The following is a 55,613-nucleotide window of genomic DNA, read 5'->3' on the forward strand; positions in this document are numbered from 1 at the left end:
TTGGCGCCGCAATGCCTGACGATGTATTGCAGCTCCGGCCAGGGGTTGGTCGGATAGATCCCGACGGTCACGCCGCCGAGCGACTGCGCCGCGAGATCCGCAATGAACCACTCGGGCGTGCCGTCCGACGCGATCACCAGCTTGTCGCCCCGCCCGAAGCCCGCGTCCTGCAGGAACAGCGCGAAGGCGCGCACCTGCTCGAAGTAGTCGGCCCAGGTGGTGCCTTTCCAGATACCGCGGACCTTCTCGCGCAGGGCGACGCGATCCGGCGTGTGGCGCGCGCGGTGGCGCAGAAGGCCCGGCATGGTCGCGCGGCCCTCGGCCACGCCCGGCGGCAGCGTGGAGTCCGCGAGCAGACGATGGTCGCGCGTCATGCCAGTGCCTCCATGCCCACGCCGAGATACGCCGCCACGACCGCGGGATCGGCCGCGACCTCGGCCGGCGTCCCATCGGCGATCTTGCGGCCGAAGTTCAACACGCAGACGTGATCGGAGATGTCCATCACGATACCCATCTCGTGCTCGATCATCATCACCGTGATGTTGCGTTCCTCGCGGATGTCGAGGATGAAGCGGGCGATGTCCTCGGTCTCTTCCTGGTTCATGCCCGAAACCATCTCGTCCAGCAGCAGCAGGCGCGGCTGCATGGCGAGCGCGCGGCCCAGTTCGACCCGCTTCTGCAGGCCATAGGACAGCGTTCCGACAGGCAGGTCGCGCACGGTCTCGATCTCGAGGAACTCCACGATCTCCTCGGCTGTCTCGCGCGCGGCGATCTCCGCACGCCGCGCCGCGCCGCAGAACATGGCGGCGCCGAAGACCCCGGTCGACAGTCGCGCATGCAGCCCCGTGAGGATGTTGTCGATGACGCTCTCGTGCTTGAACACCGCCAGGTTCTGGAAGGTGCGCGCAATACCGCGCTTCGGCAGGCTGTGCGCGGCAGAACCCGCGATGTCCTGGCCGTCGAACACGATGCGCCCCGAACTCGGCGGCAGCAGGCAGGAGATCAGGTTGAACAACGTCGTCTTGCCGGCGCCGTTGGGCCCGATCACGCTGAAGATGTGCCCCTGCTGCACCCGCAGGTCGATACCCGCCAGAGCCTCCAGGCCGCCGAAGCGCTTGCCGATGCCCTCGAGTTCCAGCAATACCGGTGCGCTCATGAGAGCCACCTCTTGCGCCGCTTGTAGTGCTTGATCTCGCGCATGCTGCGGCGCTCGCCACCGGCCTGCACGCCAAGATAGAACTCCTTCACGTCGTCGTTGGCCAGCAGCCGCGCCGGCGTGTCGTCGAGCACGACACGGCCGCGCTCCATGATGTAGCCGTAGTCGGCCATCGACAGGGCAAGCCTCGCGTTCTGCTCGACCAACAGCACCGTGAGGCCGCGCTCGTCGCGCAGGCGCCGGATGATGTCGAAGATCTCTTCGATGATCTGCGGTGCCAGCCCGAGCGACGGCTCATCGAGCAGCAGAAGGCGCGGCTCGCCCATGAGCGCGCGTCCGATCGCGACCATCTGCTGCTGGCCGCCCGACAGGTAGCCGGCCACGCGATGCTTGTGCGCCTCGATCGCCGGAAACAGTGCATAGATGCTCGCCAGTGCCTCGGCAGCAGCGCCGGCAGGACGAAGATAGCCACCCATGCGCAGGTTCTCCTCGACCGTGAGCGTGTCGAAGAGGCGCCGCCCCTCGGGCACCTGCACCAGGCCCCGGCGCACGATCTCGTGGGGTGGGCAATGGTCGATGGCCGCGTCGTCATAGCGGATCGAACCGCCCGTGATCTCGCCGTCTTCCGGATAGAGCACACCGCAGATCGACTTGAGCACCGTCGACTTGCCCGCGCCGTTGCTGCCGAGCAGCGCGACGATGCGGCCCTTGCCCACTTCGAGCGAAACGTCCCTCACCGCCTCGACCGCGTGGTCGTAGAACACCTGCAGATTGGCGATGCTCAGCATGGGCGCTGGCCCTCGGAGGGCGATGCGGGTTCGAGGATCAAGGCTTTGTCTCCGCGCCGGTGCCGGCTTGATGGGATTGATCGAGGCGGATATTGCGTTGGCGAATTGGGGGTGTCAACAGTTTTTCTGACCCCTACTCAATTTCTTTGAATGGACGTTCTTCAATGAAATCCGATGCTGCCATTCGGAGATCGACCCATCTGATCTCCACTCTCGTTTATAGCGTCTAAGGGTAAAACCCGACGCATCGACACTTCCCAATCCAGGCGATCGCGTGTCTGATCTGTATCGCGTCGCAGCCAGATTATTGAGTGATGGTCAACAACGCAGGTGAACTGCACGAGCGACGTTCCGGAGACCTATGAACAACGACCAAGCCGTGCGCGTCGACGTCGACCGCGAAGTCGCCACGATCACGCTGCAGCGTCCGCTTGCGCTCAATGCGCTCGACTACGCCGCCATCGAATCGCTGCGCCATGCCATCGACCGCGCGATTGCGGCGCCGGACGCCCGCGCCATCGTGATCCGCGGCGAAGGCCGCTCGTTCTGCGGCGGCGGCGACGTGGCGGCGATGCACGCCCATCGCGGTGACCTGCCGGCCTTCATCAACCGGATGATCGACAGCTTTCACGCCAGCGTGATGACGCTCAACCGCACCGAGCTCCCCGTCATTGCGAGCGTGCAGGGCGCGATTGCGGGCGGTGGCATTTCGCTGGCCCTGGCCTGCGACCTGGTGCTTGCGACGCGCAACACGCGCTTCGTGACGGCGTATGCGCAGCTCGGGGGATCGGCCGATGGCGGCCTGAGCTTCAGGCTCACGCAGCGCGTCGGTGCGTCGCGTGCCTTCGAGCTGCTCACGCTGCGCAGCACCCTCACGGTCGAGGAGGCACATGCGCTCGGGTTCATCAATCACGTCGTCGATGCGGAGAGTGCCGACGAAGAAGCGCACAAGTGGGCGCGCAAGCTTGCCGCGATGCCCCGGCAATCGATCGCCGAGCTCAAGCAGCTGACTGCGGTGCAGACCCGGGATGCCCTGCAGGCTCATCTGGACCGCGAGAAGGCAGCCTTCATCCGCTGCGCGGCGACCGAGGACTTCGCAAATCGGGTCGCCGCATTCGCATCCCGCGGCGATGCGCGGCCATCCAAGGGGGTGCGCCATGAGTGATTGGCGCACGCAAGCTGAGCAGGCCGGCAGCATCACGGTCGATGCGATGTTTCGCCGCGCGTTCTCGCTCCATGCGGACCGCACCGCGGTGAGTTGGGCCGACGGCCGGCGCAGTTACGCCGAACTGGGTGATCGCGCCTGGCGGCTGGCCAACGCGCTGCATTCGCTCGGCTATCGCCGCGGCGACAGCGTCGCGGTGCTCTCCGAGACCCGGCCCGAGTACATCGAGTGCTATGCAGCCATGGCCGCGCTGGGTATCACCGTCGCGACGCTGAACGTGCGTCTGCATCCGGCCGAGCTCGCGGCTTGCCTGCGCAAATGCGGCCCTGTCGGAATGCTGGTGTCGGACACGCTCGCGCCGCTCGCCGTCAAGCTTCGCGCCGACGCACCGGAGATCAGGCACTGGATCTCATTCGGCCCGGCGGAAGGATTCGACGACTACGAGGCCCTGCTGCGCGCGAGCCATCCAGCCGAACCACCGCGCATCGCGCAAGGCGGCGACATCCACAACATTCTCTTCACCAGTGGCACCACCGGCCAACCCAAGGGCGCGCTGATCAGCCAGCAGGCGGCGGCGACGCGCGGGCTGCGGCTCGCGCAGTGGTTCGGCCTCACCGAGCACGACGGCTTCATCGGATGGCTTCCGCTCTTTCATTGCGGCGGCGACGAATCGCTCTACGCGACGGTCTGGACCGGCGGCACCTACGCGACTTTCAGACGGGCGGACGTCGTGCAGATGTTCGAGCTGATCGCGCGCGACCGCCTGACCTGGACGCTGCTGCTGCCGGGCGTGATCACCGATTTTCTCGACCACCCTGCACGCGCCGCGCACGACTTGTCGACGCTGCGCTTCGCCATCGGCTACGCGAACATGATGCCGCAGGTGGTTGCGCGATTGACCGAGAGCTGCGGCATCGATTTCTACGATGCCTTCGGGCAGAGCGAGACCAGCTACCTGCTCGCGCACCGGCGCTCGGGGCCGGGCGAGACGCCGACCTTGCGCAAGCTGCCTTCACCGCTGATGGACGTGCGCATCGTCGACGACGACATGAACGACATGCCCATCGGGCAACCTGGCGAATGCGTGGTCCGCGGCCCGACGGTGATGTCCGGCTACCTCGACGACGATGCCGCCAATGCCGAAGTCTTCAGGGGCGGGTGGCTCCACACTGGCGATCTGCTGCGTCGCGAGGACGACGGCACGCTCAGCTTCGTCGACCGCAAGAAGTACCTCATCAAGACGGGCGGGGAGAACGTCTACCCCGCCGAGGTCGAGGCGGTGATCGGCCGGCATCCGGCCATCCAGGAAGCCTGCGTGTTCGGGGTGCCCGACGCGCATTGGGGCGAGACCATCAAGGCCGTGCTGGTGCTACAGGCGGGCAAGACCGCCACGCGCGAAGAGATCGTTGCCTGGTGCCGCGAGCGGCTTGCGGGCTACAAGCGGCCACGGTATCTGCAGTTCGTGCGTTCGGAGGAACTGCCGCGCAGCACCACCGGCAAGCTGCAGCGACACGAGCTCGCGCGCTTTCCTCTCGACGACAGCCAGCGCGTGGATTGATCCCGGCGCACATCTCTCTTCCCATCTTTCACCCCGGTATCGCATCTTCATGAACACCATCGCTTCGACCATGAGCGCGGCACAGCGCTTCTCCGGCCTTTCAGACGACGAACAGGCCATCCTCGACCAGGCCGACCGCTTCGCGCGCAACGAGCTGTATCCGCTCTCCCAACGCATGGATGACGAGGAATGGTGGCCACCTGAAGCGTTCGCACAAATCGGCGCGACCGGCTACTTCGGCATCCCGGTGCCGGAAGCCTACGGCGGCACAGGGCTCGACCTGTTCGCGAGCGGGCTCGTCGTCCAGGCGTTCTCGCGTTGGAACCACGCGTTGGCATTGAGCTGGGTCGCTCACGAGAACCTCTGCCTCTACAACATCTACCGCAACGCCGACGAGACTCAGCGCAAGATGTGGCTGCCGGGCCTTTGCAGCGGCAGGACGATCGGCGCGCTGGGGCTGACCGAGCCCGGCGCGGGTTCCGACGCACTGGGCTCGATGCGCACGACGGCCACGCGCGACGGTGACGACTACCTGCTCAACGGCAGCAAGATCTACATCACCAACGGCGCGGTGGCGGACGTGATGCTGGTGTATGCCAAGACCAACCGGGACAAGGGCGCCAAGGGCATCTCGGCCTTCGTCGTCGAGAAGGAGATGCCCGGCTTCAAGGTCGCCCAGAAGCTCACCAAGATGGGATTCCGCGGCAGCCAGACGGCGGAACTCGTGTTCGAGAACTGCAGGGTGCCGGCACGCAACCGCATCGGCGAAGAAGACCGCGGGGTGCAGGTCGTGATGAGCGGCCTGGATCTCGAGCGCGCCATGATCTCGCCGATCTGCCTGGGGATCTGCGAGCGGGCCTTGCAACTGGCGCTCGACTATGCGCGCACCCGCCAGCAGTTCGGCCAGCCGATCGCCAACTTCCAGATGATCCGCGCCAAGCTGGCGGACATGTACGTGTGGATCGAGTCGATGCGCGTCTTTACCTACCAGGCCCTGCGCGCAGCGAACGACCTGGAGATCGGGGGGGGCGGACGCGGCGACATCCACATGATCACGGCCGCATCGGTCATGTATGCGGCGGAGACCATGAACAAGGTGTTGAACGAGGCGGTGCAGATCCACGGCGGCACCGGGTACATCTGGGAGTCCGAAATCAACCGGCTCTACCGCGCCATCAAGCTGCTGGAGATCGGCGCCGGCACGACCGAAGTTCGCAAGGTCATCATCAGCGACGAGTTGCTGCGTCGTTGATCGGACGCAACGCGGCTGCAGCTGGAGTACCGTCAGGGGTTGGAACACACCGGCACTTCAAGGAACCTCCAGCATGACCGCGACCCTTCAACTGATCGGCGCGCCAACCGACATTGGCGCAAGCACCCGGGGCGCGGGCATGGGACCCGATGCGCTGCGGGTCGCGGGAATCGCGGTGATGCTCGAGCGCCTGGGCTTCAAGGTCGTGGACGGCGGAAACTTGGCCGGCCCTTCGACGCCGTGGGTTGCGCCGGCTGAAGGTTTGCATCACCTTGATGAGGTGATCGCATGGAACCGGGCGGTCTACGGGGCGGTGGATCAGGCGTTTCATGCGAATCGCCTGCCGATCCTTCTGGGGGGCGACCACAGCATCGCCATCGGCTCCATCAGCGCCGTGGCCTGGCACGCGCGCCAGCGCGGCAAGAAGCTGCGCGTGCTGTGGCTCGACGCCCATTCGGACGTCAACACCGAAACCACCAGCCCGAGCGGCAACCTGCACGGGATGCCGGTTTCATGCCTGCTCGGCCACGGGCCGGCGGCGCTGACAGGCTGGAGCGGTGATCGGGCGGCGCTCGAACACGACGCGATCCGCTTCATCGGCATTCGCAGCGTCGATGCCGACGAGAAAGCCGCCATCCGCACCCTTGGCCTGAGCGTGTTCGACATGCGCCACATCGACGAGCACGGCATGCGCACCACGATGACCGAGGCGCTGCAGGACGTCGGCGAAGACACGCATCTGCACGTGAGCTTCGACCTCGACTGCCTTGATCCCGACTACGCGCCGGGAGTGGGCACCGGCGTGCGCGGCGGCCCGACGTGGCGCGAGATGCAACTGTGCATGGAGATGATTGCCGACACCGGCCGGCTGGGCTCGCTCGATGTGGTCGAGCTCAACCCCGCGCTGGATGTGCGCAATCGCACGGCGGAAGTGGCGGTGGAACTGATCGAAAGCCTGTTCGGCAAGTCGACGCTGGTCCGCTGAGGTCAGGTCGTCACGTCAGCCCTGCGTGGGGGCTGCGGGAACGGGCTGGAGCGGGGTCTCGATCAACGGCTTGGCGGGGACGACGGGATGCGCCTCCGCGGGCGGCTCTTCGGTCGTCTCGGGCAGGAAGCGGTCGATCAGCGAGAAGAAGCGGTCGTAGAACCGATCGTCCGTCAGCGTCTGGCTCGCCACCTTGACCATGGCGTCGTCGCTGGACGAGAAAGGCAGCGACAGCGAGCCGATCGCGCCGACGCCGACACTGGCCGAATTGTTGACCTTCTTCACGCCGTAGCGATCCTGCAAGGCGCTCGCAAAGGCGATGGTGCTGCGTGAGCGACCACTGGCTTCGCGCGCGCAGACCACCCGGAATTCCACTTCGACATGCACCTCGGCATCCGGCTGGAAGCTCTTGCGGCCGGTCACCAGCTCCTGGTTTGCGGCGGTGATCATGTAGCCCTGGCTCAGCAGCGCGCGCCGGGCGGCTTCGCAAGTCTGCCCCTCGCTGGCGGCGTAGGTGCGGGTGTGGGTGGTGGTGGAATCGAATTCTTCCGGCTCATAGGAGACCCGGCGCGGTGAAGACCCGCATCCGGCAGCCAGGAGAAGTGACATCGACAGCACGGCAATCGCCGCACGGGAAAACGGGAAACGCATGACAGCAGGGCGACAGCAGTTGAAGCAGACGGTTGGCAGCAGGGAAAAGCGGAACTCCGCAATGCTAGCGGGTACCCGCTGATCCGCGGCCCTGCTTGGACATGCCGGTGGGTTCGGCGTTCCCGCGCGGCGGCGGGAATCAGCTGTCCAGGCGAACGACGTGCTGCGCTCTCCCGCGGGTGGCCGCGATGCGGCGCGCGTTGGGCTCGTCGGTCTGCGCCACCCAGGCCAGCGCCTCGGCGTTGCTGCGCCCGAATTGCTCGTGGCGACGCACGAGACGTTCATGCCGCAAGGCATCGTCGACGTCCACGTACCAGACGTCGTCGAGCAGAGGCGCCGCCGCGGCCCACGGCCCCTCGTCCAACAGCAGGTAGTTGCCTTCGGTGATGACCAACCGCGTCTCGGCCAGCACCGCGATGGCGCCGGCAATCGGCTCTTCGATTTCGCGGCGAAATTCGGGCGCGTAGACGATCTCATCCTCGCGCTGCTCCCTCAGCCGCTGCAGCAGCGCGACGTAGCCGGCGCTGTCGAAGGTGTCCGGCGCGCCCTTGCGGTCCGCGCGGCCAAGGCGGCGCAACTCGACGTTCGCCAAGTGGAATCCGTCCATCGGCACCACCTGCGCCCGACCCGGCAATGCCTGCAGCAGCGCCTCGGCCAAGGTCGACTTGCCCGAACCCGGTGCGCCGACCAACCCGAGAAGCCGGCGCCGCCCGCCGGCCATGAGCGCGTCGATGCGCGCCAGCGCGTGGGCAGGCACCCGCATCATGGATAGAGACCGCGCTCCTGGCGAGCCATCAGGATGCGTCCGCAGGCGACCGCGTAGGTGGCGGTTCGCAGGCTGATCTTGTGCTGATCGGCCTTGTCCCAGATCTGGTTGAGCGCGTTCATCATGATGCGGTCGAGCCGCACGTTGATCTCGTCCTCGTCCCAGAAGAAGGACGAGAAGTCCTGCACCCATTCGAAGTAGCTCACGGTCACGCCGCCGGCGTTGCAGATGACGTCGGGCACGACCAGCACGCCACGCTCGGCGAGGATGTCGTCGGCTTCCGGCACCGTCGGGCCGTTCGCGCCTTCGAGCACCAGCTTCGCCTTCGTCTTCTTGGCGCGCTCGGCGTTGATCTGGCCTTCGAGCGCGGCCGGAATCAGGATGTCGCAGGCCACGTCCCAGAAAGCGTCGTTCTCGATCACATCGCCGCCCTTGAAGCCGACCACGCCGTCGGTGCGCGACATCGGAACGAGCTTGGCGAGGTCCAGGCCCTTGTCATTGAAGATGGTGCCCGTGTGGTCCTGCACCGCGACGACCTTGGCGCCCGCTTCAGCGAACAATTCCGCCGCCACCGAACCCACATTGCCGAAACCCTGCACGGCGATCCGGGCGCCCCGCAGATCAAGCCCCAGGCGGCGCGCGGCTTCGCGCCCCGTCACGAACACGCCCCGACCGGTCGCCTTGACGCGGCCGAGCGATCCGCCCAGGTGCAGCGGCTTGCCGGTCACGACGCCGGTGGCCGTGCCGCCGACGTTCATCGAATAGGTGTCCATCATCCACGCCATGATCTGCGCGTTGGTATTCACGTCCGGCGCCGGAATGTCGCTGTGCGGGCCGATGATGATGCCGATTTCGCTGGTGTAGCGGCGCGTGACCTTTTCGAGCTCCTTCATCGACAGCTTCTTGGGATCGACGCGAATGCCACCCTTGGCGCCGCCATACGGCAAATTGACGGCGGCCGTCTTGACGGTCATCCAGGCCGACAGGGCCATCACTTCCTCGAGTGTGACGTCCGGATGAAAGCGCACCCCGCCCTTTCCGGGACCGCGCGACAGGTTGTGCTGAACGCGATAGCCCTCGAAATGGGCGATGGAGCCGTCGTCCATTTCGATCGGCACGTCGACGATCAGCGCGCGCTTCGGGCGCTTCAGCGTCTCGACCCAGCGGGCCAGCTCGCCCAGGTAGGGGATGACCCGATCGACTTGCGAAAGGTAGGTACCCCAGGGGCTGTTGGCGGTCGGCTGGACGTAGGACAGGACAGAACTCATGGCGTCTCCTCGTTGTTGAACGGATAGGCGCGACGATAGTCCTCCGGCACCGGCAGCGCCATGCCTATGCGCGTTACTTTGCCGGTTATGCGCTTGCGGCAAGGAGCGCCGCATTGCCGCCGGCCGCCGTCGTGTTGATGGTGAGCGTCTGCTCCGCGCAGAAGCGCGGCAGGTAGTGCGGGCCGCCCGCCTTCGGGCCGGTTCCGCTCAGGCCCTCCCCACCGAAAGGCTGCACGCCGACCACCGCGCCGATGATGTTGCGGTTGACATAGATGTTTCCGACGCGCGCCCGCGCCGCAAGGGACTGGGCGCGGCTGTCGATGCGCGTCTGGATGCCGAGCGTGAGTCCGAAGCCAAGCGCGTTGACCCGATCGATCACCGCCTGCGGATCGCCGGACCAGCGCACGACGTGCAGGACCGGTCCGAAGATCTCGGTTTGCACGCTCTCGATGGAGGGCACCTCGTAGGCGTGGGGCGGCACGAGGTTGGCAACGCGCGATTCCGGCGGGCGATCGAGGCCGACGAGCACCTTGGCTTCGGCGTTCAGCCGTTGCAGGTGGCGCTGGATGCCTTCGAATGCTTCGCGGTCGATCACCGGGCCAACGTCCGTCTTCAGCAAAGCCGGGTCGCCCGCGACGAGTTCTTTCGCCGCGCCTTGGATCATTTCGATCACTTCGTCGGCAATGCTTTCGTGGATCAGCAGCAGGCGCAGGGCCGAACAACGCTGTCCCGCCGAGCGGAACGCGCTCTGCATCACGGCATCGACGACCTGCTCGGGCAGCGCGCTGGAATCCACCAGCATCGCGTTGATGCCGCCCGTTTCGGCGATCAGCGGCACGATGGGACCGTCCTTGCCGGCAAGCGTGCGATGGATGATCTTCGCCACCTGGGTCGATCCCGTGAACACGACGCCGGCCACGCCAGGCGCCGCAACGAGCGCAGCACCGACCGTTTCACCGGAACCGTGCAGCAACTGCAGCGCATCCCTCGGCACGCCCGCCGCATGCAGCAGCTTGACCGCCTCGGACGCGACGGCGGGCGTCTGCTCCGCAGGCTTTGCCAGCACCGTGTTGCCGGTCGCGAGCGCCGCGGCAACCTGGCCCAGAAAGATCGCGAGCGGGAAATTCCAAGGGCTGATGCACACCCAGGGCCCTCGCCCTGTGAGGCGCAATTCGTTGCTCTCGCCCGTGGGCCCGGGCAGCACGATCGGCGCCATGATGCGTTCCGCCTCGTCCGCGTAGTAGCGCAGGAAGTCCACGGCCTCACGCACTTCAGCGACAGCATCGCCCCACGTCTTGAAGGCTTCCTTGACCAGCAGCGCACAGAAGCGCGGCAAGGCCGCTTCAAGAGCATCAGAGGCGTGCCGGAGCGCAGCCGCTCGCTGCGCCACTGGGGCGTAGGTCCATGTTCGGTAGCTTGCCGCCGAGGCCGCGACAGCGTCAGCCACTCTGCGCGGGTCGGCCTCCGGCACTGTTGGCACGATGGCCGCGCTCAATGCGTCGAGCAGCGGCGTGCGCATCGACTCGACTGTGAGATCGACGCCCCGGCTGTTGGGGCGAGCAGGCGGTGGACCGTACAGTGCTTGCGGCAACGGCAGTGAACTGTCGCGGTCCAGCCAGAGAGGCGACACGAGCAGTTCATCCATCCCGACCGACTCATCCCCCAGCTGATTCACGAACGATGAGTTGGCCCCGTTCTCCAGCAGCCGGCGCACGAGATAGGCGAGCAGGTCCTTGTGCTGCCCGACCGGCGCATAGATGCGCGCGGGCACGCCGCTGCGCTTCATCACTTCGCGATAAACGCCCTCGCCCATGCCGTGCAGCCGTTGCAATTCGAAGGGTGCATCGCCTGCCATCTGGAGGATGGCCGCGATCGTTCCGGCGTTGTGGGTGGCGAATTGCGGGTAGACGGCGTCCGGCGCGGCGAGCAACGCCCGTGCGCAGGCGAGGTAGCTCGCGTCGGTGTGATGCTTGTGCGTGAAGACGGGATAGTGCGACAGCCCCAGCTCCTGGGTTCGCTTGATTTCGGCGTCCCAGTAGGCGCCTTTGACCAGCCTGCACATCAGGCGCAGCTTGTATTTGCGCGCCATCGCGGCGACGTGCTCGACCAGTTCGAGCGCGCGCGTCTGATAGGCCTGCATCGCAAGCCCGAAGCCGCGCCACCCCGGCCGCTCGGCCGCGACGCGCGCCGCCAGCGCCTCGAACACGTCCAGCGACAGCTCCAGGCGGTCCACCTCTTCGGCGTCGATCGTGAGATTCAGCTGGGCGTCGGCCGCCAGCTCGCACAGCCGCCATACGCGCGGCACCAGCTCGCTCATCACTCGATCGCGCTGCGCGTCTTCATAGCGGGGATGCAGGGCGCTGAGCTTGATCGAAATTCCGTCGTTGTCTTCCGGCTTGCCGGCCCTGTCGGCACCGGCGGCAATCGACTGGATCGCGTTGGCGTAGCTGTCCAGGTAGTGCAGCGCATCGGCGTCTGTGCGCGCGCCTTCGCCGAGCATGTCGTAGCTGAATCGAAGCGCGGCATGCTTTCGGTGTGCCGAGCGGGCTTCGCCCATGGCGTCGTCGATGGTCTGGCCGAGCACGAACTGGCGGCCGAGCAGTTGCACGGCCCTCAAGGCAGCGGCCACCACGGTGCGGGCGCCCAGCCGGGCCATCAGCCCGGGCCCGGGTTCGGCCTGCCCCGGCTCTGCCGAAAGGTGCGGAAGAAACTTCTTCGACAAGGCAATGGCCGACGACGACAGGCGCGACAGCGTGGAGTCGGCGGCACCATCGAAATTCGCCCGGCCGAGCTGATCGGCCGTGAGCGCAATGGCTGTTTCAGCGTCGGGCACGCGAAGCAGCGCTTCCGCCAGGCGCATCAGCGCCAGACCCTCGGCGCTGGAGATCGGGTATTCGCGCAGCAGGCTTTCCATCGCCCAGAACGGCGGTGGACGATCGCGAACCGCCCGCACCCAAGGCACTGCGGCGGCTGTGACTGACGTCCAGTCGAGAGCGCCCTTCAGCGAGGCGAGGCGATGGGAGACGACTTCGGCTTCAGGTCGATAAGGGGTGGGCAGGCGCATGGTGTCACTCCAGGAGATGAAGCGAATGCTCCGCCTTTCCACGACAAGTTATTCACCAAAAATCGCCCCATTACCGGATAATTCGCTACCCATGTACAACCCTCCCGACGATCTGGATCGCATCGACATGAAAATCCTGAAGGTTCTTCAGGAAGATGGTCGAATCTCCAACCTCAAGCTTGCGGAGATCGTTTCGCTCTCCCCGACCGCAGTCCTCGCGCGCGTGCAGCGCCTCACCCGCGACGGTTTCATCCTCGGGTACGAAGCCCGCCTCGATCCCCACAAGCTCGGGCGTGGATTCACCGTGTTCGTCGAGGTACTGCTCGACCGCACCACGCCCAACGTCTTCGACGAGTTCAAGGCCGCAGTGCAGGTGCACGACGAAATCATGGAGTGCCACATGGTGGCCGGCGGCTTCGACTATCTGCTGAAGACACGCATGGCCGACATGGCGGCCTATCGGGCATTCGCCGGAACGGTGCTCTGGCAACTGCCGGGGGTGCGCGAAACGAGGACCTACGCGGTGATGGAAGAAGTGAAGAGCAGTGCGCGGTTGCCGATGGGCGGTTGAAGCGCCGAGGAGCAAGCCGATTCACAGTTCGTCGAACTGAATCACGCCTTCTTTCATGACCAAGGGAATGTGTTCACCTTGGCCAAGGAGGCAGTTGACGTCTTTCAGCGGATTGCCGTCGACCACCAGAAGATCGGCCAAGGCACCCGGCACGAGCCGGCCCAGGCGGTCGCTCATCCCGAGCACTTCCGCGCCGATGGTCGTCGCACTCGCCACGGCTTCGGCGGCAGACAGTACTTCCGCCCGCAGGCGGAATTCATTGCTCTGCAGGCGCTGCGATTCACCCAGCAAGTCGGAGCCGAAGCCCATCTTCACTCCAGCCGCCTTGAAGATTTCCAGCGAGCGCAGGCCAGCCTCTCGCACATCAGCCACCTTTGCGACGCTTTCGGGCGGCAGGCCATAGGTGGCGCCCTCGCTCGCCAGCGCGTCATACGTCACCAGAGTGGGCACCGCATAGGCACCAGCCTCGGCCATCAAAGACGCGGTGGGCGCATCGACCAGGTTGCCGTGCTCGATGGTCCGCACGCCGCAACGCACCGCGCGCGCAATCGCCTCGGCCGTATAGGCATGCGCGAGCACATAGGTGCTGCGCGCCCGGGCTTCGCCGACGACGGCGCGGATTTCGTCTTCGCAGTAGCCGAAGGCGCCCACCGGATCGGTCGGCGACGCGACGCCGCCCGACGCCATGATCTTGATCTGGTCGGCGCCCATCTGGAGTTCTTCCCGCGCGGCCTTGCGCACCGCATCGACTCCATCGACCACGCGCGCGAGCGCGCCGACGCGCACGCACGAGCACGGAGGATCGTTGCTCAGGTAGTCGGACCGCGTGCGCATATCGCCATGGCCGCCGGTCTGGCTCAGGGCCCGCCCCGAGACGAACAGGCGCGGCCCTTGCACGAGGCCTGCTTCCACCGCCTGCTTGAACGCGAAGCCGGCGCCGCCCGCATCACGGACGGTGGTGAAGCCACGGCGCAGCATTCCGCGCAACATGGGCACGCTGCGCAAGGTCACCAGCACGTTAGGCATGCGCACTTGCTGCGCGAGGTTGAGTTCGATCGCAATCACGTGCACGTGCAAATCGATCAGACCAGGCATCACGGTCTTGCCCTTGACATCGATGACACGCGCCGCAGCGTTCGCGCGAATCGGCCGATCCGAAATCTCCTTCAGCACGCCGGCTTCGACCAGGATGTCGCGACCTTCCTGCAACTCGCCCAGCAAAGGATCGAGCAGGTTGGCATTCTTGAAAAGTACGGCAGTCGTCATAGACACCTCAAAAGGAATCCGGAAGATGTTGCGCCATGACGGCCGGGAGCGCCAACTGCGCCAGCACCGTGGCCACTTCGATGTGGCGAACCTGATACCAGTTCTCCTCGTGCAGCAGATTCAAGGTGCCCAGCGTCTGGCCGCGCCAGCGCAGTGGGACGTTCAACACGCTGCGGCAGCCCAGCGAAAGTATCAGCTCATGATCGAAGAACACGTCGCGGATGTCGTCGGCGTTGCGGCCGATGTACGGCAGGCCGCGCACCATGACCTGCTGCATCCATGGCGAATCGGTGACGGGCTTTCGGCCCTGCACGGGATAGGCGTCCGGCATGTTGCTGTAGATGCGCTCGGACTCGCGTTCGGCGCGGTGGTGGACCAGGATCGTGAAGAGACGATGCCCGATCGCCTTGGCCGATGCCGCTTCGATGGCCTCGAAAGTGGCCTGCGGCTGGCGCATGTCGTTGTGGGCCTCGGCGACCGCCGACAGAAGTTGTTGGATTTCGAATGGCATCGCTCGCCCCTCAAGACAGTTCCGCAGCCGCGATGTCTTCCAGCGACCGGCCGCGCGTCGGTACGCCCATGATCATGACCGCCGCCGAGCCCAGCAAAAGCACAGCGGTCGTCATCCCGAAGACGCCTCCGAACCCCAGCGTCGGGTAGATGAAGCCGACCAGAATCGGCGCCGTGATCCCGCCGATGCGCCCGATCGCCGATGCCAGTCCGGCACCGGTTGCACGCACCTGCGTCGGGAATACCTCGGGCGTGTAGGCATACACCCCCGCATAGGTGCCGTTCATGAAGAAGGAGAGCAACACACCGGCCGCCATGATCTGCGCATCGCTGTGTGTAAACGCGAGTCCCAAGGCGGCGAGCCCGCCTAGCAGCATGTAGCTGACGATGGTGGCCTGTCGCCCGATCCGGTCATTGAGCCAAGCGGCGGAAAAGTAGCCCGGGACCTGCGCGATGTACATCACCAGCGAATAGCCGAAGCTTCTCGTGATCGTCATTCCGTTCTGAACCAGCAAGCTCGGAATCCAGGTGAAGAAGGAGTAGTAGCTGAAGGTGATCGACAGCCACATGAGCCAAGTCATGCTCGTGATCCGCAAGAGTTTGCGGGACAGCAAAGTCGCATAGTTTCTCCACAGGCTGCCCCGGTGCGCACTGGGCGGCGGGGCCGCGACGTCCTGCGGATCGAGCGGGGGAAGCGCATGCCCGCGCCGCTCGACGTCGGCCTCGACCGCGTCCATGATCTCGCCAGCCTCGACCACGCGGCCCTGGCTTTCGAGCCAGCGCGGCGACTCGGGGAGAACACGTCGCCACCACAGCAGCATCAGGACCGGCGTCGCGGTGATGCAGATCACGATGCGCCAACCTTCAGCGTAGGCGGGCACGATGAGGTAGCCGAGCACCGCCGCGGCCACGAATCCGAAGGAAAAGAATCCGGCCAACGCACCGGTGAAAGCTCCCCGGTAGCGCCGCGCCACGAATTCCGACAGGTAGGGGGCGATGATCACGCTTTCAGCCCCGGTGCCGAATCCCGCAATGACGCGCAGCACCAGGAACTGGCTCCAGTCATTGACCATCGCACTGAAGAGCGACGCCACGCAGTAGATCGCGAGGGCCGTCATCATCACCTTGCGTCGGCCGATCAAGTCGCCCAGCGAGCCCGCGGCGAGTGCCCCGAAGAAGAAACCGATGAAGTTCGCGCTGGCGAGAACACCGATCTGCACGCTGCTCAGCGACCAGGCCGTTCGCAACACGGGCAGCACGAAAGCGATGACGGCGGCATCCATCGCATCGAAGCTGTAGCCGAGGCCGCCCACGAGAAGCAACCGCCGATGAAAGCCGGAGAACGGCAGCCGTTCGATGCGCGCGGAAAGTACCGTCATGTGTGAACCCCTTGTCTCTTCGCCGCATCGTAGGTCGGGCGTTTTATGCCGACAAATTTATAGTTACTATGGTGTTTATTCCTCTTCTGAATGGTTTCGCCGCGCGAACCTTATGACCTCGACCTACCGCAGCGCCGACCTCAATCTCCTGAAAGTCTTCGAGGCGCTGATGACCGAGGGCAACGTCACGCGCGCGGCGCAAAAGCTTTCACTGACGCAGCCCACCGTCAGCAACGCACTGCGGCGCTTGCGCGATACCTACGACGATCGCCTGTTCGTGCGCAGCGGCGCGGGCATCAAGCCGACGCGGCGGGCGATCGACTTGTGGGAACCGCTCGCACAGTCCCTGCAGACAATCCGCGGCACCCTGGAAGTCGGCAGCTTCGACGCGCTGCGCAGCAGCGCGAGTCTCAGCATCGCCATGTCCGACTACGTGGCAAGCATCGTGGTGCCGAGGCTGACCAGCCGATTGAGCGAGGCAGCGCCTTCGATGCAGATCCACACCATCCCCAACACGCTGGTGGACCTGGGACCGGTGCTCGCCAACAACCACGCCGACTTCGCCATCAGCGTCTACGCAGATGAAGTGCAGCGACCGGCGTTCCTGAAGTCGCGGGCACTGTGGTCGCCCGGCTTCGTCTGCGTGATGCGTACCGGCCATCCGCTTGGACGCGCCGACAAGATTCCGCTGAAGAAATTTCTCGCCGCGCGACACATCGATGTCAGCCTGATAGGCAAGACGCAGCCTACTTATGACGTGTTTTTGCGCAGCCGCGGCCTGGAGCGCAATCTGGTCGCGACGGTGAACCACTATGCGACCGCATTCGACGTCGTCCGCCGATCGGACCTGATCGCCGTGCTGCCGCACTCCAAAGGCCTCGATCCGCCGCGCATGGCAGGCCTGCGGCAAGTGCCCGTACCGCTCGAAGCGCCAGCGCGCATCGTCGAATTGTTCTGGCATCAGCGCCATGAAACCTCCGCACTCCACCAATGGGTGAAGGGCGTGTTGCTCGGCTTGTTCGAATAGGCCGCAGACCAAGCGCGGACCAGCCGCCGGGCTACCGCTGGCCGAAAATCGCCGTGCCCACTCGCACCATCGTGCTGCCCGCTGCAACAGCGGCTTCGAGATCGGCGGACATGCCGAGGGACAGCGTGTCGAGCGCGATCCCTTCCTTGCGAATCTGGACGAAAACGCCGGCTGCGCGGAGAAACAGCTCGCGCTGCGCCTCGAAATCAGGCGCCGGCTCCGGGATCGCCATGATCCCGCGGAGCCGCAAATGTGGCAGCGCCGCCACAGCGCGCGCCAGCGGCAGTGCTTCTTCGAGCGGCACGCCCGACTTGTTGGCGCCCGCATCCACGTTGACCTGCAAGCACACTTGCAGCGGCGGCAGGTGCGCAGGACGTTGCTCCGACAGGCGCTCGGCGATCTTCAAGCGGTCGATGCTGTGCACCCAATCGAAATGCTCGGCAACGACGCGTGTCTTGTTGCTCTGCAGAGGCCCGATGCAATGCCATTGCAGCCTGTCGCGCAGGTCTTGCAGATCCTGGATCTTGGCAACGCCTTCCTGAACGTAGTTTTCGCCGAAGGCCGTCTGACCGAGCGCGTAAGCCTCGCGCACGGCTTCGGGCGGGAAAGTCTTGGAGACGGCAAGCAAGTGCACGCTCGCCGGATCGCGTCCGACCGCCGTGCACGCAGTCACAATCCGCGCCCGAACTTGCTGGAGGTTGCCGCTAATCATCGTCATAATCGTCAAAGCGTATCAAAACGTCACCGAGGAGCTTCGTGGACATCACCCAACTGCTGGCCTTCAGCGTCAAGAACAAGGCCTCCGACTTGCATCTGTCGGCCGGCCTGCCGCCCATGATCCGCGTGCACGGCGATGTGCGGCGCATCAACGTCGACGCGCTCGACCACAAGGCGGTGCATGCCATGGTGTACGACATCATGAGCGACACGCACCGCAAGCACTACGAAGAATTCCTCGAGGTCGACTTCTCCTTCGAGATCGATGGCCTCGCTCGCTTCCGCGTGAACGCATTCAACCAGTCGCGCGGCGCGGCGGCGGTGTTTCGGACGATTCCGTCGAAGATCCTGACGCTGGAGCAACTCAACGCACCCAAGATCTTCGGCGACCTCGCGCTCAAGCCGCGTGGCCTCGTGCTCGTGACCGGCCCCACCGGTTCGGGCAAATCGACGACGCTGGCCGCGATGATCAACTACCTCAACGAAACCGAGTACGGCCACATCCTCACCGTGGAAGACCCGATCGAGTTCGTGCATGAATCCAAGAAGTGCCTGATCAACCAGCGCGAAGTCGGGCCGATGACGCTCTCCTTCGCAAATGCACTGCGCTCCGCCCTGCGCGAAGATCCGGACGCGATTCTCGTGGGCGAAATGCGCGACCTCGAGACCATCCGCCTTGCGATGACGGCGGCCGAAACGGGCCACCTGGTGTTCGGCACGCTGCACACCTCGTCGGCCGCAAAGACCATCGACCGGATCATCGACGTCTTCCCGGGCGAAGAAAAGGAAATGATCCGCGCGATGTTGTCGGAGTCGCTGCAGGCTGTCGTGTCGCAAACACTCTGCAAGACCAAGGACGGCCAGGGCCGCGTGGCGGCGCACGAGATCATGCTCGGCACGCCTGCTATCCGAAACCTGATCCGCGAAGGCAAGGTGGCACAGATGTATTCGTCGATTCAGACCGGCAGTGGCCAAGGCATGCAGACGCTGGACCAAAACCTTACGGACCTCGTGCGCCGCAGTGTCATTTCCTCCGCCGAAGCGCGCGGGAAAGCCAAGATCCCAGAGAATTTCCCCGGGTGAATATGGCACTCCCCCAGGTTGGCTCACTTCGTGTAGCCGCCCACCCCCTCGCCGGGGGCAATACCAGCGGCCCGGCGAAGCCGGTTCCGCGGTATTCCTGTTGCTCGCCCCCAGGCTTGCGCACTGCGTGTCGCTTCGCCTACCCCCTCGCCGGGGGCAATACCAGCGGCCCGGCGAAGCCGGTTCCGCGGTATTTCTGGAATGATGGGGCACAAACGCGGCCCTCACGACTGCACTAGGAGTTCTCAGATGGAACGCGATCAAGCCAGCCAGTTCATCAACGACCTGCTGAAGCTCATGGTGAGCCGAAACGGCAGCGACCTGTTCATCACGGCGGAATTTCCGCCGGCGATCAAGGTCGACGGCAAGGTCACCAAGGTTTCGCAGCAGGCGCTTGGGGCGCAACACACGCTGGCGCTCACGCGTTCCATCATGAACGACCGGCAGACGGCGGAATTCGAGCGCACCAAGGAGTGCAACTTCGCGATTTCGCCGACGGGCGTCGGACGCTTCCGCGTCAATGCTTTCGTGCAGCAGGGCAAGGTCGGCATGGTGCTGCGGACCATCCCCGCCAAGTTGCCGACCATCGACGGACTGGGAATGCCGCAGGTGCTCAAGGACGTTTCGATGAGCAAGCGGGGCTTGTGCATCCTGGTCGGGGCGACGGGTTCGGGCAAGTCGACCACGCTCGCCGCGATGATCGACTGGCGCAACGAGAACTCGTTCGGCCACATCGTGACCGTGGAGGACCCGGTCGAGTTCGTGCATCCGCACAAGAATTGCGTCGTCACGCAACGCGAGGTCGGCATCGACACCGACAGTTGGGAAGCCGCGCTGAAGAACACTCTGCGCCAAGCGCCGGACGTGATCCTGATGGGCGAAATCCGCGACCGTGAAACCATGGAACATGCGGTCGCCTTCGCCGAGACCGGCCACCTTTGCATGGCAACGCTGCACGCCAACAGCGCCAACCAAGCGCTGGACCGCATCATCAACTTCTTCCCCGAAGAACGTCGGGCGCAGTTGCTGATGGATCTGTCGCTGAACCTGCGTTCGCTGGTCTCGCAGCGGCTGATTCCGACCGAAGACGGCCATGGCCGCATCGCCGCCGTCGAAGTGCTGCTGAACACGCCGCTGATTTCCGACATGATCTTCAAGGGCGAAGTGGGCGAGATCAAGGAAATCATGAAGAAGAGCCGCAACCTCGGCATGCAGACCTTCGACCAGGCGCTGTTCGATCTGTTCGAGGGGAACGCGATCAGCTTCGAGGATGCGATCCGGAACGCCGATTCGGCGAATGACCTGCGCTTGCAGATCAAGCTGAACAGCCAGCGTGCTCGCACGACCGACCTGTCGGCTGGGACTGAGCACTTCGCGATTGTCTAAGCTCGCCCCCAAGCTGCGCGCACTTCGTGTCGCTTCGCTAACCCCCTACCGGGGGCAACGCCAGCGGCCCAGCAAAGCCGGTTCCGCGGCGTTCCTGTTGCTCGGCCCACGCTCGCGCTAAGCTTGGGGCATGAGCAGTCTCAACCCCAAAACCTACGACACCATCCCCTCGCAAAAGGTCGCCTTTCTCGGCCTGGGCGTGATGGGCTATCCCATGGCCGGCCACCTTGCGCTGGCGGGGCACAGCGTCACGGTCTACAACCGGAACGACGCGAAATCCATTGCCTGGCAGGAAGAACTGAAGCCGCAAGCCAAAGGCACGCTGGCCCACGCGGCAACGCCGCGCGGCGCCGCGTCCGATGCGGACATTGTGTTTTGCTGCGTCGGCAACGACGACGACCTGCGGTCGGTCGTGCTTGGTGAAAACGGCGCGTTTGCCGGCATGGCCAAAGGCGCGGTTTTTGTCGACCACACCACCGCTTCGGCCGATGTCGCACGCGAACTCTCGAAGGCGGCGACCGAACGCGGGCTGCAGTTCATCGATGCGCCCGTTTCCGGCGGCCAGGCCGGCGCGCAGAACGGCGTGCTGACCGTGATGTGCGGCGGCGACTCGGCCACCTTCGATCGCGTCAGGCCGGTGATTTCGGCCTTCGCGCGTTCGGTCGCCCTGCTGGGCGAAAGCKGTGCCGGACAGCTCGCGAAGATGGTCAATCAGATCGCCATCGCCGGGCTGGTGCAAGGCTTGTCCGAAGCGGTGGCCTTCGGACAACGCGCCGGTCTGGACATGAACGAGGTGCTGGCCGTTATCGGCAAGGGCGCCGCGCAGAGCTGGCAAATGGACAACCGCGGCAAGACCATGATCGAAGGCAAGTTCGACTTCGGCTTTGCGGTGGATTGGATGCGCAAGGACCTCGGACTGGTTCTCGACGAGGCCAAGCGCAATGGTGCGCGGCTGCCGGTGACCGCGCTGGTCGACCAGTTCTACGCCGACGTGCAACAGGCCGGAGGCCGTCGCTGGGACACTTCAAGCCTGATCACCAGGCTCAAGTAGCCTTCAGCGGATGGGCGACGTCGTCACGCCGCTGGCAGGCGGCTGCGACGATGGGGCTGATGAGGGCGATGCCGGCAGAGGCTCCATCGGCGGCAGCGGGACGTTCGAACGCGAGGCCGGTGCCGAAGAACCTGGGGCTGACGAAGCCGGTGCCGATCCTGTTCCACCCGGCACCAACTGCTGCGACTGCATGTTCGCCAGTTCGGCGTCGCTGATGATCTCCACGATCCGAACCACCTTCTGTACGCCCGAGACGCCGCGCACGACTTCGGTGGCGCGGTCTGTCTCGCGGCGGGTGGCGATGCCCATCAGGTAGACCGTGCCGCGCTCGGTCACGACCTTGAACGAGTTTCCGAAGATGTCCTTCTGGTCGAGCAGCGAAGCCTTGACCTTGCCCGTGATGAAGGTGTCGTTGGAGCGCTCCTGGAAGGAGCTCGATGGCCCGACCGTGAGTTCATTGACGACCGAGCGCACGTTGTCGACCCGGCGCACCACATCCTCGGCCTTGCGGCGGTCGGCGTCAGTGCCGACGGAGCCCGTGAGCAGCACCTGGCGATTGAAGCTGGTGATGGTCACATACATCTGGTCATTGGCGATTTCGCGGATGCGTGCGGCGCCGCGCAGCTCGATCGCCTGATCGTCCACCTGCGCGCCTGAGCTGCGGCGGTCCGTCGCCACCATCCCCGCACCGACCGCGGCCGCACCCCCGACCGCCAGCGGCACGCATGCGGACAGACCGGCCAACAAGACGGCGCTTGCGGCCAGTGCGATCGCGATGCGTTGAGGGGATGTCTTCGTCATGAGTTGGACCTTCCGATGCTGGGTATTGAAGTTGTCGGGCGCTATACGACTGCGGATGCCATTTGCAGACCCCCGTTTGTCGTCTTGCCTGATGAGTTGACCGGTGCCGAAAAGTTCTGGTCGGGCGTGTGCCGGCCAGGCTTTCGCCCGCTCTCTTTTTCTGATCGCGGCGAGTTTAGCCCAGCGCATTTGCGGCCCGGTTACCGCGTGTCATCGTCCGACAATTGCACGCGCGATGGGCCGACGTCCCTACAATTTGCGCTCGGCTGTTGGCTTGGCGGCGCAGTTGTTGCGAGCGAGAAAGGATGCATCGTTTGAATCCGTTCACTGGATCGCAAGCATGGCTTGCCGGCAAGCTCTGCGGCGCGTTGGCAACGCTGGTTCTGTCCGGGTGCAACGCGCTCGCGCCCGTCAATCCGCCGATCGACCAGGTCGACGTGAACGGCGGCTACCGAATGAGCCAGCTGCTCAAGCGCACGCATGGCCTCAAGGCCGACGCAGACACCCTGTTCCTGCTCACCTTCTCCGGAGGCGGCACGCGCGCCGCGGCCTTCTCGTACGGCGTGCTCGAAGAACTCAAGCGCACGAACGTCGTCGTCAAAGGCAAAACCATCAATCTTCTTTCGGAGGTGGATGCCATTGCCGGCGTCTCGGGCGGCAGCTTCACGGCGCTTGCGTATGCGCTCTACGGCGATCGGCTCTTTACCGAATACGAGCCACGGTTCCTCAAGCGCGACGTGCAGGGCACGCTCACGCGGCGCGCGTTGAATCCGGCCAACTGGTTTTCGCTCGGCAGCGGGCTCTACGGCCGATCGGAATTGGCGGCCGATTACTACGACGAGATCCTCTTCAACGGCGCAACCTTTGCGGACCTGATCGACAAGCCCACGCCGGCGACGGCCGTGACTGGCACCGATCTCTCGACCGGCGCGCGCTTCGGTTTCTCACAGGAGCAATTCGACCTCCTTTGCTCCGATCTCGGCAAGGTTCGCCTCGCGCGCGCCGCGGCTACCTCTTCCGCAGTGCCGGCGGTCTTGTCGCCAGTCACCTACTACAACTACGGCGGCAATTGCAACGCCGTCATGCCGGCATGGGTGAAGGATGTGACCAACCCGGCCGGACCGACTCGCCCCGCTGGCCGCGCGTTGCTGCGCTATCGCGACATTCAAAACTATGAGAACAGCACGAACCGCCCTTACCTTCATGTGGTCGACGGCGGTGTCTCGGACAACCTGGGCCTGCGCGGACTCCTCGAAGCACTCGAAGAGGTCGAAACCAGCCCCGCGTACCAGCGTGAAATCGGATTCAAGGAAATCCGCCGCATCGTCGTGGTGGTCGTCAATTCGCGCTCGGCACCGGACACCGATTGGGATCGCTACCCGAACGCGCCCGGCATCATCTCGCAGGTGTTCCAGTCGTCGAGCGTGCCGATTGACCACTTCTCCTACGAGTCCGTCGAACTGCTGAAAGACATCGCACAGCGCTGGGCCGACAAACGCGAGCTCGAGATCGCCGAGCGCCGACTGGACGGCATGTCGAAGGCGCAGGCTGAAGCCGCCGTGCCGAAACTGAGCTTCGACTCCGTCGACGTGAGCTTCGATTCGATCGAAAACCCACAAGAGCGCAGCTATTTCATGAATCTCCCGACGACCTTTGTCCTGCCCCCGGAAGCCGTCGACCGCTTGCGCGACCTTGGCGCGCGGCTGCTGCGCGAGTCGCCGACCTTTCAGCAGGTGCTGAAAAACATCGACGAAAGCAAGCCGGGTCCGAAGGGAAGCGCGGCTTCGCAGCAGTAGCGAGAAACAGCGCGGGTCAGGGAGACAGCAGGGACGAATCGCTGTCCTGATCGCCGAGCAGTTGCGCGTCCACGCCGTCGCACAGGCAATGCAGGACGAGCAGATGGATTTCGTGGATGCGCGCGGCGCGCTCGTGCGGGACGCAGATTTGCACGTCCGTTTCGCGCAGCGCCCGGCCGACGGCGCCACCTGGGCCACCGCCGGAGTTGGCGGCGTTGCCGAGAAGCGCGACGACCGTCATGTCCCGCGCATGGGCGGCTTCGACCGCGGCGAGCACCGAAGCCGACTGGCCGCTCGCGCTCAGGACGAGAAGCACGTCGCCGGCTTGCCCCAGCGCACGGACCTGCCGCGCGTAGCGGTCTGCGTCGGGCGCATCGACCGTGTCGGCGGCGGGGTCGGTGGCGTCGCAGGTGAAGGCGATCGCAGCCAACTCGGGGCGCTCGCGCTCGAAGCGGCCGACGAACTGCGCTGCGAACTGCGCCGCGAGAAAGCTCGAAACACCCGCACCGCACGCGAGAATCTTGCCGCCGCTGGTGACGCACGCAAGCAGAGCCTGCATGGCCTGGGAAACTGGTTTACCGAGGAGAGGGCCCGCCTGGTACTTCAGGTCGGCGCTGTCGATGAAATGCTGCTGGATCCGTTGCTCAAGCATGGGGCGGCATGATAACTGCGCGTGAGTGTCCCCGTGTCAAGCTGCGTCGAAGGCGCCCTGGATCCACTCGATTTCCTCCTCGATCAGGACAACGTCGAATCGGCAAGGCGGCAGCGCCCGAAGGCCGCTGATGTAGTGACGAGCCGCAAAGACAATGCGCCGCTGCTTCACGCCCGTGATGCTTCCGCCAGCACCTCCGTGCGTTGCAGCGGTGCGCCGTCGGACTTCGACGAACACCAGAGTGCCGTCACGCGGATCTCGCATGATCAAGTCGATCTCGCCACCGCCGCGCCCGGGCGTTCGATAATTGCGCACGACCAGGCGCAGGCCTGCTGCTTCGAGATGCTCGAGCGCGGTGTCCTCGGCCGCATCGCCGCGCTGCTTGGTCGTCACGCTGGACGACGTCCCTGTTGTCTTGTTCTGGAGAAAACCCATTGAACTCATTCGCCCCCGCTTCGTTTGGCACCGCTCTGCAAGCCGCAAGCGATGCCGCGGGCGCGCAGCATTATCCGCAGGCAACGCTCTACGTGGTCGCCACGCCGATCGGCAACCTCGCCGACATCACCCTTCGCGCACTGCACGTGCTGCAGATCGTCGATGCCGTGGCATGCGAGGACACGCGGCATACCCAGAGCCTGCTGCGTGCCTATGGCATCGACCGGCCGTCCGCGGGCTTGATGGCCGTGCACCAGCACAATGAGGCCGAGGCCGCGCAGTCCGTCATTGCGCGGCTCGCAAATGGTGAGCGCATCGCCTATGTCAGCGATGCCGGTACACCGGGCGTCAGCGATCCTGGGGCGCGGCTGGTAGCGGCCGTGCGTGACGCCGGCCACCGTGTGCTTCCGTTGCCAGGCGCGAGCAGCGTGACAACCCTCGTCGGCGCGGCGGGTTTGGTTGGGGACGGTGATCAGGCCAGCGCATTTGTTTTTGCGGGCTTTCTGCCGAGCAAAGCTGGCGAGCGCGATGCTGCGGTGCTTGAGCTTGCCAATGAGCCGCGGAGCGTGGTGCTGCTCGAAGCACCCCACCGCATCGAGGCGCTGGCGCGTTCGCTCGCGACGCTGGGTGAACGGCGCGTGACCGTCGGGCGCGAATTGACGAAGCAGTTCGAGGAGATCGCCACGCTCGCCGCCGACGCGCTGCCCGGCTGGTTCGCGGAGAGCCGCGATCGAACACGCGGGGAATTTGCGTTGGTGCTGCATCCGAAACCTGCCGCGGTTGACGATGGCGCGGAAGGCGAGCGCGTGCTGCGCTTGCTGCTGGCCGAACTGCCGTTGAAGAGTGCTGTGCGCCTGGCCGCTGAAATCAGCGGCGCTCCGCGCAATGCGCTCTATGAAGCCGGACTGCGGATGCGCGAGGCGCAAGACGACTGAGCGCCGCTCGCCAGTCGCCAATCGCCCGAGTCAGCCATCCAGCTCGGGATACGCCCGGAAGATGCCGTCCTCGTTGAAGGGAATCCTGCGCGGGCTCTGGAGGTATTCATGCACGCGCTGCCGACGCGCCACGTTGGCATGCAGTTTCGCGACGCCGGGAGTCTTGGTCATGGCCCTCGCCGTCGCCTTGGGAAACGCATAGCGAAGTCCAGCCACCAGCTGAAACAGCGACAGGTCCGCGTAAGTCAGCGAATCGCCGACCAGATGCAGGTCGCCTGATGGATTGCGCTGCAGGATCTTTTCGAACCAGCCGAGGAACTTCGGAATGCGCTCGTCGCGGAATGCTTCTGAGCGCGCCACTGCCGCATCGCGCTGGTCTTCGAAGTAGAGGCCGGTAGAGAGCGGATGATGCGTGTCGTGGGCCTCCGCCACCGCGTCGGCGATGGTGAGTTGCAGTTGATGCGTCCAGAGCGCGTCGGCTTCGCTTGCGCCGGACAGCCCCAGCTTCGGGCCAAGGTAGAGCAGGATCGCGGCCGTTTGGCCGACGACAACATCGCCGTCGATCAGAAAGGGCGGCGCGAAGGATGGATGCGGATTGCCAGGGTCGTTGAGCTTGCGCATCAACGCGGCTTCGCCGCCGCCTTTGGACGAAGGCTCGCGCGCGACGTCGACATACGGAGCGCCGGCCGCTTCCAGTGCCAGACGTACGAATTCGCCGCGGCCCTGAATCGAAGGCCAATAGTGGAGTTGGTAAGTCATGGAAATGGAGCCTCCGCGAAAGAAGCGGTCGCCGAGCGGCCGAACGAGCCTATTGCCCGACCACCGACCAGCCCGCCTGCTGGTTCGTCTTGTCGTTCTCGTATTCCCAACGCGTGCCGCAAGCGTCGCAGCGGTAGCTGGTGAGCGTGACCGTGTGGCTGCCGCCGTCCGGGTCGCTGCGCTCGGCTTTGCGGCTGGACGATTGCACGAGTTCAGCGTGTCCGGGCGCGCGGCGCCAGTTGCGCTGGATGCCCGCGCAGGATGCGCAGAGCGTCATCTTTTTCAGCTCGGCTCTTCGGTTGCTCTCGTTCTCGTTGGTCATGCGGCTTGTGCTCCCTGTGGGTTGATCGTCAGGAGGGCATGTTAGCGACCGGCAGAGCCGACAACGCCAGCGCCAGCCTCGCACCCACTTGGGCGTTGTGCTTCACGAGCGCGATGTTGGTGGCAAGGCTGCGACCGCCCGTCAGCGCCTTGATGCGCGCCAGCAGGAAAGGCGTCACCGCCTTGCCCGTGATGTTCTGCGCCTTCGCCTCTTCGAGCGCCTGCTCCGTCAGGGCGTCGATCTCCTCGCGGGGCATCGCAGACGCTTGCGGCACTGGCGTGCTGAGCACCACGCCGCCTGCGAGGCCGAGATTCCACTTCGTACGGATGAAACGGGCTTGCGCTTCGGCGTCGTCGAGCTTGTAGTCGGCACGAAAGCCGCTGTCGCGCGTGTAGAAGGCCGCGAAGTTGTCCTGCTCGCAGCTGAGCAGCGGCACGCCGTGGGTTTCCAGGTATTCGAGCGTGAGGCCGATGTCGAGGATGGACTTCGCGCCCGCGCAGACAACGGCCACCGAGGTTCGCGCCAGCTCTTGCAGGTCGGCGGAGATGTCGAAACTCTCCGATGCGCCGCGATGCACACCGCCGATGCCGCCGGTGACGAAGACTTCGATGCCGGCCAGGGCCGCGCAGATCATCGTGCCGGCTACCGTGGTGGCGCCGAGTCCGCCGCTGGCAAGGACGGCTGGGAGGTCTCGGCGGCTGACTTTCTGGGCTTCTTTGGAGCGGCCGAGGAGTTCGAGTTCTTCGTCGGAGAGGCCAATGCGGGTGCGGCCGTCGATCACTGCGATTGTTGCGGGCTCGGCGCCTAGAGCGCGGATCAGGGCTTCGACTTCGCGTGCCGTGCGGACGTTTTCCGGGTACGGCATGCCGTGGGCGATGATGGTTGATTCGAGCGCGACGATGGGGCGGCCGGCGGCGCGCGCTGCGGCTACGGGGGCGCTGAAGGTCAGCCAGGAGCGGGCGAGGTCGGTAGTCACCATGCCCGCCATCATGATCAAAGTCGGCGGGGAGAGCTACTGCAAGCCGCAAGTCGGCTGTCATCTTCCTGGTCGAGGAAGGCACGGACGGCGGGCCCAGTGAGGAGCACGAGGTCGACCCCCTGCTTTGCCAATTGCGCCCGCACGTCGGCCGTGTGGATCGCGCGCTTGATCGCATCGGCCTGCTTGTCGACGATCGCGCCGGACGTACCAGGGGGTGCGTAGATGCCGTCGACCTTGCCGCCGCTGTTCTTCAGCCACTCGATGTGACTTTGGAGGTCTGTCGCGGGCATGAACGAATTTACCGCCACCCCGCATGGCAACAGGCTGACCATCGCCACCGGCACGAAGTCGTCGCGCGGGTCGTGCTCGATCTTGTTGTAAAGGTGCGGCGCAATCGACATCGTCGTGGTGCTGGTCATCAGCAGCGTGTGGCCGTCCGGCGCTGAACGCCCCACTGCGGCGAGGGCGAGCGTGCCGCCCATGTCGGGTCTGCTGTCGATCATTACAGGCTGCCCTAGTTCGACTCCGAGCCTGCTGGCGAAGACCTTCGCGATGGTTTCGATGGCGCTGTTGCGCGATGAGCCGAGGACGATGCGGATGGGTCTTGTCGGGTAAGCCGCATTGGCGAGCTCGACGGTTTGCCAGTCCGAGTCCGTGATGTCGGAAGTGAACTGCCTGAGCAGATGGTGCATGCTGTCTCCCTGAAACGCGGTTGTAAGAACTGCCGCGAAGAGCCACACATTCAGGCACGTAGATGCGCGAGTTGACGAGACTCGTATTGCATCCGAGGCCCTCCGCTTCGCAACATATTATCCTGAAACGGGATATTCCAAAACGGGATGTAGCTTCCCCCGCGTGCCACGTGGACTGCGACCTAATCCCTATTCAAAGCTTCGGCTACTGCTCGCGCAGGCGCGCAGTGAAGCAGGGTTGACTCAGTCGCAGGTGGCGGATCGCCTGAAGCGGCCGCAGTCTTTTGTGTCCAAATATGAGAACGGTGAGCGGCAACTCGACGTGGTCGAGTTCATTGACGTGTGCAAGGCGCTTGGCGTCTCGCCAGCTGCGCTAGTGAATCAGCTCTTGTAGGCTGTGCCTGTCGCTCGGACAGAGTTCCGCTCAAGCACAAGCTGCCGTGTGCAATGAAAGGCGGCTCTCGTGGTGACGTGGTGATGTCAGAAGCCGGTGGCTTAGGCGATAGCGATCGGTTCGCACTCTACGATCACTCTAAAACTTCGCGGATAGTTCTAAGGCCCCTCCAGCCACATCAAGCGTGCGCCCGCCCTCTCGCATCAAGCAACGCTTAAAGTACATTTGCAAAAGAATGTGTCTGGAGAGATGCGATGCCGATTGCCCCAGTCGATGTACAAGCCATAACCCGAGCCATGCAGACCTTTGATGCGGAGCTCAGGGATACCGACGAGTACAAAGACTGGCAAAGCAACGAAGCACAGCTGTGGGCGGTCGAGTCCAACGATCGGCTCTACCCTCCCAAGAAGATCGTCTCCCTCGCCACTGGGACGTCCGTCAACAGCTTTTCGGGCGGCCAAGAGACCAACAAGTACCTCAGCGACCGCGGCTTCGCAATCAGGCGCATCCGTGACGCGGGGTTGCGTGCTGTGCTCGCGGACATCATGGCCCGCTACCCGACGCTGCGTAGCACGCAAGAATTCAAGGGAAACACCGAGGCCAGAGAGCTCTTCAAGCGTGCCCGCGAGATTCTTCAGGGGTGGGTAAGAGCCACCGCCAACCCCAATCTGCAAGTCATCGCTTCCTACGGTAAGGGGAACTGGGCCACCATCCCTTGGATCTCGATCCTCGACACGCGTGAGACTAAGTCAACGCAAAGGGGGACTTATGTGGTGTACCTCTTCCGTGACGGCGGTCAGGGGGTCTACCTCAAACTAGCGCAGGGGGTAACGGAGGTTGAGGACGAATTTGGCGAAAGATCCGCCTTCGAGGTGCTCTCTGAACGTGCGCAACAGCTGCGTCCAGGCCTGTCCGAACTCGCCGACCAAGGCTGGGACCTGACAGGGGAGTCGGACCTCGGATCCACCGCTCGCCTGGCTCGACTCTACGAAGCCTCGAGCATCGCCTCCAAATACTACGCCGCAGACGCAGTCCCCTCGGACGGAGAGCTTCAAAACGACCTCCTGGTTCTCCTCGACAAATACGAGCCTATCGTCACGGACCGGGTCCGCCAGCAAGGTGTCGCCAAGGATGACCGCCCGCTCTCGCTGATCGGGACATGGAGAGAGGTCGATCAGGACCTCGCCAAAGTGCGAGAGACGATCGACAGCAATGGCAGTTGGGCCTGTTGGTGGAGCTTTCCTATCAAAGAGGCCGCGCTCGATCGACTAAGCCCCCCATTTAACTTGTATGCCTACGCCGGCAATAGACGCCTCGCCGCGCGATTGAGGGTCGACGAGATCAGCACCAGCAACGGAAACGTCGGCATCGAGTCACCCTGGCCCGAATTCACGGATCCACACATGCGCGGCAAAAAGCGCGCCGGAGATAAGCAAAGCGACATCTTCAAGACCTGGTTCCGCATAGGCTCCATCGAAAGACTGGCTCCTCCCCGCTCTGTGGACGATCTCGAGCCCGCGGTCGGACTCTCGACAGCAGACAGCGTCCTCAATCAGAACTCCTTCGGCTACGTTATCGAAGACGAACCGCCGATGTCCCGCGCCCCAGTCGCGCCCGATCTGGCGCTTCCGCGTCGACAGGATCTTTCGGTGCTCGCAGAGCGGACAGGACTACGTCTCGAACTGCTTCGTGAAATGCAAGACGCTCTGCTCGGGAACTCACCCCAAATACTGCTCGCAGGTCCGCCGGGCACCAGCAAGACGTGGCTCGCTCGTGAGCTCGCGCAGCACCTCGCCGCCAATCAACCCGAGTTTGTGCGCTTCGTTCAGTTTCACCCTAGCTACAGCTACGAGTCATTCATGGAAGGTCTTCGCCCCGTTCAAAGCAACGGAGGCATTCAGTTCCAGCGCGTGGACGGGCTAGTCCTGGCGACCGTAGCAGACATGCGCAAAAAGAATCTCGCCGATCGAAAGGACGTTGACTACGTCATCGTCATGGACGAGGTCAACCGGGCCAATCTGCCCCGCGTCCTGGGGGAGCTCATGTTCGCATTCGAGTACCGCGATCAGACAGTTCAACTGCAGTACTCCAGCGAGTTCGCGCTTCCCAGCAATCTTCGTTTTGTCGGGACGATGAACACCGCGGATCGCAGCATTCGATCCATCGACATCGCTCTGCGTCGTCGTTTCGAAGTTTTCGAGCTTGGGCCAGACCCGGAAATACTGGAACGCTACCACCGCACGGTCAACGCCGGCTTCGACGCACGCAGCCTTGTTCGTGGCTTTGTCGCGTTGAACCAAGCACTAACCCAACACCTCGACCGCCATCACACTATCGGTCACGCGTTCTTTATGCGATCGAACTGGAGCGGGGAGACGCTTCAAAACACCTGGCAGCGGCGGATCTTCCCACTCATCGAGGAGTACTTTTTTGATCAGCCGGACGTTTTAGGGCAGTTCCAGCTAGATCGCTTCTGGGTCGACTAGCTAAAGCAACACCATGCGGGCCCTGAAGATCGTTGAGTCACGCCCTACCGAGCTCGTCCTCAGCGCACAGGACGCGGCCTCACTCGGCAGCTTGGGGCAACAGTTCGCCTCGGCGTCGACTTGGTGGGGCGCTAAGGAGGAGAACGACGAAGCGCTCCCCCGCTCCGTAATTCAGCTCACCCCTGCGGGCCCTGAAACCTACTGGGTCACGGTCATGAACATGGTTGGCGTCATCCGCCTTCCCGATGCTCAACTCGAGGTCACCCCGAAAATCCCCGAGCCACACTTCCTCTATTTGGCCGAGCTTGCCACTCTTTCTCCGCGGACAAACAGCTCAGAGGTCAGGGTCGAAGCCGATGCAAGTTTTGCCGAGGTTCTCGCACTTTGGTTTCTAGAGGATGTCGAAGGGTTGATAAGACGAGGGTTGCGTCCAGACTATCTCGCGTTCGACGATGAACTGCCAGCAGTTCGAGGGCACCTCAAGGCACTCGAAACGACGGTGGCCATCATGCAGGGGCAACCGGTCGCGCATTGCATATTCGAAGAACTTTCAGAGGATGCGCCACTCAACAGAGTTCTCAAGGCAGCGTGCCAACGGTTGGCGAGCAACCAAACTTTGCGACACAGCACACGCGCCCGCGCCCGACGCGCCTCCTTTAGATTCCGATGCACGGCGATGCGCCCTGCCGATCTCCTCGTGCACGTAGACCGCATGTCAGGCGCCTACAAGTCTGCGGTCTCGCTCGCGAGCCTCATCCTCCGTAGCCTGGGCGTGTCCCTGCGGCTAGGCGTCCAATCAGGAATCGCGTTTCTCATTCGCACACCTGAACTGATTGAGGAAGGTCTTCGCAATATCGTCTCGCGCGCCATGCCTGGTGTTTCGGTCAACCAGCAATCGACACCAATCTCGAAAACTGGGTTGACGATGAATCCTGATCTGGTCTTCAACGAAGGTTGCGCAGTAGGCGACATCAAGTACCGAACTCTTGGACCCGACTGGAGACGCAACGACCTCTACCAAGCTGTGGCCTTTGCCGCTGCTTTCAGAACCACCCATTCGGTTCTGCTCGGTTTCTCTGGGCACGCTACGAGCAAGATCCCCCAGCGTGTCCAAGTGGGTGAAGTCCATGTTCAACCCGTAGCTTGGTGCGCAGACGCGGACGTTTCGCCCGCGAAGTCCGAACGGATGCTCCAGGTGGAGCTTCAGCGCTGGTGGTCAGCGATCAACTGTCCCGCCCCCATACGGCCTGGTTATCAGCTTGCTGGCGTGACTCCGTAGCGTCTAGCTCGGAGGCGGCGAAGCGGACCGCGTCGTCGATCGGCCCGATGCAAGCTCCTTTACTCGAACGGAAGTCTTCTTATCATCTCGCGTGCCTAGCAAACGATGGCTCATCTCATGCATCGGCAACGCCGATCACTCGGCCGCCGAAGGGGCTTCCGCTTCGGGCGATGACCCGATCGCACGACAGATTGGGCATCTACAGAGGGAAAACAAAAAAGGCCGGAAGCTTGTAGAAGCTTCCGGCCTTTGAATTGGTCCCGCCGCCAGGAATCGAACCTGGATCTCAGCCTTCGGAGGGCCGAATTCTATCCGTTGAAATACAGCGAGATGGGTGTCTCCCGAGCGTGTCAGGAGCCTCGTATTATCGCCTATCAGCCAGCGCTCGCCAACGGCCGCACAAAGCCCAGGCCTGAAAGATAGACACGGAAGGTTCGCCGCCCCGTGGACACGAGATCGAAGGCCTCCGGGTCCAGCAGCCAGTCCTGGATGAGTCCGCTGATCAGCGCGTGCAGCCCCTGCGCCGCCGCCGCCGCGGGGATCGGCATCCGGATGCGGGCGCGCCGGGCGCCGCCGAGCAACGCCTTCTCAAAATCAACCACGCAGGCGTTGCGTGCTTCCAGGTGCCGCTGGTGCACCGATTCCATGTCGTGCGTGTATTCGACTTTGTGTGTCGCGACCTCGAACACGCGCCGCACCTGCGGGTCGGAGGTCATTTGCTTCAGGGCCTCGACCATCATGCTTTCGACATCGTCAACGGGGTCGGCGTCGGGGCCGCCGGCCACTTTCTGCGCGGCGGCCTCCAGCGGCAGCGTGATGCGATCCATCATCGCGTTGAAGAGATCGGCCTTGTCCTTGAAGTGCCAGTAGATCGCGCCGCGCGTGGCGCCGGCGTGTTGGGCAATCTGCTGCAGGGAGGTCTGCGATACGCCCTGCGCCTGAAAGAGCACTTCGGCCGCATCGAGCAAGCGATGCCTGGTCTCCTGTGCTTCTTCCTTGGTACGACGAGCCACCTTGTCCCCTTTTTATAGAATCTGCTGCGCTGCGCAAGCCGTCACTATACATGCATGAATGTATGTAAACTACGGCACTTTCCCGATGGCCGACTTCGCCGTGTTGCCTTTGGCAGCCGCGCGGACATGCGCTGTCCCCGTCCTCGTTTCAAAGGAATCGCATGCCCGTCCTGCATGTCTCGCGCCTCTCGTTGTTTTCGCCGCGCAATGCGGCCATTGCAGCCGCCGCCGCAGCGCTTTTTGCGCTGACCGCCTGCGGCAAGAGCGAAGCCCCGGCCGGCCATGCCGGCGGCGCGGCGCCACCACCGCCTGAAGTCGGCGTGGTGGTTGCCACACCCACCAACGTCGGCCTGATCACGGAGCTTCCGGGTCGGCTCGAAGCCTCGCGGGTGTCGCAAGTGCGCGCACGCGCGGCGGGCATCCTGCAAGAGCGCCTTTTCAAGGAAGGCACCGACGTCAAGGCCGGCCAGTTGCTGTTCCGCATCGACCCCGCCCCTTACGCCGCCGCCTCGCGCAGTGCAGAGGCGAGCCTCGCGCGCGCCGAAGCGAATGCAGCGCAGGCCAAGGCGCTGGCCGAGCGCTACAAGCCGCTTGTCGCCGCCAATGCCGTCAGCAAGCAGGAATACGACAACGCGGTCGCCGCGCAGAAAACGGCCGAAGCGGACGTGGGCGTGAGCCGTGCCGCTGTAACCACCGCCAAGATCAACCTCGGCTACGCCGCCGTGACTGCGCCGATCTCCGGCCGCATCGGGCGTGCGCTGGTGACCGAAGGCGCGCTCGTCGGCCAGGGCGACGCGACCGAGCTCGCAGTGATCCAGCAGATCAATCCGATCTACGTGAACTTCACGCAATCGGCGACGGACGTTCTCCGGCTCCGCCGCGCGATGGAAGCTGGCCAGTTCAAGCGCGCCAGTGGCCCGAACGCCGCCAGCGTGCGCGTGGTGCTCGAGGACGGCAGCGAATACCCTCTGGCCGGCAGGCTGCTGTTTTCTGACCTGACGGTCGACGCCACCACCGGCCAGGTCACGCTGCGGGCCGAGGTTCCGAATCCCAACGGCACGCTGCTTCCGGGTCTGTATGTGCGCGTGCGCCTGGAGCAGGCTCAGGCTGCCAATGCGATCACAGTGCCGCAACAGGCCGTTACGCGCACGCAGCAGGGCGACACGCTGACGGTGGTCGAACCCGACGGCAAGCTCACCAAGCGGAACGTCAAGATCAGCGCGGCACAGAACAACCAATGGGTGGTGCTCGAAGGCCTGAAGGCCGGCGAGCAGGTGATGGTCGACGGCTTCCAGAAGCTGCAGATGATGCCGCCGGGCACGCCCGTGAAGGCGGTGCCATGGAAGGCCCCCGCGCCGGCAGCTCCTGCTGCCGCGGCAGAAGCTCCGGCTCCCGCCGCGAAGCAGTAAGGAGCGCGCCCGCATGGCCAAGTTCTTTATTGATCGTCCCATATTCGCGTGGGTGATCGCGCTGTTCCTCATCGTGATGGGCGGCGTGGCAATCACGCAGTTGCCGATCTCGCAATACCCGCCGGTGGCGCCGCCTGCCATCGTGATCAACACGGCTTATCCCGGTGCGTCGGCGCAGACGCTCGAAGACAGCGTGCTGTCGGTGATCGAGCGCGAAATGAACGGCTCGCCCGGTCTCATCTACATGGAGTCGGTCGCCCAGGCCGATGGCACCGGCACGATCACGATCACTTTCGCGACGGGCACCGACCCCGACCTCGCGCAGGTGGACGTGCAAAACCGCCTCTCGCGCGCCACGCCACGCCTGCCGGCGGCTGTCACGCAGCAAGGTGTGCGGGTGGACAAGTCGCGCAACAACTTCCTGTTGTTCACGATTTTGTCTTCCGACAACCCCGCCTTCGACCCGATCGCGCTGGGCGATTACGCATCTCGCAACGTGGTGCCTGAGCTGCAACGCGTCGCCGGTATCGGCCAGGCGCAGTTGTTCGGTACCGAGCGTTCGATGCGTGTGTGGATCGACCCGGCCAAGCTGCAGGGCTTCAACCTGTCGCCCGGGGACGTGAATGCAGCCATCAAGGCGCAGAACGCGCAAGTCTCCTCCGGCATCATCGGCGACCTGCCGAACGTGCCCGGCCAAGCCATTGCCGCGACGGTGGTGGTCAATGGGCAGCTCACGTCGGTCGAGCAATTCGGCGACATCGTTCTTCGTGCCAACACCAACGGCTCGACGGTTCGGCTGAAAGACGTCGCTCGCATCGAGCTCGGCGGCCAGGCTTATTCGACGTCCGCTCGCCTGAACGGCCAGCCCGCGGTCGGTATCGGCGTCCAATTGGCGCCGAGCGGCAACGCGCTGGCTTCGGCAAAGGCGATTCGCGCCAAGATGACCGAACTCTCGCGCTTCTTCCCGCCGGGCGTGAAGTGGGTGATTCCGTACGACAGCTCGCGCTTCGTGAGCATCTCGATCCGCGAAGTGGTCAAGACGCTGTTCGAGGCTGTGGCGCTGGTGTTCGTGGTGATGTTCCTGTTCCTGCAGAACTGGCGCTACACGATCATCCCGACGATCGTGGTGCCGATCGCCCTGCTCGGTACGTTCGCGGTGTTGTTCGCGCTGGGCTTCTCGATCAACGTGCTGACGATGTTCGGCATGGTGCTGGTGATCGGTATCGTGGTGGACGATGCGATCGTGGTGGTCGAAAACGTCGAGCGCATCATGAGCGAGGAAGGACTGTCGCCGCTCGAAGCCACACGCAAGGCGATGCGCCAGATCTCCGGCGCGATCATCGGCGTGACGGTGGTGCTGATCTCGGTGTTCGTGCCGCTGGCATTCTTCGCAGGCTCGACCGGCAACATCTATCGCCAGTTCTCGGCGGTGATGGTGGCGTCGATCGGCTTCTCAGCTTTCATGGCGCTGTCGCTGACGCCGGCGCTGTGCGCAACGCTGCTCAAGCCCGTCGAAGCTGGTCATCATCACGAGAAGACGGGCTTTTTCGGGTGGTTCAATCGCGGCTTCTCGCGCACGGCCAAGGGCTACGAAAGCTTCGTGTCGCGCATTCTGCGGCGCGCCGCGCGTTATCTCCTGATCTACGTCGCGATCATTGCGGCGGTGGTGCTGGTGTATCGGCAGTTGCCCACGTCCTTTCTTCCGCAGGAAGACCAGGGCAACATCATCGTGAACGTGCAGTTGCCTCCGGGCGCCACGCAGGAGCGCATGCTGTCGGTCATTCAGGATGTCGAGGGCTACATCCTCAAGCAACCCGAAGTCGAGAGCATGGTCGGGGTGCTGGGTTTCAGCTTCTCGGGCCAGGGCCAGAATGCCGGTCTCGCCTTCGTGACGCTCAAGGACTGGGACCAGCGCAAGGACCCGGCCCATTCCGCTGATGCGCTGGCAGGTCGCGCGTTCGGCGCGCTCTCCGGCATTCGCGACGCGTTCATCTACCCGCTGAGCCCGCCGCCCATTCCCGAACTGGGCAATGCCAGCGGCTTCACGTTCCGACTTCAGGACCGTGGAGGCCTGGGCCACGAAGCGCTCGTCAACGCGCGCAACCAGATCCTGGGTGCGGCGAGCCAGAGCAAGCTGCTGACACAGGTGCGTCCCGAGGGCCTCGAAGATGCGCCGCAGTTGCAGATCGACATCGACCGCGACAAGGCGAATGCATTGGGCGTGACTTTCGATGCGATCAACACCACGCTATCGACAGCGCTCGGTTCCGCCTACGTGAACGACTTCCCCAATCAGGGCCGTCTGCAGCGTGTGGTGGTGCAGGCCGACGCGCCGGCGCGGATGCAGCCGGAAGATCTGCTCAAGCTCAACGCGAGCAATAGCCAAGGCATGCCTGTGCCGCTCTCGACGTTTGCGACCACCCGCTGGATCACCGGTCCGCAGCAGACGGTGCGCTACAACGGCTATCCGGCGATCCGCATCTCGGGTTCAGCGGCACCGGGCTACAGCTCGGGCGCTGCGATGGCGGAGATGGAGAGGATCGCTGCCCAACTGCCGGCCGGCTTCGGCTACGAGTGGACCGGGCAATCGCGCGAAGAAAAGCTCGCCGGCTCGCAGGCCATCATCCTGTATGGCTTCGCGATCCTGGCGGTGTTCCTGTGCCTGGCCGCGCTGTATGAAAGCTGGACGATTCCGCTGTCGGTGATCATGGTGGTGCCGCTGGGCGTGCTCGGCGTGCTGCTCGCGACGCTGATCCGCTCCTACTCCAACGACGTGTACTTCCAGGTCGGGCTGATCACGATCATCGGCCTGTCCGCGAAGAACGCGATTCTGATCATTGAATTCGCCAAGGACCTGCAGGCGCAGGGCAAGGGCGTGATCGAGTCCGCATTGGCCGCCGCCCACCTGCGGTTCCGGCCGATCATCATGACGTCGCTGGCCTTCGGCCTCGGCGTGCTGCCGCTGGTGCTCGCCAACGGCGCCGGCTCCGCAAGTCAGCGTGCCATCGGCACCGGCGTGCTCGGCGGCATGCTGACCGGGACCACGCTTGCCGTGATCTTCGTGCCGGTGTTCTTCGTGGTCGTGCGCACGCTCTTCAAGGGCAGCGATCGCCAACACGAAATGGACAAGCGACATGCGCAGGCTGCGGGTATCGAGGAAGACCATGACAAAGAGTAAGTACACCCCCAGGCTCGCGCACTTCGTGTCGCTCTCCACCCCCTTGCAGGGGGCAACACCTGCGGCCCGGCGGAGCCGGTTCCGCGGTGTTTCACGCGGGGGGCTTGCCGCTGGGGCGGCGGCCGTGGCGGTTCTTCTGAGCGGGTGCTCGTTGATTCCTACTTATGAGCGGCCTGCGGCGCCTGTGCCTGCGGTGTTTCCGAACACGCAGGCGGCCGAGGCGCAGCAACCGCTGGCATCGACGATCGCCTGGCAGGACTACTTCACCGATCCGCGGCTTGTGAAGCTGATCGAGATGGCGCTGGCCAACAACAAGGATCTGCGCGTGGCGGTGCTCAATATCGAGCAGGCGCGTGCGCAGTTCCAGATTCAGCGATCGGCGCTGTTTCCGGCTCTCAATGCGTCCGGCAGCGAGAACCGTCAGCGGCCTTCTCTGGTGGGCCCTGGCGTGTCGACCGTCTACCAAGTCGGCGTCGGGATCACGTCGTGGGAACTCGATTTCTTCGGGCGCATTTCCAGCCTGAAGGATGCGGCGCTGGCGCAATATCTCAGCACCGAGGAATCGCGCAAGGCGGTGCAAATCAGCCTTGTCGCCGCCGTCGCCAACGGCTGGTTGGCGGTGCTGGGCGATGACGAGGTGCTCGAGATCACGCGCCAGACGATGGTGACGCGCGACGAGTCGCTCAAGCTCACGAAGATGCGTTTCGACAATGGCGTGTCTTCAGAGATCGACTATCGCTTTGCCGAATCGCAAGCCGAGACCGCGCGCGCAACCTACGCACAGCAGCAACGCCTGCGCATGCAGGATGAGAATGCGCTGGCGCAATTGCTTGGCGCGCCGATGCCGCCCGATGCCACCACGGGAAGCAGCAAGGGGCTCCAGGCGCTCGCGCCGATGCAGGACCTGCCCGCCGGGCTGCCATCGGACCTGCTGATCGAACGGCCCGACATTCGCGCGGCCGAACAGCAGTTGATTTCGGCCAACGCGAACATCGGCTCAGCCCGCGCCAACTTCTTCCCGCGCGTCACACTGACGTCGTCGATCGGCACCGCCAGCACCGAGTTCTCGGGGCTCTTCGGCAGTGGGTCGAAGGCATGGACTTTCGCACCGCAGATCACGTTGCCTATCTTCGACGCGGGCCAAAACCGAGCGACGCTCGAATCGGCACGCGTGAGCCGCGACATTGCCGTAGCGCAGTACGAAAAGACCATCGAGACGGCCTTCCGGGAAGTCGCCGATGCGCTAGCGGGCCGTGCAACCTTCGATGAAGAACTGCGCGCCCTGCTCGCTCAGTCCAACGCCGAGGAGATCCGCTTCAAACTCTCGGACCTGCGCTACCGAAACGGTGTGGCAAGCGGCCTGGACCTGCTGGACGCACAACGCTCGCTCTACACGTCCCAACTCGCAACAGCTCAAACGCGTCAACGAAGGCTACAAAACCAGGTAACACTCTTCAAAGCCCTCGGCGGCGGCTGGAGCACAAAGTAAGCCAACGATCAAGGGCGGCGCAAAGCGCCCGCCCCTTCGCGGGCTGCCGCGGATCCGGCTTCGCCGGTCCGCCGGCAGCGCCCCCTGCAAGGGGGTGGGCGGCTACACGAAGTGAGCCAACCTGGGGGTCTCTCTATAATCCCGCGGTTGATTTCGAAAAGCCCCCCGAAGAGCCCCCGATACTGAGGACCCAATGAGCGACGACCCGCACTACCAGGCCACAGAAGAAGCCCACACAGGCCCGATCAAGAATCCCAAGCAACTCCTGCTCGCGGTATTTTTCTCCTTCGTTGCTCCCATCCTGATCATTGCGGGCCTCGTCTCGTACGTGGTCTCCGGAACCCATCCTTCGGGTTCCGCCGTGGGCGAAAACATGTCGCTGTACGGCGTCTCAAAAGACATACGCGATCGCGAAATCGCCGAGCGCCTGAAGAAGGTCGGCTCGATCGAGATCCGCGATGCCAATCGTCCCCTCGCTGCCGGCGAAGCGGTGTTCAAGGCGCAGTGCGTGGCCTGTCACGGCAGCCCGGGCATTCCCGCCGCGCCGCACCTGGGCGATGCCGCCGCCTGGGGGCCCCGCATCGGCCAAGGCTACGCGACGCTGCTGGAGCATGCGCTCAAGGGCAAGGGCATGATGCCTCCGCAAGGCGGTGGCGATTTCGAGGACCTGGAAGTGGGTCGCGCAGTGGTCTACATGGCGAACGCCGGCGGTGCCACGTTCCCCGTGCCGGATCGACCTGCTGCTGCGGCGGCTCCGGCCGATGGCGCTGCACCGGCGGGCGATGCTGCACCGGCGGCTACCGCAGCGCCGGCAGCAGCCGCTGCCGAAGCAAAGCCAGAGACCAAGCCCGCCGAAACGAAGCAGTAGTCTTCGGTCAGTCACCCAACGCAAAACAGCCCGCATTCGTGGGCTTTTTTGTTGCTTCCTGCCAGCGAGTGGTCAGTCCGACGCGGATGATCTGGCCAGTTGCCGCGCAGCCGGGCTCACGACGAACCCAAATTGGCCGGGCAAGTCTCCTGCCCGTACCTCCTGCGGCGCCCACCGTCCCTGATCGATGGCATCCGATGCTGTGCCGACGTCCTGCGTATGAACCAGCCCAAGCCCGATGGGCGAGGCCAGGTACAGCTTTCCCGCTTCATCCAGAAGACAAGCAGAAGGTTCGATCGCCACGCCCGTATGCGAGCGGACGGAGAAATCCTCGCCGATACGCCAGACCCACGGTGCGGTTTCCAGTTCAACATACACGCGCTGCGGCCCATTCTGGAAGAACCACTGCCCGAGATCGTCGTGTTCGTAGTTGCGCTGGATGAAGTCGATCAGCTTCTCGTGGCGCAGCATCGACCCTTTGGCGAGCGCGAACGCTCCGGCGGCTTGCGTTCGATCGTCTCGCAGGTACCAGTTGCCGCGTGCATCGAGGCCCAGCCATCCATAACAGTGCGGCACGTTGGGCCACTTGGCGAGCGCCTGCTTGACGATGTCATCCATAGGGCCGATTTTGCGCCTGTCATGGCCAATCAGCGCTGACCCAACCATTCGACGACGCGCTCAGGCATTTCGCGCACATGACCGGGCGGCATTCCACCCGGAAAGCCGACGTGCCCGCCATGGGCGGGCTGCCAAAGCGTCACGTGGCGACCGACTTCCCCTTGACGCGGAAGGCTATAGGCCGGCACAAAAGGATCGTTGGCAGCGTTCACGACCAGCGCCGGAATCCGGATGGCATGCAGATGCGGCTTGGCCGAGCCGCGCTTCCAATAATCATCCGTGTCACGGAAGCCGTGCAGCGGCGCGGTGAAAACATTGTCGAAGTCGTACAGGGTCCGGGCGGCGGCGAGCTTTTCACGATCGAACAAGCCCGGATGCTGCGCCAGCTTGGCGAGCGCCTTCGGCTTCATGGTCGACAAGAACATGCGCGTGTAGACAAGCTTGTTGAACCCGCGCCCGATGGCGGCTCCCCCTGCGGCCAGATCGAGCGGCGCCGAAATGGACGCGACCGCGCGCGCGGATTTCGACGCCTCGCTGCCCGCCTCCTCGGCCCAGCGCATCAAGGCATTGCCGCCGAGGGACACACCCGCCGCCCTGACGACCTCGCGGCGCTCGCGCAGCCGCGCGAGGATCCAGCCGATTTCCTCGAAATCGCCCGAATGGTAGGCACGCGGCGCCAGGTTGAGTTCGCCACTGCAGCCGCGAAAGTGGGGCACGGCATAGTCCCAGCCGCGCTCCATCGCGAAGGCAGCGAACGCTTCGGCATAGTGGCTGCGCGACGAACCCTCCAGACCGTGAAACAGCACGAGCAAGGGCTTCTGAGCTTCACTTCGCCCGCCAAGCGGGGCGTCCAGAAAATCGACGTCGATGAAGTCGCCGTCGGGAGTGCCCCAGCGCTCACGCCGGTAGTCGGGCAACGGCGTCATCACACGGCGCCCGTACAACGCGGCCCAAATGGTTTGCAAGTTGCCGCCCGGCAACCAACGCGGCGCAACGTACTGCATCAGTGAATGGTCTGCGGAGCTTCGCCGGAATCGCCAGGATCCTGCACGCTGCCCGGGCTGGCATGGTGCGCGACCATGCGCCAGCCTTGCGCGGTCTTGTGATAGACGTTGGTCGCCAGTACGAAGGCGTGACGGGGGCCCTCGGCAGTCAGCACTTCGATGCGCTCGAGCACGTTGTGTACCGCGCTCGCGAGCGATTCGACCTTGCGCACGCGTGCCGGCGTCGCACGAATGGCACCGTTGCCGAACATATGCTCGAACGCGGCGCGGATGGCATCGGGGCCGACCAGCCTCGGTCCGCCAGGATGCACGCAGAAGATTTCGTCCTCGTCGGCCCAGCAGTTCATCAGCGCGTCGACGTCGCCGCGCTGCAATGCCTCGTAGAAAGCCGCTTCGACTTCGTCGGCGGTGCCGCCGACAGTGGCGGCGCGGAGTTTGGTCTTCGTGGACATGGATGATGAAGCTGGAGCGCCGATTTTGCCTTGGCCGAAGCCTTCATGGACGCCCACACAGCCAGCTCTCCGCCACCACGCGAACATCAGCCTGGGCCGCCTGCCACACCAGTTCAGGCGCCGCGACGTGTACCCCCGGCGGCGCAATCCGCAATGCGACGTCGACGAGTTCAGCCACCTTGGACGCGCGCACCGGCTGTTCGCTCGTGGGCACCATGAAGCGCGCGATCGACAGCATCCAGTTCGCGAGCCGTTCGGCCGGATGAATGAAACGCACCTGCGCGGGCTTCTGCGCGGAGCGCACGAGGATGACGCGGTCGAAGCCCTGCGCCACCACCGCCTGTTCGTCGAGGCTCGCCAGTCCCCGCTTGAGCGCTTCCGGCAAGCGCCCCTGCGCGTGCGGCTGCACGACGGCGAGGGTGTGGACACCGCTGGCGCGAAGCCACCGGGCGAGCGCCGGCAATTGGGCGGGCTCGGGCGTCCAGAGCGCGCGCTCGCGGTCGTAATAAAGCCGCGGCGGCTCGAACAGGACCAATGCCGTGTCGGCCCTGACCGGCGGCCATTCGGCAAGGGGTGCGTTCGGCACCAGAACGGTTTCGACGCTGCGCAGTCCGTCGCGGATGGGTTCGCGCACCAGCACCTGCGTGTGATCGAACCGATGCCGTCCCGCCAGGCGCCGGACCAGTTCCTGGCCGAGCGCGCCGGTGGCGCCGCAGATCAGCAAGGTGCCAGTGGATTCAGCCGCGGCATGGCTGGACGCGGGCCCGCGATGGGCCGCCTGCAGCGCTTGGAATGGATCGACAGCCATTGCATCTATGCTACCTTTGCCGACTTCACAACAAGGGGCTTGGTGATGGTGAAACGCTGGCTTTTGATCATCCTCGCTGCGTTCTCGCTGGCGGGTTGCGGCTACAACGACTTTCAGCGGCTCGACGAGGCCAGCAAGTCGGCCTGGAGCGAAGTGCTCAATCAATATCAGCGCCGCGCCGACCTGGTGCCGAACATCGTGGCCACGGTCAAGGGCGAAGCCAACTTCGAGCAGGAGACGCTCACCAAGGTGATCGAGGCCCGCGCCAAGGCGACGTCAATCCAGGTCACGCCCGAGACGCTGAACAACCCCGAGGCCTTCAACAGGTTCCAGCAGGCGCAAGGCGAACTGTCGAGCGCGTTGTCGCGGTTGATGGCGGTGTCGGAGCAGTACCCCAACCTCAAAGCCAACCAGGCATTTCGCGACTTGCGCGTGACGCTCGAAGGCACCGAGAACCGCATCACAGTGGCGCGCAACCGCTACATCCAGACGGTCCAGGAATACAACGTGCTGGCACGCAGCTTTCCGACGAACCTGACGGCCAAGATCTTCAGCTACGAGCCCAAGGCCAACTTCACGGTGCAGAACGAGGCGCAGATCTCGACGCCACCCACGGTGGACTTCAGCGCGCCGAAGAAGTAGGCCCAGGCCTTTGCCATGACGGCTGCCCGAATCCTGCGCGCCCTGGCGGTCCTTGTGCTGTGGGCCGTCTTCGGCGCCCATGCACAGGGGTTGCTGCCGGTGCCGCGGCTCGACGCACGCGTCATCGACCAGACCGGCACGCTGACGGACGCGCAGCGCACCGCGCTCGAAGCCAAGCTGCAGGCCTTCGAACAGCAGAAGGGCTCGCAAATCGTGATGCTGATGGTGCCGACCACGCAGCCTGAAGACATCGCAAGCTATGCCAACCGCGTGGGCAATGCATGGAAGATCGGGCGCAAGGAGGTTGGCGACGGCATTCTCGTGATCGTCGCAAAGAACGACCGCAAGATGCGCATCGAAGTCGCGAAAGCACTCGAAGGCGCGGTGCCCGACCTTGCCGCCGCGCGCATCATCGATGACGCGATGAAGCCGCGCTTCCGTGAGAACGATTTCGCGGGTGGCCTCGACGCGGCGGCGGACCAACTCATCGCTCGCGTCAAGGGCGAGCCGTTGCCGGAAGTCGATGCGCGCAGCGGCGACTTCGGCGATGGCCGCAGCAACAACAGCGGATTCAACTGGCAAGACCTCGCTGTGTTTCTCTTCGTCGGCGTGATGGTGGCCGGGCCGATCGCGCGTCGGATTTTCGGAAAGATCCCCGGCTCGCTCGCGATGGGCGGACTGACAGGTGCGCTGGTGATGCTGCTGACGTCGAGCATCGTGATCGCAGTGCTGGCTGGCTTGGGCGCCCTGCTCTTCACGCTGCTGTCGCTGGCTTTTGGATCGGGCATGGGCCGCCGAGGCGGGGGCTTTGGTGGGGGCGGTTTCGGCGGCGGCGGATTTGGCGGCGGTGGTTTCGGCGGCGGAGGCTCCGGCGGAGGCTTCAGCTCCGGAGGCGGCGGCAACTTCGGGGGCGGCGGCGCCTCGGGCGATTGGTGACCATGGCTTCAATCACGTCCCGTCTTGCGCGGCTCTGGCGCCACCGTTGGGTGGACGAGGCCGAGGTGCGCCGGGCACTGCCGCCCGATGTACTCGAAAGGCTTGAACGCCGCGTCGGCGCGAGCGAACGCCGGCACAGCGGTGAGATCCGAATCTGCGTCGAAGCCGGCTTGCCGATGTCCTATCTATGGCGCGACGCGAATCCCCGCGAGCGCGCCATCACGCTTTTCGGCAAGCTGCGCGTGTGGGACACCGAGCACAACAACGGCGTGCTGATCTACCTTCTGCTGGCCGAGCACGCGATCGAGATCGTGGCCGATCGCGGCATCGATTCGCGCGTGAGCGATGAGGACTGGGCGGCCATGGCGCAGCGGATGGGCGCAGCCTTTCGTGAAGGAAGATTCGAGGATGGGCTGACGCAGGCGCTCGAAGAAATGTCCGCGCTGCTGGTCGAGCACTTTCCGCTGGCGGAAGGCGGAGCCGATCGCAATGAGCTCCCCAATGCGCTGGTGATTCTCTGAAGCGTTCCGACCTGGGCGGGCCTCAGAAGCCTTGAGCGTCGAGAAGCCTTCGATTGACTGCGTGCACTGCATCCAGTTCGGCCTGCAAAGCGCGCGTCACTTGCGACAGGGTGCGCAGACGCCGATTGCTTTCACGCAGACGATCCGCGAGCCCCTTCGACAGCGCCAATGCGAGGCGCGATGCCGCCGCAGGTTGGGTCTTGATGAGGCCCATGAAGGCCTCCCGCGACAAGACCCCAAGCTTCACGTCCGTGAGTGCCGTGCACGTGGCCGAACGCGGACCGCCATCGATCACGCCCATTTCGCCGATGAGGCTGCCTGGCCCGATGACGGAAATCACCACCTCATCGCCCGGGACGCCGGCACTGGTGGCGCGAACCTGTCCTTCGAGCACGAGCACCATATAGTTGTTGTCCTGCGTGTCCCCCTCTTCGAACAAGAGGGTGTCGGCCACGAGATGCACCGGGCGCATCACATCCAGCACGAGCCGCGCCTCGTCGGGCGTCATGTCCATCATGGGCGCGGCCTGCGTCAGCATGTAGACGGCCTGCTCGCGCAGATCGGCGGCGGGATAAGAATCGCGAGGATTGTCCATGCCTCATTGTCCGACAGCCGCACGCCCGGCCGTCAAGAAGGCAGCAAGGCTTCCAGCGTCTGAAGGGTGTCGGCTTCTTCGACCGGCTTGTCCTGGCGCCAACGCAGCATCCGCGGAAAGCGCACTGCGATGCCGCTCTTGTGTCGGCCGCTCCGCGCGATGCCCTCGAACCCGAGCTCGAAGACAAGCGTTGGCTCCACACTCCGAACAGGGCCGAAGGTTTCGATCGTGGTCTTGCGGATCACCGCATCGACACGTGCCATTTCGGCATCGGTCAAACCTGAATAGGCCTTGGCGAAGGGCACGAGCTTGCGGTCGGGGTTCTCGGGCGCACTGTCCCAGACGGCGAAGGTGTAGTCGCTATAGAGGCTCGCACGGCGCCCGTGGCCGCGCTGCGCATACACGAGCACCGCATCGACTGACAGCGGATCGATCTTCCATTTCCACCACACCCCCACGTCCTTGGTGCGCCCGACCCCATAGTGCGCGTCAAGTTGCTTGAGCATCAAGCCCTCGACACCCATTGAACGCGCAGCTTCGCGCTGGCGTGCAAGATCGAGCCAGCTGTCGCCGTGCAGCATCGGGCTGGCGATCAGCGAGGGATGTTGCGCTGCAGTGAGCACGTCATCGAGGCGCGTACGACGTTCCTGCTGGGGCGTGCTGCGAAGATCGCGTCCTTCCCATTCGAGCAAGTCGTAGGCAAGCAGCACGACAGGAATCTCGCGCAGGAGCTTCGGCGCGAGCGTCTTGCGCCCGATGCGCTTTTGCAGTTCGGCGAAAGGTTGCACGCGGTCATCCCGCCACACGACGATTTCGCCATCGATCACCGTGCCGTCGGGCAGCGTTTCGCCCATCACTGCGAGTTCCGGGAATCGGTCCGTCACCAGTTCCTCGCCGCGCGACCACAGCCACACGCGCCCGGCGCGCTTGACCAACTGCGCGCGGATGCCGTCCCACTTCCATTCGATGAGCCATCCGGAAGGGTCCCCGAGAACTGAGTCGAATTGCTCGAGCGGAATATTGAACGGATGCGCCAGGAAGAACGGATAAGGCTGTCCGCTGGTTTGCTGGTCGACCTCGCCCGTGCTCTCGGGCGCAATCAGTGCGGCGTAATCGGCGGCGGTGGGCTTGCCGCTGATGTGGGTGTAGCCCATCAGCCTTTGCGCGACGCGCTTGGCATCGAGCGCGCCCACCGCGGCGAGCGCCTGCGTGACCTGCAGACGCGACACACCGACGCGGAATGCGCCCGTGATCAGCTTGAAATAGACCAGCCTTTCCTCCGGCGCCAACTGCCGCCATTGCCAACGCAACGCATCCGCCAAAGCCTCCGGCGGCTTGTTGCGCAGCGGCAAGAGGTGCTGTTCGACCCAGTCCGCCAATCCGAGCTCGTGCGCATCCGTGGGCGGCGGCAGCAGCAGCGCGATGGTTTCCGCGAGGTCGCCGACGGCTTCATAGCTTTCGTCGAAGAGCCATTCGGGCAGGCCCGCGGCCTCTTGCGCCAGCAATCTCAGCAGCTTGTTCGGCACGAGTTGGCGCGGCTTTCCGCCAGCCAGAAAGTAAACGGCCCAAGCGGCGTCCTTCGCCGGGACGAGCCGCAGGTACCGCTGAAGGGCCGCCTGCTTCGCGAGACTGGAAGTCGTCGCATCCAGCTCGCGATAGAGGGCAGCGAATGCCTTCATGGCGTTGCGGCCGGCGTGTCGGTCGGCTCCAGATCTTCGTCCCCGTATTCTGTTTTGAAGCCCTGTGCGTCGAGCCCCAATTCACAGAGCCATCGCACCATGACTTCCACGCTGCCGTGCGTGACGATGACGCGCTCCGCACCGGTTCCGGCGATGGCTGACTGCAGGCCATTCCAGTCGGCGTGATCGGACATCACCAAGCCGCGATCCACCCCGCGGCGCCGTCGTGTGCCGCGTAGCTGCATCCATCCGCTGGCGAATGCGTCGGCGTAGTTGCCGAAGCGGCGCATCCACGTCGAACCGTGCGCCGACGGCGGCGCAAGCACAAGCGCGCGCTTGAGCAGAGCCGCATCGACGCCGGCATCCGTCACACGCAAGGTCGCCGGCAACGCGACACCCGCGGCGCGATAGACGTCGTTCAACGCCGCGACTGCGCCGTGAACCACGATCGGCCCGATCGTCGGATCCACGCCATGCAAGATGCGCTGTGCCTTGCCGAAGGCGTAGCACAGCAGCACCGATGCCCTCCCCTGCTCCGCGTTGGCGCGCCACCAGTCATTGATTTCGGTGAACAACTGCGCCTGCAAAGGCCAGCGATAGATCGGCAGGCCGAAGGTCGATTCGGTGATGAAAGTGTCGCAAGGCACCGGCTCGAACGGCGTGCAGGTGCCATCGGCTTCGGTCTTGTAGTCGCCCGACGCGACCCACACGCGCCGCTCATGTTCGAGTCGCACCTGTGCGGAACCCAGCACGTGACCCGCCGGATGAAGCGAGATTCGAACGCCGTTGTGTTCGATCGCCTCTCCATACGGCAAGGTCTGCAAAGTGATGTCGCCAAGCCGCACACGCAGCGTACCGGCGCTGTCGGTGTGCGCCAGATAGTGGCCGTGGCCGACGCGCGCATGGTCAGAGTGCGCGTGCGTGATGACCGCACGTCCGACCGGCCGCCATGGGTCGATGTAGAAATCGCCCGGCGGGCAATAAAGTCCTTCGGGGCGGGCAATGACGAGGTCGCGCGACACCCCGTCAGCTTAAGCCGACTCCTCCCCGTCAGTCATGTCGGCTACCACCCCGTCCATTTGACCGTGCTGCTCGATGAAGCCACCGTGCGTTCGATGAAACGCACTCCGCGTGCACCGTCCTCCACGCGCGGATAGTCCGCCGCGAGCGGATCTGCAGCCACGCCCGACGTTCGCGCACGAATGTCCGCGACCACGCCACCGTAGACATTGGCAAAGGCTTCGATGAAGCCCTCCGGATGCCCACTCGGAAGCCGACTCGCGCGCCGGGCCGATTCGCACAGCCAGTTGGCGCCACGTGTGTAGATGCGTTTCGGCCCATCGTGGGGCAGATGCGTCAATTCGCTGGGCCGCTCCTGATGCCACTCCAGGGTGCCGAGCGTGCCCGAAACGCGCAAACGCAGGTCGTTCTCGAGACCCGTGCTGATCTGCGATGCAATCAGCACCCCTCGCGCCCCGCCGCGAAACCTCAGCAACATGCTGCCGTCATCGTCGAGCGGCCGCCCCGGTACCAGCGAACTGAGATCAGCGCAAAGGCTTTCGATCTCCAGCCCCGTCACGGTTGCCACGAGGTTCTCCGCATGCGAGCCGATGTCTCCGATGGCCCCGGCCGCGCCGCTCTGCGCAGGATCGCTGCGCCAGGCGGCCTGCTTGTTGCCCGAGCCTTCCAGCCGCGTCGCAAGCCATCCCTGGTTGTATTCAACGACCACCTTGCGAATTTCGCCGAGTTCGCCCGAGCGCACCATCTCCCGCGCCTGCCGAACCATCGGATAGCCCGTGTAGTTGTAGGTCACCCCGAAAACCGTACCCTGCCGCGCCACCGCCGCCACCAGCGCATCCGCCTGCTCGCGCGTGTGCACCAGAGGCTTGTCGCAAACCACGTGAAAGCCCGCGTCGACAAACGCCTGCGCGACCGGATAGTGCATGTGGTTGGGCGTCACGATCGAAACAAAATCGATCCGCTCATCCGGAGCCCGCTTCAGTTCGTCGTCGAGCAGCCTCCGCCAATCCCCATGATTGCGGCCCTCCGCAAGAAACAAGTCGCGCCCCGACGCCCTCGCCTTCTCCGCATTCGAAGAAAGCGCCCCCGCCACCAGCTCCACCTGTCCATCCAGCGCCATCGCCTTCCGATGCACAGCACCAATAAAGGCGTCCCGCCCCCCGCCAACCATGGCGTAGCGCAGCCTCCGCAAAGAAATATCGTCATTCATGATGTAAACCCAAAAGCCCCTCCCTTTCCAATCCAGAACCACCGCGGAACCGGCTTAGCCTGGCCGCCGATGCTGCCCCCGGTCAGGGGAAGGCGAAGCGACACGATCTGCGCGCAGCCTGAGGGCGAATAACAGGAACACCGCGGAACCGGCTTCGCCGGGCCGCTGGTGTTGCCCCCGGTAGGGGGTGGAGAGCGACACGAAGTGCGCGAGCCTGGGGGCGAGCTCTATCTAGAACGGCGAATCCGGGTGATAGAAGCTCTTCGCGTTGTCCTTTGTGATCAGCACCGAAGGAATGATCGTGGTCGCCGGCAGCTTCTCGCCCTTCAGTCGCGCTTCGGCAGTCAGCTTGATCGCGTCGTAGATGAACTTCGGCGAATAGCTCACGTCGGCGTCGATGCGCGGGTCCTTGCCGTCGATGATGGTCTTGACCATGCCCTTCGCACCGGCACCGCCGAAGACGATCTTGATGTCATTGCGCTTGGCCTGCTCGACTGCCTTCAGCACGCCGACGGCCATGTCGTCGTCAGCGGCCCAGATCGCGTCGATGTCCTTGAATCGCGTCAGGTAGTCCTGCGTGACCTTGAAGGCATCGTCGCGGTTCCAGTTGGCGTACTTGGCGTCGAGGATCTTGATGTCGGGATAGCCCTTCATCACGCTGTTGAAAGCGTCCATGCGTTCGTTGTCGAGCGTCGTCGGGATGCCGCGCAGGGCGACGACGTTGCCCTTGCCGCCCAACTTCTTCGCGATGTATTCAGCCGGGATCTTGCCGAAGGCGGTGTTGTCGCCGGCCACATAGGCGTCTTGCGCGCTGGTGTCGGTCAGGCCGCGATCGACCACGGTGACGTAGACGCCCTTGGCCTTGACCTGTGCCACCGGCTTGGTGAGTGCCGCCGATTCGAACGGAAAGATCACGAGCGCGTTGATCTTGCTCACGGTCGACAGATCCTGCAGCTGATTGGCCTGCTCGGGCGCGTTGGCGGCCGTCTTGATCGTGATCTTCAGATCCTTGTGTTCCTTCTCCAGGTCCTTCTTGGCCTGTTCGGCCCAGTAGTTGATGCCGCCCATGAAGCTGTGCGTCGCCGCCGGGATCGACACGCCGAGATTGACCTGTTCGGCGGCCGCAAGGACCGGGAATGCCGCGATGGTGGCGGCGGCGACGGCGCTCAGTGCGATGCGTCGGGTGATGGAAGCCATGGAAGTCATGCTGCTTGTCTCCTTTGGTGAATGAAACGAAACGGACGAGAACGCTGGAAAAAACCGCTACCGCCGACCTCTCTGCAGGAAGGCGACGACGATGATCACGAAGCCCTGCACCGCGGCGTTGAGATATACGCTGATGATGCTGGTGAGATTCAGGATGTTGCTGATGACCGAGAGCAGGATGGCGCCGATCACCGTGCCGACGACGCTGCCCGAGCCACCCTTGAGCGCAGTGCCGCCGACGATCACCGCGGCAATGGCTTCGAGCTCCCACAGCAGCCCGGTAGTCGGCGATGCAGAGCCGAGCCGCGGCACATAGAGCAAGGTCGCGATGCCGACGCACACGCCGAGCAGCACGTAGGTCATGATCTTCACGCCGTCGACGCCGACGGCCGCGTAGCGCGCGACCTGTTCATTCGAGCCGATCGCCTGCACATAGCGGCCGTAAGCCGTGCGGTTGAGGATCACCCCGCCGATGATCGCCACGATCAGGAACACCCAGACCGGCACCGGTATGCCAAGCAAGCTCGCGTAGTACACCGGCGCGTAGAGGTCCGACAGGTCGTTGTCGAGCGTGAGCGCGCCGCCGTTGGCGAAATAGGTCAAGTAGGCGCGAAAGATGCCGAGGGTGCCCAGCGTCACGATGAAGGGCTCGATCCGCCCCTTGGTGATCAGCAGCCCATGCGCAAGCCCGAACAAGGCGCCAAGCACGATCGCGAGGACCGCGCCGAGGATCACCGCCAGCAGCGGCGATCCAAGCGCCGGCCCCATGGCATTGATGAACATGATCACGCAACCGGCAATCAGCGCCGCCATGGAACCCACCGAAAGATCGATGCCGCCGGAGATGATGACGAAGCACATCCCGACCGCGATGATGCCGATGAAGGCTGTGCGCGTCAGCACGTTCATCGCGTTGTCGAGCGTCGCGAAGTCGCTGTTGAGGAGCGTGCCGGCGATGCAGAGCAGCACCAGGCCGATAACGGGGCCGAGGCCGTGCAGGCGCTCGGTCCAGCGCGGCCGTGCCTCGCTGCGGTGCGCGGGCTGAGCGCTCGGCTCAACGCTCTGGGGCTGTTCCGGTGGCATGAGCGATGAGCTCCTCTTCGGTCAGGTGGGTGGCATCGAGCGTGGTGACGAGACGGCCGGCTCGCATCACCGCGACGCGGTGGCACAGCCCGATCAGTTCCATCAGTTCGGACGACACGACGATGACGGCAAGCCCTTGCCGGGCCAGCCGCTGGATCAGGAAATAGATGTCGCGCTTGGCGCCCACGTCGACGCCACGCGTCGGTTCGTCGAGCACGACGACCTTCGGATGCGGCTGCAGCACCTTGGCGAGCGCGAGCTTCTGCTGGTTGCCGCCGGAGAGCGCCGACGCGCGCGCACTGAGGTTGCCGGTGCGAATGCCGTAGTCCCTCACGGCCTCGGCCAAGGCCGCACGCTCTGCGTCAGGCTTGAGCCATGGCGCTGCGTAACGCTCCAGCGCCATCAGCGTAAGGTTCTGGCGCAGTCCGAGATGGACGTGCAAGCCTTTGCCCTTGCGGTCCTCGCTGAGATAGGTCAGTCCGTGCCTTGCGGCGTCGCGCGGGTTGCGAAACTGGACGGCGCGTCCTTCGATCTCGACCGTACCGCTGGCAGGGCGCAGACCGAGCAGGCCTTCGAACAGCTCGGTGCGTCCGGCCCCCACCAGGCCGGCAAAGCCAAGAATCTCGCCGGGGCGGACTTCAAAGTTGGCGTTTTCGGCCCACCCGGGCACTGTGAAGTCGCGCACTTTCATCGCCGGGGCGGCGGTGGCGACAACAGCATCGCGCGGCGGATAGAGATCCGCCAGTTCGCGCCCAACCATCAAGTTCGCCATTTGGTGCCGCGTGACGTCGGTCGTCGGCGCGCGCGCGACGAAGCGGCCGTCCCGCATGACGATGACTTCGTCCGTCACGCGCTCCACCTCGTCGAGCTTGTGCGAGATATAGACGATCGTCACGCCGTCCGCGCGCAATTGCGCGATCAGGTTGAAGAGGCGTTCGGTCTCGCCCGGCGTGAGGGTCGCCGTGGGCTCATCCATGATGAGCAACCGTGCATGGCGCGAGATTGCCTTCGCGATTTCGACCATCTGCTTCTCGGCGACGATGAGCCGGCGCACCTTCGTGGTCGGGTCGATCCGCAGCCCGACCTGGGCGAGCGCAGTGGCGGAATCGCGCACCATCGCGGCGTCATCGAGCAGCCATCCCTTCTTCTTTTCGTGGCCGAGGAAGATGTTCTGCGCGACGCTCAGGTCTTCCGCGAGGTTGAACTCCTGGTGGATCAAAACGATGCCGAGTGCTTCGGCATCGCGCGAGCTGTTGAACACCTGGGGCTCGCCGTTGATGAGCAAGGTCCCGGCGGTCGGCGATTCATAGCCGGCGAGGATCTTCATCAATGTCGACTTGCCTGCGCCGTTTTCGCCGAGCAAACCGTAGACGTGGCCGGGCGCGAGCGCAAAACTGACGCCGTGCAGCACCTGCACGGGGCCGAAGGATTTCTCCACCTTTTCGAATTCCACCGCAACGGCGGCTCTTGCGTTCGGGGGGCTGGCGGCCGCGTCCATCATGGCGCCACGCCTCGCACTTTGAGGGTCTGCTGCATGGCAAGCACCCCAGCGCCAATCAGCCCGCCCTGGCCCTCGAGCGGCGTGTATTGGATCTCCAGATGCCGAGTTGAAAGCGCCAACGAGCGCTGGTAAACGCTTTGGCGCACTGCGGCAAGAAACAGCGGTCCGATGCGCGTGATGCCGCCCCCGATGAACACGTGCGACGGATTGAAGAAGTTGACGATTGACGCCAGCATCTGACCGATCAGGCTGCCCGCGCGCTGCACGATCGCGTTTGCCGCGGCATCGCCCGCGCGGCTCGCCTGTCCGACATCAGTCGCCTCGATGCGGCCTTGCGTGCGCAGGCATTCCGCCAGCGGAGCGCTTTCACCCGCTTCAGCTGCGTGGACCGCCATGCGCGTGATCGCCGGTCCTGCTGCCATGGCCTCCACACATCCCAGGTTGCCGCAGTGGCAGCGGGGTCCTTCCTGGTCCACGCAGATATGGCCAACGTCGCCCGCAGAGCCTGCCGCACCCCTGTAAACCTCCCCGTGGCAGACAATGCCGCAACCGATACCAGTCCCCACCTTGATCACGAGGAAGTTGGAAAGTGAACGCTTCAGCCGCCAGAGCTCGCCCAGCGCCATCAGGTTGACGTCGTTGTCGACAAAGACGGGTGCCGCGTAGTCTTCGCGCAGGTAGTCGCGAATCGAAAAGCTGTCCCACGCAGGCATCAGCGGCGGGTTCACGAGCTGGCCGATCTCGAAATTGACGGGTCCTGGCACGCCGATGCCGATTCCGATCACGTGCTTGGCCTCGAAGCCCGCCTGCAGCAGCAGCTCACGCATCAGCCCTCTCACGCGAGCCAACACCGCGCCCGGCCCTTCCCGCACATCGGCAGGTTCCGCGTGATGCGCCAGCAAATTCATATTCGGCGCGAGGACGGCCACGTCCAGGCTCGTCGCGCCGATGTCCACGCCAACAAGAACCCCAAGCCCCGCGTGCAGCTGAAGGTTCTCGGGACGCCGCCCGCCGCTGGAACGCTGAAGCCCCGCTTCGGCCAAAAGCCCCTGCTCGACCAGCCCCGCGATCAGCGAATTCGCCTTGCTCTTGGAAAAACCCAACTCGTCGGCCATGCGATGACGCGAGCCGCCGGCCGACCAGAAGGTCGTTTCCAGCAACTGCAGCTCATCCGTCGTCAGGCGACTCCAAGGGCCCACGTTGTCTCC

General features: G+C 64.5%; 52 protein-coding genes and 1 tRNA gene (1 of these 53 running past the window's edge). 21 read left to right on the plus strand and 32 right to left on the minus strand.

What is annotated here, in order from left to right; all coding sequences use genetic code 11:
* The 3 genes in view from AC1DSF_RS02690 to AC1DSF_RS02700 are tightly spaced (each overlapping or abutting the next) and all read right to left on the minus strand, a layout consistent with a single transcriptional unit that may run on beyond the window.
* Positions 1-374 carry the 5' portion of an AMP-dependent synthetase/ligase gene (locus tag AC1DSF_RS02690; RefSeq protein WP_478125163.1) on the minus strand. The gene continues 1,528 nt to the left of window position 1, outside the view, so the window shows 374 of its 1,902 coding nt (coding positions 1-374); it begins with the start codon at positions 372-374; the stop codon falls past the left edge of the window.
* Positions 371-1,156 (minus strand): ABC transporter ATP-binding protein, encoded by a 786-nt coding sequence (locus tag AC1DSF_RS02695; protein ID WP_478182289.1) that lies wholly within the window; start codon positions 1,154-1,156, stop codon positions 371-373. Before AC1DSF_RS02695 ends, AC1DSF_RS02690 begins: the two co-directional genes overlap by 4 nt.
* On the minus strand, positions 1,153-1,944 hold the full coding sequence (locus AC1DSF_RS02700) for an ABC transporter ATP-binding protein (protein ID WP_478182290.1): 792 nt from the start codon (positions 1,942-1,944) through the stop codon (positions 1,153-1,155). Before AC1DSF_RS02700 ends, AC1DSF_RS02695 begins: the two co-directional genes overlap by 4 nt.
* A 361-nt stretch (positions 1,945-2,305) precedes the next feature.
* On the opposite strand from AC1DSF_RS02700, the gene AC1DSF_RS02705 reads away from it, so the two are divergent.
* The 4 genes from AC1DSF_RS02705 (at position 2,306) to rocF (ending at position 6,904) form a co-directional block, all read left to right on the plus strand.
* Positions 2,306-3,109 (plus strand): enoyl-CoA hydratase/isomerase family protein, encoded by an 804-nt coding sequence (locus tag AC1DSF_RS02705; RefSeq protein WP_478182291.1) that lies wholly within the window; start codon positions 2,306-2,308, stop codon positions 3,107-3,109.
* On the plus strand, positions 3,102-4,667 hold the full coding sequence (locus AC1DSF_RS02710) for a class I adenylate-forming enzyme family protein (RefSeq protein ID WP_478144240.1): 1,566 nt from the start codon (positions 3,102-3,104) through the stop codon (positions 4,665-4,667). Before AC1DSF_RS02705 ends, AC1DSF_RS02710 begins: the two co-directional genes overlap by 8 nt.
* A gap of 49 nt (positions 4,668-4,716) precedes the next feature.
* Positions 4,717-5,919: an acyl-CoA dehydrogenase family protein gene (locus AC1DSF_RS02715; RefSeq protein WP_478144241.1), complete on the plus strand. Its 1,203-nt coding sequence runs from the start codon at positions 4,717-4,719 to the stop codon at positions 5,917-5,919.
* Positions 5,920-5,992: 73 nt separating this feature from the next.
* Positions 5,993-6,904: an arginase gene (rocF, locus tag AC1DSF_RS02720; protein WP_478125169.1), complete on the plus strand. Its 912-nt coding sequence runs from the start codon at positions 5,993-5,995 to the stop codon at positions 6,902-6,904.
* Positions 6,905-6,919: 15 nt separating this feature from the next.
* On the opposite strand, the gene AC1DSF_RS02725 is transcribed toward rocF, so the two are convergent.
* From AC1DSF_RS02725 to AC1DSF_RS02740, 4 genes are all read right to left on the minus strand, one after another.
* The gene (locus AC1DSF_RS02725; protein ID WP_478125170.1) at positions 6,920-7,513 is read right to left on the minus strand and encodes a DUF2242 domain-containing protein; all 594 of its coding nucleotides are present in this window, start codon (positions 7,511-7,513) and stop codon (positions 6,920-6,922) included.
* Positions 7,514-7,694: 181 nt separating this feature from the next.
* Entirely contained in the window at positions 7,695-8,321 is a 627-nt protein-coding gene (locus AC1DSF_RS02730; RefSeq protein ID WP_478125171.1) for a nucleoside/nucleotide kinase family protein, read from the minus strand.
* Positions 8,318-9,589 carry a Glu/Leu/Phe/Val family dehydrogenase gene (locus AC1DSF_RS02735; protein ID WP_478125172.1) on the minus strand — a complete coding sequence of 424 codons (1,272 nt, stop codon included), beginning with the start codon at positions 9,587-9,589 and terminating at the stop codon, positions 8,318-8,320. The genes AC1DSF_RS02730 and AC1DSF_RS02735 overlap by 4 nt, the downstream gene beginning before the upstream one ends.
* 85 nt (positions 9,590-9,674) lie before the next feature.
* A complete protein-coding gene (locus AC1DSF_RS02740; protein ID WP_478182292.1) occupies positions 9,675-12,653 on the minus strand; it encodes an L-glutamate gamma-semialdehyde dehydrogenase in 2,979 nt (992 codons plus the stop codon).
* Between the two features lie 91 nt (positions 12,654-12,744).
* Here AC1DSF_RS02740 and AC1DSF_RS02745 point away from each other — a divergent pair, with 91 nt between their 5' ends.
* The gene (locus tag AC1DSF_RS02745; RefSeq protein ID WP_478125289.1) at positions 12,745-13,224 is read left to right on the plus strand and encodes an Lrp/AsnC ligand binding domain-containing protein; all 480 of its coding nucleotides are present in this window, start codon (positions 12,745-12,747) and stop codon (positions 13,222-13,224) included.
* Positions 13,225-13,245: 21 nt separating this feature from the next.
* Here the strand turns inward: AC1DSF_RS02745 and AC1DSF_RS02750 are convergent, their stop codons facing one another.
* From AC1DSF_RS02750 to AC1DSF_RS02760, 3 genes are read right to left on the minus strand one after another with little or no spacing between them, the layout of a single operon-like run.
* Positions 13,246-14,490: a metal-dependent hydrolase family protein gene (locus tag AC1DSF_RS02750; RefSeq protein ID WP_478182293.1), complete on the minus strand. Its 1,245-nt coding sequence runs from the start codon at positions 14,488-14,490 to the stop codon at positions 13,246-13,248.
* 7 nt (positions 14,491-14,497) lie between these two features.
* A complete protein-coding gene (locus tag AC1DSF_RS02755; RefSeq protein WP_478125175.1) occupies positions 14,498-15,001 on the minus strand; it encodes a GAF domain-containing protein in 504 nt (167 codons plus the stop codon).
* Positions 15,002-15,011: 10 nt separating this feature from the next.
* Positions 15,012-16,379, minus strand: a complete 1,368-nt coding sequence (locus AC1DSF_RS02760; protein ID WP_478182294.1) for an MFS transporter — start codon at positions 16,377-16,379, stop codon at positions 15,012-15,014.
* Positions 16,380-16,491: 112 nt separating this feature from the next.
* Here AC1DSF_RS02760 and AC1DSF_RS02765 point away from each other — a divergent pair, with 112 nt between their 5' ends.
* On the plus strand, positions 16,492-17,406 hold the full coding sequence (locus AC1DSF_RS02765; protein ID WP_478182295.1) for a LysR family transcriptional regulator: 915 nt from the start codon (positions 16,492-16,494) through the stop codon (positions 17,404-17,406).
* Between the two features lie 31 nt (positions 17,407-17,437).
* Here the strand turns inward: AC1DSF_RS02765 and AC1DSF_RS02770 are convergent, their stop codons facing one another.
* Complete coding sequence (locus tag AC1DSF_RS02770) at positions 17,438-18,124, minus strand: YggS family pyridoxal phosphate-dependent enzyme (protein ID WP_478182296.1); 687 nt, start codon at positions 18,122-18,124, stop codon at positions 17,438-17,440.
* Between the two features lie 38 nt (positions 18,125-18,162).
* Here AC1DSF_RS02770 and AC1DSF_RS02775 point away from each other — a divergent pair, with 38 nt between their 5' ends.
* The 3 genes from AC1DSF_RS02775 to AC1DSF_RS02785 all read left to right on the plus strand — a co-directional run bounded on the left by AC1DSF_RS02775 (position 18,163) and on the right by AC1DSF_RS02785 (position 21,643).
* Positions 18,163-19,206: a type IV pilus twitching motility protein PilT gene (locus AC1DSF_RS02775; RefSeq protein WP_478125179.1), complete on the plus strand. Its 1,044-nt coding sequence runs from the start codon at positions 18,163-18,165 to the stop codon at positions 19,204-19,206.
* Positions 19,207-19,455: 249 nt separating this feature from the next.
* A complete protein-coding gene (locus AC1DSF_RS02780) occupies positions 19,456-20,592 on the plus strand; it encodes a PilT/PilU family type 4a pilus ATPase (RefSeq protein WP_478125180.1) in 1,137 nt (378 codons plus the stop codon).
* 130 nt (positions 20,593-20,722) lie between these two features.
* Complete coding sequence (locus AC1DSF_RS02785) at positions 20,723-21,643, plus strand: NAD(P)-dependent oxidoreductase (protein WP_478182297.1); 921 nt, start codon at positions 20,723-20,725, stop codon at positions 21,641-21,643.
* Between the two features lie 3 nt (positions 21,644-21,646).
* On the opposite strand, the gene AC1DSF_RS02790 is transcribed toward AC1DSF_RS02785, so the two are convergent.
* The gene (locus tag AC1DSF_RS02790) at positions 21,647-22,444 is read right to left on the minus strand and encodes a BON domain-containing protein (protein ID WP_478182298.1); all 798 of its coding nucleotides are present in this window, start codon (positions 22,442-22,444) and stop codon (positions 21,647-21,649) included.
* A gap of 314 nt (positions 22,445-22,758) precedes the next feature.
* On the opposite strand from AC1DSF_RS02790, the gene AC1DSF_RS02795 reads away from it, so the two are divergent.
* Positions 22,759-24,240 (plus strand): patatin-like phospholipase family protein, encoded by a 1,482-nt coding sequence (locus AC1DSF_RS02795; RefSeq protein WP_478182299.1) that lies wholly within the window; start codon positions 22,759-22,761, stop codon positions 24,238-24,240.
* Positions 24,241-24,256: 16 nt separating this feature from the next.
* On the opposite strand, the gene AC1DSF_RS02800 is transcribed toward AC1DSF_RS02795, so the two are convergent.
* Both AC1DSF_RS02800 and AC1DSF_RS02805 read right to left on the minus strand, forming a co-directional pair.
* A complete protein-coding gene (locus tag AC1DSF_RS02800) occupies positions 24,257-24,892 on the minus strand; it encodes an SIS domain-containing protein (protein ID WP_478182300.1) in 636 nt (211 codons plus the stop codon).
* Between the two features lie 36 nt (positions 24,893-24,928).
* Positions 24,929-25,327, minus strand: a complete 399-nt coding sequence (locus AC1DSF_RS02805; RefSeq protein ID WP_478182323.1) for a YraN family protein — start codon at positions 25,325-25,327, stop codon at positions 24,929-24,931.
* On the opposite strand from AC1DSF_RS02805, the gene rsmI reads away from it, so the two are divergent.
* The gene (gene rsmI, locus AC1DSF_RS02810; RefSeq protein ID WP_478182301.1) at positions 25,327-26,262 is read left to right on the plus strand and encodes a 16S rRNA (cytidine(1402)-2'-O)-methyltransferase; all 936 of its coding nucleotides are present in this window, start codon (positions 25,327-25,329) and stop codon (positions 26,260-26,262) included. The two genes, AC1DSF_RS02805 and rsmI, sit on opposite strands and share 1 nt — an antisense overlap.
* Before the next feature lie 30 nt (positions 26,263-26,292).
* Here the strand turns inward: rsmI and AC1DSF_RS02815 are convergent, their stop codons facing one another.
* Genes AC1DSF_RS02815 through AC1DSF_RS02830 form a run of 4 tightly spaced genes read right to left on the minus strand, consistent with a single transcriptional unit; the run spans position 26,293 to position 29,014 of the window.
* Positions 26,293-27,021 (minus strand): glutathione S-transferase, encoded by a 729-nt coding sequence (locus AC1DSF_RS02815; RefSeq protein ID WP_478182302.1) that lies wholly within the window; start codon positions 27,019-27,021, stop codon positions 26,293-26,295.
* A gap of 49 nt (positions 27,022-27,070) precedes the next feature.
* Positions 27,071-27,343, minus strand: coding sequence for a hypothetical protein (locus tag AC1DSF_RS02820; protein WP_478125187.1), 273 nt, complete (start codon positions 27,341-27,343; stop codon positions 27,071-27,073).
* Positions 27,344-27,371: 28 nt separating this feature from the next.
* Positions 27,372-28,319, minus strand: a complete 948-nt coding sequence (locus tag AC1DSF_RS02825; RefSeq protein WP_478182324.1) for a pseudouridine-5'-phosphate glycosidase — start codon at positions 28,317-28,319, stop codon at positions 27,372-27,374.
* 17 nt (positions 28,320-28,336) lie between these two features.
* The gene (locus AC1DSF_RS02830; RefSeq protein WP_478182303.1) at positions 28,337-29,014 is read right to left on the minus strand and encodes a Bug family tripartite tricarboxylate transporter substrate binding protein; all 678 of its coding nucleotides are present in this window, start codon (positions 29,012-29,014) and stop codon (positions 28,337-28,339) included.
* Between the two features lie 163 nt (positions 29,015-29,177).
* Between AC1DSF_RS02830 and AC1DSF_RS02835 the strand changes: the two genes are divergently transcribed.
* The 3 genes from AC1DSF_RS02835 to AC1DSF_RS02845 all read left to right on the plus strand — a co-directional run bounded on the left by AC1DSF_RS02835 (position 29,178) and on the right by AC1DSF_RS02845 (position 33,173).
* Positions 29,178-29,408: a helix-turn-helix domain-containing protein gene (locus AC1DSF_RS02835; RefSeq protein ID WP_478182304.1), complete on the plus strand. Its 231-nt coding sequence runs from the start codon at positions 29,178-29,180 to the stop codon at positions 29,406-29,408.
* A 296-nt stretch (positions 29,409-29,704) separates the two neighbouring features.
* On the plus strand, positions 29,705-31,894 hold the full coding sequence (locus AC1DSF_RS02840; protein WP_478182305.1) for an MrcB family domain-containing protein: 2,190 nt from the start codon (positions 29,705-29,707) through the stop codon (positions 31,892-31,894).
* A 13-nt stretch (positions 31,895-31,907) separates the two neighbouring features.
* On the plus strand, positions 31,908-33,173 hold the full coding sequence (locus tag AC1DSF_RS02845) for an McrC family protein (RefSeq protein ID WP_478182306.1): 1,266 nt from the start codon (positions 31,908-31,910) through the stop codon (positions 33,171-33,173).
* 255 nt (positions 33,174-33,428) lie between these two features.
* On the opposite strand, the gene AC1DSF_RS02850 is transcribed toward AC1DSF_RS02845, so the two are convergent.
* A tRNA-Arg gene (locus AC1DSF_RS02850) sits at positions 33,429-33,503 on the minus strand.
* A 44-nt stretch (positions 33,504-33,547) separates the two neighbouring features.
* Positions 33,548-34,186 (minus strand): TetR family transcriptional regulator, encoded by a 639-nt coding sequence (locus AC1DSF_RS02855; protein ID WP_478125199.1) that lies wholly within the window; start codon positions 34,184-34,186, stop codon positions 33,548-33,550.
* Between the two features lie 161 nt (positions 34,187-34,347).
* On the opposite strand from AC1DSF_RS02855, the gene AC1DSF_RS02860 reads away from it, so the two are divergent.
* The 4 genes from AC1DSF_RS02860 (at position 34,348) to AC1DSF_RS02875 (ending at position 41,130) form a co-directional block, all read left to right on the plus strand.
* Positions 34,348-35,595 carry an efflux RND transporter periplasmic adaptor subunit gene (locus tag AC1DSF_RS02860; RefSeq protein WP_478182307.1) on the plus strand — a complete coding sequence of 416 codons (1,248 nt, stop codon included), beginning with the start codon at positions 34,348-34,350 and terminating at the stop codon, positions 35,593-35,595.
* A 13-nt stretch (positions 35,596-35,608) separates the two neighbouring features.
* On the plus strand, positions 35,609-38,773 hold the full coding sequence (locus AC1DSF_RS02865) for an efflux RND transporter permease subunit (protein WP_478182308.1): 3,165 nt from the start codon (positions 35,609-35,611) through the stop codon (positions 38,771-38,773).
* Positions 38,760-40,262 (plus strand): efflux transporter outer membrane subunit, encoded by a 1,503-nt coding sequence (locus AC1DSF_RS02870; RefSeq protein ID WP_478125202.1) that lies wholly within the window; start codon positions 38,760-38,762, stop codon positions 40,260-40,262. Before AC1DSF_RS02865 ends, AC1DSF_RS02870 begins: the two co-directional genes overlap by 14 nt.
* 193 nt (positions 40,263-40,455) lie before the next feature.
* On the plus strand, positions 40,456-41,130 hold the full coding sequence (locus AC1DSF_RS02875) for a c-type cytochrome (protein ID WP_478125203.1): 675 nt from the start codon (positions 40,456-40,458) through the stop codon (positions 41,128-41,130).
* A gap of 72 nt (positions 41,131-41,202) precedes the next feature.
* Here AC1DSF_RS02875 and AC1DSF_RS02880 read toward each other — a convergent pair whose 3' ends face one another.
* From AC1DSF_RS02880 to AC1DSF_RS02895, 4 genes are read right to left on the minus strand one after another with little or no spacing between them, the layout of a single operon-like run.
* On the minus strand, positions 41,203-41,748 hold the full coding sequence (locus AC1DSF_RS02880) for a DUF2946 family protein (RefSeq protein ID WP_478125204.1): 546 nt from the start codon (positions 41,746-41,748) through the stop codon (positions 41,203-41,205).
* Between the two features lie 29 nt (positions 41,749-41,777).
* Positions 41,778-42,752, minus strand: a complete 975-nt coding sequence (locus AC1DSF_RS02885) for a YheT family hydrolase (RefSeq protein WP_478125205.1) — start codon at positions 42,750-42,752, stop codon at positions 41,778-41,780.
* Positions 42,752-43,204: a YybH family protein gene (locus AC1DSF_RS02890; RefSeq protein ID WP_478125206.1), complete on the minus strand. Its 453-nt coding sequence runs from the start codon at positions 43,202-43,204 to the stop codon at positions 42,752-42,754. Before AC1DSF_RS02890 ends, AC1DSF_RS02885 begins: the two co-directional genes overlap by 1 nt.
* A 43-nt stretch (positions 43,205-43,247) precedes the next feature.
* A complete protein-coding gene (locus tag AC1DSF_RS02895; protein ID WP_478125207.1) occupies positions 43,248-44,012 on the minus strand; it encodes a Rossmann-fold NAD(P)-binding domain-containing protein in 765 nt (254 codons plus the stop codon).
* A 45-nt stretch (positions 44,013-44,057) separates the two neighbouring features.
* Here AC1DSF_RS02895 and AC1DSF_RS02900 point away from each other — a divergent pair, with 45 nt between their 5' ends.
* The 3 genes from AC1DSF_RS02900 to AC1DSF_RS02910 are packed head-to-tail and all read left to right on the plus strand — an operon-like array spanning position 44,058 to position 46,111.
* Positions 44,058-44,654: a LemA family protein gene (locus tag AC1DSF_RS02900; RefSeq protein WP_478125208.1), complete on the plus strand. Its 597-nt coding sequence runs from the start codon at positions 44,058-44,060 to the stop codon at positions 44,652-44,654.
* A gap of 15 nt (positions 44,655-44,669) precedes the next feature.
* Positions 44,670-45,590, plus strand: a complete 921-nt coding sequence (locus tag AC1DSF_RS02905; RefSeq protein ID WP_478125209.1) for a TPM domain-containing protein — start codon at positions 44,670-44,672, stop codon at positions 45,588-45,590.
* A gap of 2 nt (positions 45,591-45,592) precedes the next feature.
* Positions 45,593-46,111, plus strand: a complete 519-nt coding sequence (locus AC1DSF_RS02910; protein ID WP_478125210.1) for a TPM domain-containing protein — start codon at positions 45,593-45,595, stop codon at positions 46,109-46,111.
* Between the two features lie 22 nt (positions 46,112-46,133).
* Here AC1DSF_RS02910 and AC1DSF_RS02915 read toward each other — a convergent pair whose 3' ends face one another.
* The 8 genes from AC1DSF_RS02915 to AC1DSF_RS02950 form a co-directional block, all read right to left on the minus strand.
* Complete coding sequence (locus tag AC1DSF_RS02915) at positions 46,134-46,706, minus strand: Crp/Fnr family transcriptional regulator (protein WP_478125211.1); 573 nt, start codon at positions 46,704-46,706, stop codon at positions 46,134-46,136.
* 32 nt (positions 46,707-46,738) lie between these two features.
* Positions 46,739-48,385: an ATP-dependent DNA ligase gene (locus AC1DSF_RS02920; protein WP_478144268.1), complete on the minus strand. Its 1,647-nt coding sequence runs from the start codon at positions 48,383-48,385 to the stop codon at positions 46,739-46,741.
* Positions 48,382-49,407, minus strand: a complete 1,026-nt coding sequence (locus AC1DSF_RS02925; protein WP_478182309.1) for a ligase-associated DNA damage response exonuclease — start codon at positions 49,405-49,407, stop codon at positions 48,382-48,384. Before AC1DSF_RS02925 ends, AC1DSF_RS02920 begins: the two co-directional genes overlap by 4 nt.
* Before the next feature lie 41 nt (positions 49,408-49,448).
* Positions 49,449-50,615, minus strand: a complete 1,167-nt coding sequence (locus AC1DSF_RS02930) for a Gfo/Idh/MocA family protein (RefSeq protein WP_478182310.1) — start codon at positions 50,613-50,615, stop codon at positions 49,449-49,451.
* Positions 50,616-50,846: 231 nt separating this feature from the next.
* A complete protein-coding gene (locus tag AC1DSF_RS02935) occupies positions 50,847-51,812 on the minus strand; it encodes a substrate-binding domain-containing protein (protein ID WP_478125291.1) in 966 nt (321 codons plus the stop codon).
* 66 nt (positions 51,813-51,878) lie between these two features.
* Complete coding sequence (locus tag AC1DSF_RS02940; protein WP_478182311.1) at positions 51,879-52,904, minus strand: ABC transporter permease; 1,026 nt, start codon at positions 52,902-52,904, stop codon at positions 51,879-51,881.
* Complete coding sequence (locus tag AC1DSF_RS02945; RefSeq protein ID WP_478182325.1) at positions 52,876-54,402, minus strand: sugar ABC transporter ATP-binding protein; 1,527 nt, start codon at positions 54,400-54,402, stop codon at positions 52,876-52,878. Before AC1DSF_RS02945 ends, AC1DSF_RS02940 begins: the two co-directional genes overlap by 29 nt.
* The gene (locus AC1DSF_RS02950) at positions 54,402-55,571 is read right to left on the minus strand and encodes an ROK family protein (RefSeq protein ID WP_478182326.1); all 1,170 of its coding nucleotides are present in this window, start codon (positions 55,569-55,571) and stop codon (positions 54,402-54,404) included. The genes AC1DSF_RS02945 and AC1DSF_RS02950 overlap by 1 nt, the downstream gene beginning before the upstream one ends.
* Positions 55,572-55,613 lie beyond the last annotated feature (42 nt).

This window comes from Variovorax sp. 01N429, from assembly GCF_056399425.1.

Excerpts from the sequence above, each read along its gene's own strand:
- AC1DSF_RS02890 (WP_478125206.1), bottom strand. The coding sequence starts at position 43,204 with ATGTCCACGAAGACCAAACTCCGCGCCGCCACTGTCGGCGGCACCGCC.
- AC1DSF_RS02885 (WP_478125205.1), bottom strand. The coding sequence starts at position 42,752 with ATGCAGTACGTTGCGCCGCGTTGGTTGCCGGGCGGCAACTTGCAAACC.
- AC1DSF_RS02820 (WP_478125187.1), bottom strand. The coding sequence starts at position 27,343 with ATGACCAACGAGAACGAGAGCAACCGAAGAGCCGAGCTGAAAAAGATG.
- AC1DSF_RS02700 (WP_478182290.1), bottom strand. The coding sequence starts at position 1,944 with ATGCTGAGCATCGCCAATCTGCAGGTGTTCTACGACCACGCGGTCGAG.
- AC1DSF_RS02830 (WP_478182303.1), bottom strand. The coding sequence starts at position 29,014 with ATGCACCATCTGCTCAGGCAGTTCACTTCCGACATCACGGACTCGGAC.
- AC1DSF_RS02840 (WP_478182305.1), top strand. The coding sequence starts at position 29,705 with ATGCAGACCTTTGATGCGGAGCTCAGGGATACCGACGAGTACAAAGAC.
- AC1DSF_RS02725 (WP_478125170.1), bottom strand. The coding sequence starts at position 7,513 with ATGTCACTTCTCCTGGCTGCCGGATGCGGGTCTTCACCGCGCCGGGTC.
- AC1DSF_RS02910 (WP_478125210.1), top strand. The coding sequence starts at position 45,593 with ATGGCTTCAATCACGTCCCGTCTTGCGCGGCTCTGGCGCCACCGTTGG.
- AC1DSF_RS02745 (WP_478125289.1), top strand. The coding sequence starts at position 12,745 with ATGTACAACCCTCCCGACGATCTGGATCGCATCGACATGAAAATCCTG.
- AC1DSF_RS02865 (WP_478182308.1), top strand. The coding sequence starts at position 35,609 with ATGGCCAAGTTCTTTATTGATCGTCCCATATTCGCGTGGGTGATCGCG.
- AC1DSF_RS02815 (WP_478182302.1), bottom strand. The coding sequence starts at position 27,021 with ATGACTTACCAACTCCACTATTGGCCTTCGATTCAGGGCCGCGGCGAA.
- AC1DSF_RS02945 (WP_478182325.1), bottom strand. The coding sequence starts at position 54,402 with ATGGACGCGGCCGCCAGCCCCCCGAACGCAAGAGCCGCCGTTGCGGTG.
- AC1DSF_RS02915 (WP_478125211.1), bottom strand. The coding sequence starts at position 46,706 with ATGGACAATCCTCGCGATTCTTATCCCGCCGCCGATCTGCGCGAGCAG.
- AC1DSF_RS02895 (WP_478125207.1), bottom strand. The coding sequence starts at position 44,012 with ATGGCTGTCGATCCATTCCAAGCGCTGCAGGCGGCCCATCGCGGGCCC.
- AC1DSF_RS02740 (WP_478182292.1), bottom strand. The coding sequence starts at position 12,653 with ATGCGCCTGCCCACCCCTTATCGACCTGAAGCCGAAGTCGTCTCCCAT.
- AC1DSF_RS02920 (WP_478144268.1), bottom strand. The coding sequence starts at position 48,385 with ATGAAGGCATTCGCTGCCCTCTATCGCGAGCTGGATGCGACGACTTCC.
- AC1DSF_RS02845 (WP_478182306.1), top strand. The coding sequence starts at position 31,908 with ATGCGGGCCCTGAAGATCGTTGAGTCACGCCCTACCGAGCTCGTCCTC.
- AC1DSF_RS02715 (WP_478144241.1), top strand. The coding sequence starts at position 4,717 with ATGAACACCATCGCTTCGACCATGAGCGCGGCACAGCGCTTCTCCGGC.
- rocF (WP_478125169.1), top strand. The coding sequence starts at position 5,993 with ATGACCGCGACCCTTCAACTGATCGGCGCGCCAACCGACATTGGCGCA.
- AC1DSF_RS02805 (WP_478182323.1), bottom strand. The coding sequence starts at position 25,327 with ATGGGTTTTCTCCAGAACAAGACAACAGGGACGTCGTCCAGCGTGACG.
- AC1DSF_RS02800 (WP_478182300.1), bottom strand. The coding sequence starts at position 24,892 with ATGCTTGAGCAACGGATCCAGCAGCATTTCATCGACAGCGCCGACCTG.
- AC1DSF_RS02755 (WP_478125175.1), bottom strand. The coding sequence starts at position 15,001 with ATGCCATTCGAAATCCAACAACTTCTGTCGGCGGTCGCCGAGGCCCAC.
- AC1DSF_RS02875 (WP_478125203.1), top strand. The coding sequence starts at position 40,456 with ATGAGCGACGACCCGCACTACCAGGCCACAGAAGAAGCCCACACAGGC.
- AC1DSF_RS02935 (WP_478125291.1), bottom strand. The coding sequence starts at position 51,812 with ATGGCTTCCATCACCCGACGCATCGCACTGAGCGCCGTCGCCGCCGCC.
- AC1DSF_RS02790 (WP_478182298.1), bottom strand. The coding sequence starts at position 22,444 with ATGACGAAGACATCCCCTCAACGCATCGCGATCGCACTGGCCGCAAGC.
- AC1DSF_RS02940 (WP_478182311.1), bottom strand. The coding sequence starts at position 52,904 with ATGCCACCGGAACAGCCCCAGAGCGTTGAGCCGAGCGCTCAGCCCGCG.
- AC1DSF_RS02870 (WP_478125202.1), top strand. The coding sequence starts at position 38,760 with ATGACAAAGAGTAAGTACACCCCCAGGCTCGCGCACTTCGTGTCGCTC.
- AC1DSF_RS02750 (WP_478182293.1), bottom strand. The coding sequence starts at position 14,490 with ATGACGACTGCCGTACTTTTCAAGAATGCCAACCTGCTCGATCCTTTG.
- AC1DSF_RS02765 (WP_478182295.1), top strand. The coding sequence starts at position 16,492 with ATGACCTCGACCTACCGCAGCGCCGACCTCAATCTCCTGAAAGTCTTC.
- AC1DSF_RS02770 (WP_478182296.1), bottom strand. The coding sequence starts at position 18,124 with ATGACGATGATTAGCGGCAACCTCCAGCAAGTTCGGGCGCGGATTGTG.
- AC1DSF_RS02710 (WP_478144240.1), top strand. The coding sequence starts at position 3,102 with ATGAGTGATTGGCGCACGCAAGCTGAGCAGGCCGGCAGCATCACGGTC.
- AC1DSF_RS02695 (WP_478182289.1), bottom strand. The coding sequence starts at position 1,156 with ATGAGCGCACCGGTATTGCTGGAACTCGAGGGCATCGGCAAGCGCTTC.
- AC1DSF_RS02760 (WP_478182294.1), bottom strand. The coding sequence starts at position 16,379 with ATGACGGTACTTTCCGCGCGCATCGAACGGCTGCCGTTCTCCGGCTTT.
- AC1DSF_RS02705 (WP_478182291.1), top strand. The coding sequence starts at position 2,306 with ATGAACAACGACCAAGCCGTGCGCGTCGACGTCGACCGCGAAGTCGCC.
- AC1DSF_RS02730 (WP_478125171.1), bottom strand. The coding sequence starts at position 8,321 with ATGATGCGGGTGCCTGCCCACGCGCTGGCGCGCATCGACGCGCTCATG.
- AC1DSF_RS02900 (WP_478125208.1), top strand. The coding sequence starts at position 44,058 with ATGGTGAAACGCTGGCTTTTGATCATCCTCGCTGCGTTCTCGCTGGCG.
- AC1DSF_RS02905 (WP_478125209.1), top strand. The coding sequence starts at position 44,670 with ATGACGGCTGCCCGAATCCTGCGCGCCCTGGCGGTCCTTGTGCTGTGG.
- AC1DSF_RS02930 (WP_478182310.1), bottom strand. The coding sequence starts at position 50,615 with ATGAATGACGATATTTCTTTGCGGAGGCTGCGCTACGCCATGGTTGGC.
- AC1DSF_RS02860 (WP_478182307.1), top strand. The coding sequence starts at position 34,348 with ATGCCCGTCCTGCATGTCTCGCGCCTCTCGTTGTTTTCGCCGCGCAAT.
- AC1DSF_RS02880 (WP_478125204.1), bottom strand. The coding sequence starts at position 41,748 with ATGGATGACATCGTCAAGCAGGCGCTCGCCAAGTGGCCCAACGTGCCG.
- AC1DSF_RS02780 (WP_478125180.1), top strand. The coding sequence starts at position 19,456 with ATGGAACGCGATCAAGCCAGCCAGTTCATCAACGACCTGCTGAAGCTC.
- AC1DSF_RS02735 (WP_478125172.1), bottom strand. The coding sequence starts at position 9,589 with ATGAGTTCTGTCCTGTCCTACGTCCAGCCGACCGCCAACAGCCCCTGG.